The following is a 57,671-nucleotide window of genomic DNA, read 5'->3' on the forward strand; positions in this document are numbered from 1 at the left end:
TCGACGCAAAATCGCTCATAGCGACGCGCCTCTCCATCTAAGGTTAACGGCCAAGGTTCATCATCTGGCTGAGTCGTTACCGACAGCTGGCTGGCGGTAAAATAGCGCACAAAGCGCCCTTCGGCTGGAAACTGCTGCAACTCATTCAGCAACGTCGGCAACTCTGCCGCTGATGAAAAGTCCTTGACCAGTAGCACATCGAAACGGCCATCGTCGAGCTTAGCTCTTGGCGCTAATACTTGCCCGCCGCCAGATTGGCGACCATTGCCCAGCGCGAGAAGTAACAGCGACGCTTCTTGCTGCTGGTCCCCCCAATGCAACGTGCCGCAATAACTACGGTGCCGCCATGCTTTCAAAGCGCCCATTAGGGAGTATGCGCCACCACCTAACATGCGCTTTAGCGTTTTAGGGGTTGATGAGGTAATTTCGGCACCAAATCCGCCAGTTGTCATGTTGACGTAATAACTAACCGCTTCTTCTGCGCCTGACTGAGCGGTCATTCTGATCACATCAATCGGCGCTGGAGACAAGTGCCTTGCGGCCTCAAGCGCTGGCCCTGGCTCCAGCGGCAAACCGAGGGAAGTAGCAAAATCGTTGGCACTGCCTAACGGCACAATACCTAGTGCTGGTCGCAAATCATGAGCAATCCGCATGAGCCCGTTAACCACTTCATTCACGGTACCATCGCCACCGCAGGCAATGACCCGCGTCGCGCCCAGCTCGACCGCTTGGGCAGCAAACTCAGCGGCATCGCCGCCTTCCCAGGTCGAACGTACGATGATCGACATCCCTGTCTTGCGCTGCTCTTCAACAGCTTCGCGCAGCGCCGGGTTACCGGCAGACTTACCGTTAATAATCAGTAAATAGTGCTGCTGTGTATCTGTCACCGGCGCATTCCCTCTCCATGGTTAGTTCGCTGGCTTACCTTATGCCAGCGCTTTCTCAACAACTTCGAATACGTTTGACGATAAAGGCTCCTGCTTAATACGCACAAGTTCATCGCGCATTAACTGTTGACGCTCTTCGTCGAAACGCTGCCAACGGGTTAACGGTGTCACCAGCCGTGCAGCTATTTCGGGATTCAGGCGATTTAGCTCAATAACCACATCGGCTAACAGCGCGTATCCTTTACCATCTAAACGATGGAAATTAATCCGATTTTGGGCAAAGGCTCCGATCAGGGCACGCACTTTATTAGGGTTCTTAATTGAAAATGCTGGGTGCTGCATTAGATATTGAACACGTTCCAGAACATCTGGCTGCGGGCGTGACACCTGTATGGTGAACCACTGATCCATCACCAACGGGTCATGTGCCCATTTTTCGCCAAAGGTCTTCAGTGCTGGAGACGCGATATCATCACAGTCACTATGAACCAACAAGGTCAGCGCAAGACGAACATCGGTCATGTTATGTTCCGCAGCAAACTGCGTTTCGCAAAACGTAATGCCCGCTTCGTCCTCAATCGCCATTAAATAAGTTAAGGCGACGTTTTTGAGGCTACGCTGGGCGATCTGTTCAGGCGTTGGCGCGTAGGGTTCATCGCTTTGGTTCGCTTTATACACGGCGACAAATTCATCACGCAGCGCAACGGCTAACGACTGACGCACGAATTCGCGAGCGGCGTGTATTGCGTCCACATCTACAATCGGCTGCTGCTCGGCAATATAGGCTTCAGAGGGTAGCGTCAGCATTTCTGCCAGCACCGCTTTATCGCTCATAGCGCTGGTAAGCAGCGTTCTAAAGGCTTCCACAACACGGCTATCCATGACCTTTTCAACACCATTACGGTGTGCAGCGATTAGATCATCTAACGCCAGCATAGCAAGCCGCTGGCCCGCATCCCAACGGTTAAAGCCATCGCTGTCATGCGTCAGCAAAAACGCAAGGTCTTCACGCGAATAGGGAAAGTGTAGCTTTACGGGTGCAGAAAAATCGCGCAGCAGTGAAGGAACAGGCGCTTCAGCAACATCAGTAAAGACAAACGTCTGCTCATCTTCAGTGAGATGAATAACAGCGTCGTTACCTAGCTTCTCACCTGACAGTGTTAATGTCAGATCCTGCCCCGACTTGGTGCCCACTAGCCCCATACGTACGGGAATGTGTAACGGCAGTTTGTCTGATTGTCCTGGAGTCGCGGGGGTACGTTGGCGCAGAGTGAGATGATACTCCCCATGGGCGTAATCGTATTCACCGTGCGCATCGATTTCAGGCGTGCCTGCCTGGGAGTACCAACGCATAAATTGGCTAAGGTCTACATCAGACACCTCGGCCATGCAGCCCACAAAGTCTTCGATGGTCACTGCCTGACCATCAAAACGTTCAAAATAAAGATCTGAGCCACGACGGAAGTCTTCCCAACCCAGTAAATTACGCAGCATGCGCACAACCTCTGCGCCCTTTTCGTATATCGTCAGGGTGTAAAAGTTGGTGATTTCAATAAAGTGGTCTGGCCGGATCGGATGCGCCGTCGGCCCTGCATCTTCGGCGAACTGAGCAGTGCGGAAAAACGACACGTCTTGAATGCGCTTAACGGGAGCCGAGTTGGTGTCGGCGGAAAAGCACTGATCACGAAATACGGTAAAGCCCTCTTTTAAAGAGAGTTGGAACCAATCACGGCAAGTCACTCGATTGCCTGACCAGTTGTGAAAATATTCATGGGCAACAATCCCTTCCACATTTTGGAAGGCTGCGTCCGTCGCGGTATTGGGATGAGTTAATACCGCAGCGGAGTTAAATATATTAAGCCCTTTGTTTTCCATTGCCCCCATATTGAAGTCATTCACTGCCACAATCATAAACAGATCAAGGTCGTATTCACGGCCATAGGTCTGTTCGTCCCATGCCATAGCACGCTTAAGGGAGGCCATCGCATGTTCGGTTTTATCTAGGTTTTCTTGCTCGACCCACAACTGCAGCGTCACGCTGCGGCCGCTCATAGTCTCAAAAGAATCTTCCACCTTATGCAAATTACCGGCAACTAAAGCGAACAGATAGCAGGGTTTCGGGTGCGGGTCTTCCCAGGTTGCAAAGTGGCGGCCATTTTCCAACGCACCTTGATCAACAGGGTTACCATTGGCGAGTAGCACTGGCTCACTGGTGGCGTTACCAATCACCGTTACCTTAAAAGTGGCCATCACATCAGGACGATCGGGGTAATAAGTAATTCGCCGAAAGCCTTCTGCTTCGCACTGGGTGCAATACATGCCGTTAGATTGGTACAGCCCTTCCAACGCAGTATTGCTGCTGGGAGCTAGCTCTACCTCACTCTCCAGCATAAAGGTCTCTGGCACATCCGCTATGTGCAGCACCTCATCCGTTAACTGATACGCAGCATCAGCCAAAGGGCTACCATCGATAGCGAGTGATATCAGCGTCAGATGCTCACCGTTAAGCACTAACGGCGACTGTGAATCAGCGCTTGGATGACGCTCTATTTGCAGGCGTGCTTTTACGCGGGTTGCTGCAGGGTCAAGATCAAACGTCAGCTCGGTATGGGTAACTAGGTAGGCGGGCGGCTGATAGTCGCTTAAATAAACCGGCTGCGGATCAGACATAGTGCGTGACTCCTGTAAGCTTATAAATTATTTGATGAGGCAGCGCCTAACGCTGCATCATCGTATTACTGTCGATCGAGTTAATTAATCACGGAAGTTATCGAACTGTAGCGGTAGTTCAGGCCCCTCTTCGCCACGTAAAAGCGCCATCACGCTCTGAAGATCGTCGCGTTTTTTACCCGTAACGCGCACTTTTTCACCCTGAATCTGAGCCTGTACTTTTAGCTTGCTGGCTTTGATACGCTTAACCACATCTTTTGCTTCAGCCTGATCAAGCCCCTGCTTTAGAACGACCTCCTGACGGGCTTTCACGCCAGACAACACCGGGTCTTGAATATCCATACAACGGGCATCAATCCCCCGCGCGATCAGTCGATTGCGCAACACGTCAAGCATTTGTTTTAATTGGAAATCAACCTCAGCTTCAAGCTGAACTTTCTCTCCTTCAAGTGAAAAGCTGGCATCAACACCTTTAAAATCAAAGCGCGACTGCACTTCACGGTTTGCTTGGTCGATAGCGTTGGACGCTTCGTGCTGATCAAACTCTGACACAATATCAAATGAGGGCATGGCATCATTCCTAGTAAGACATGACCCACTATTCTAGAGCAGCTAGCCCCTACCCGGCCAATTTCTTACATAATGTGTCTTGCAGCGCTAATTTCGGCACCCCCCAAAACTTGAACAGAATTCACCATTAACTATACAAGACTTAACCACAGCAATATTAAATTGGCGCTGGATGAATTAACCTAGCCATCATTTACTTAATCACTTACCGATGGACACCGACCATGAGCGATCGCGATGCACGTCACAAAGCGTCGATGGAAAAACTGAAAGCCCGCGTTGACGAAAAAGTGGCCAACGCTACCGAGCAGCGTGGGCTGTTGTTGATAAATACGGGCAATGGCAAAGGTAAGACGACTGCCGCCTGGGGCACCGTCACTCGCTCGCTTGGCTATGGCTATAAAGTTGGTGTCGTGCAATTTATTAAGGGATTATGGGAGTGCGGTGAACGCAATCGGCTGGAAGAAGACGCAAATCTCAGTGTTGCCATCATGGCCACGGGCTTTACTTGGGATACCCAGAATCGCGAGTCAGATACCCAAGCTTGCCAAGCAGTATGGCAAGAAGCTGAAAAAATGCTCGCAGACCCAGCGACTTATCTGGTTGTCCTGGATGAAATTACTTACATGTTGAAGTTCGGTTATTTAGATATTGATACCGTTAAGCAAGCACTGATCAATCGACCGCAAGAACAAACGGTGATTATTACCGGACGCAATGCGCATCGGGATTTAGTGTCAATGGCGGATACAGTGACAGAGATGCAAGAGGTACGGCACGCGTTTAACAATGGCCTGCAAGCCCGTCGCGGCATCGACTTTTAGTTTCAATACGGATGCTAAAAAGCAAAAAGGGGCGATTAAATCGCCCCTTTTTTCAACTTCTCAATTTTTTTCAACTACTCAATTATCTCAGCAGCTGACAAACACACACTATTTATGCATGAATGCTCGCTTAGCCTTCAAACGGGTTACGCAGGACAATCGTTTCCATACGGTCAGGGCCAGTTGAGATAATATCAATGCTGGTACCTACCTGCTCTTCTAAGAAGCTGATGTAAGCACGTGCATTGGCAGGCAGATCCTCAACCTTCTTAGCGCCCAGGGTAGATTCTTTCCAGCCCGGAAGATCATGGTACAGCGGCTCAACAGCTTCGTAGCCTTCTGAATCAACCGGATTATCCAGCACATCGCCATCTTTACTACGATAACCCACGCACACACGAATATTTTCCAGGCCATCCAAAACATCAAGCTTGGTTAAGCAGATACCAGAGACTGAGTTGATCTGCACCGCATGACGCAATGCTACGGCGTCAAACCAGCCACAACGGCGCGCGCGCCCCGTGGTTGCTCCAAACTCATGCCCACGCTCGGCTAGATGACGGCCATGGTCGTCAAAAAGCTCGGTCGGGAATGGGCCAGAGCCAACGCGGGTGGTATAGGCTTTGGTGATACCCAGTACGTAGTCAAGGTAAAGCGGGCCAACACCTGAACCGGTAGCCGTTCCGCCAGCGGTGGTATTAGAGCTGGTGACGTAGGGATAGGTACCGTGATCAATATCCAACAGCGAGCCTTGAGCACCTTCAAAGAGGATGTTCTCACCGGCTTTACGCAGATCATGCACCATACTAACGGTGTCTGTAACCATAGGCCGTAGCTCTTCGGCCATCTGCATAGCGCTATCCAGTACTTCCTGGAAGTCCACCGCTGGCTCGCCGTGATAGTTCACCAACACAAAGTTGTGGTAGTCCAATACCTCGCCAAGCTTCGAGGCAAAACGCTCACGGTGGAGCATATCACCTAAACGCAGACCACGACGGGCAACTTTATCCTCGTAAGCAGGCCCGATTCCACGACCAGTGGTGCCGATCTTAGCAATGCCGCGCGCTTTTTCACGTGCTTGGTCCAAACGCACATGGTAAGGCAGGATCAACGGACAAGCCGGTGACAAGCGCAAGCGCTCACGTACCGGCACGCCCTTCTCTTCAAGCTCACGGATCTCTTTGATCAGCGCTTCAGGCGACAATACTACGCCATTACCGATCACACAGGTTTTACCTGGACGCAACACACCAGAGGGAATCAGGTGAAGAACCGTTTTCTCACCGTCAATCACCAAGGTATGGCCTGCGTTATGACCGCCTTGAAAGCGCACCACTGCTGAGGCTGATTCGGTGAGCAGGTCAACAATCTTGCCTTTGCCTTCATCACCCCATTGGGTACCCAGGACTACGACATTCTTACCCATTATGCACTCGTCTCTTGTGTCAGGGTCATTGTCTGCCAACGACCGTCAATAAACTCAAGACGGCGGTCACAACTGTGCTCCGCCGGCCCAGTACGCTGCCCAGGCAGCGCTTGAATCACGCGTTCACCCTGCTCACGCAGCGCAGCAATGGCAGCGTTAAGCGACTCTTCTTCTTGGGCAGGCGCCCAAACAGCCCCCTGGCTGGGTGAAGCCAGCGCCAGGGATGCCAATTGTTTTAAATCCATAGAAAAACCGGTCGCCGGACGCGCACGCCCAAAAGCACGGCCAGTGTCATCATAACGCCCGCCTTTGGCCAATGCATGGCCATAACCAGGCACATAGGCAGCAAACATCATACCAGTGTGGTACTGATAACCACGCAGCTCCGCTAAATCAAAATAGAGCGAAACATCAAAGCGCGCCAATACGCCTTTATAGAGTGCTTCCAACTGGTCAAGTGCCGCCCTCACCGGCGCGGGGGCACCGGCAAAACGATCTCGTGCTTGCCCTAACACACTTGCATCACCATGCAGCTCACCAAGCGCTATCAGCATATCTGCCAAAGCTGGATCGCTGACACTGCGGTGAACGAGCCCAGCTAACTGGCCCGGCGATTTCAGCGCTAGTGCTTCAAACAGCGCCCGCTCCTGCTCATCGCTAAGCGCAGCTGCCTCGACAAAGCTACGATAAATGCCAATATGGCCCAGCGCCAGGTGAATTTCATCAGCGCCCGCTGCTTTTAAGCTGGCCAGTGCCAAATGAATAATTTCACTGTCAGCTTCTAAACCTGCGTGACCAAACAGCTCGACCCCTACCTGCACAGGGCTTCTCCCACCCTGGTGCTGGTCGGCTTTAGCGCGCAGCACATTCGTGCAGTAGCACAATCGAACCGGCCCTTGCCGCTTCAGGGAGTGGGCATCCATACGCGCCACCTGAGGAGTTACATCGGCAGATGCACCCATCATGCGACCCGTTAGTTGGTCAGTTAATTTAAACGTCTGAAGATCTAGATCGGTACCGGTACCCGTAAGCAAGGAGTCCAAAAACTCCACCGGCGGCGGCATTACTTGGTCGTAGCCCCAGCAATGGTAGAGATCAAGCAGCGCACGGCGCAGCTCTTCCATGCGGCTTGCCTGAGGCGGCAGCACCTCATCCATGCCGTCGGGCAATAGCCAGCGGTCAGCGATGGTCATGTGAACAATCCTGCGAGACAATGAAGGCCCAAACAAGCAGCTACATCATGACGCGTTTTAGGCGTTCATGGACAAGCGCTAGTGAAATGAGGGCCACAAAAAAACCGGGCGACGCCCGGTTAATTAAGTCTATCACGTTTGTGCGCCAGATGAACCCCGCTAGGATTGCATAACCTAACGGGGCTGGGCACACATATAACTACTCTCCGTTACTAGGAACCGCACTACGCAAATAGCGGAAGAAATCACTATTCGGTTCCAGTACCAGCAGGTTGTTATCACCTGCGAAGCTTTCACGATAAGCGTTCAAACTGCGCCAGAAAGCGAAGAACTCCTGATCCTGACCATAAGCCTGGGAGAAAATGGCTGCCGCTTCTGCATCCCCTTCACCACGCAGCGTTTCAGAACGCTCATTGGCCTGGGCGAGCAGTACCTGACGTCGACGATCAGCGTTAGCGCGAATACGCTCAGCCTCTTCCTGACCTTGCGCACGCCATTCGCGGGCTTCACGCTCACGCTCTGAACGCATCCGCTCAAATACCGCTGCTGATACATCCTCTGGCAAGTCGATACGCTTGATACGAATATCACGAATCGCGACACCCAACTCTTCACGCATTAACTCATCAAGGTCAGCGGTAGGCCCCGTCATCAGATCATCGCGCCGTTCGGCGATAATCTCCTGAAGGTTCAAGCGACCAAACTCGTTACGTAAGCTTTCGTCTACACGCGGCTGAATCAGGCGTATCGCCATTAATTCATCGCCTGCAGTTGCTTCGTAGTAACGTGTGGGATTGACTACCTGCCACTTAACGTACGAGTCGACAATAACCGCTTTTTGCTCAAGGGTCAGATAGCGACTGGTGTCAGTATCAAGGGTCAGCAAACGCGTATCAAACTTACGGATCGTTTGTGCAATCGGTATTTTGACATGCAGTCCTGGCTGAATATTCTCTTCGATGACTTCACCAAAACGCAGCTTAACGGCACGCTGGGTTTCATCCACTACATACAAGCTATTACTAGCTAGCCAAGCCACAGCGGCCAAGCCACCTACGATTAGCAGGGATCGATTATTAATCATTTAGCGGCCCTCCCTGCGAATGGGGTTACTTGATGACGAGGATGAAGAACTGCTCTGACTCCCCCTCAGTGAATCCAGAACCCGCGGATCAATCGATTCACTTCTACCATCACCACTGTTACTGGAAGAAGCATTACTGCCAGCAGCGCTACCACTACGCATTTGATCTAGTGGCAAATACATCAAAGGCGCATTTTCACTTACATCCAGAAGCACTTTGGGAGTATTACCAAAGACGTCTTCAATCGCATCCAGGTACATACGTTCACGCATGATGCCAGGCGCGTTGCGATACTCGGTCAACAACGCGTTAAAGCGGTTAGCTTGACCTTGTGCTTCAGCCACCACCGACTCTCTATAACCTTGACCTTGCTCAACGACACGCTGCGCTTGGCCTTGAGCCGCTGGGATAATGGCATTGGCATAGGCCATCCCTTCGTTGATCGTACGCTGACGATCTTCACGTGCGCGAATAACATCATCGAAAGCATCGATAACGGGTGCAGGCGCGGAGGTTGACTCAATGTTAATTGTCTGTAGACGAATACCAGCGCCGTAAGCATCCAAATAAGATTGGAGGCGGCTGGCCACAGAGCTACCTAAAATTTCACGACCAGAGGTTAAAATGTCGATCATGTCAGTGCCGCCGACAACGTGACGCAAGGCGGAGTCCAAGGCATTCTCGATAGACAGTGCTGGATCGCGTACGTTTAACACGAAGTCACGTGGATTGGCCACTTGATACTGAGCAGAAATCTCCACTTCAACGATGTTTTCATCACGCGTCAGCATAGACTGCGTTTGAGAAACTGACCGAACACGGGTCACGTTCACCATACGAACATCGTCAATTAACGGCGGATTCCACTGCAGGCCTGGGTCTACGATGCCCTGATACTCACCGAAACGCAGTACGACGCCACGCTCAGACTGGTCGACCAGATAAAAACCGGATGCGGCCCAGATAGCTAAAGCGACAACGACCAGCAAACCAGGTAGCGCTAGAGAGTTACGCGGCTTACCACCACCGCTTTTACCACTCCCATTACCACCATTACGTTTTTTGCCACCGCCACCCAGCATTCCGTTTAATTTATCTTGAAATTTCTTTAGTGCTTCATCGAGGTCGGGCGGACCTTGATTATTGCCACCATTATCACCTCCACCATTACTTCCACCACGATCACCGCCGTTATTACCACGTCGGCCACCACTGCTCCAGGGGTCGTGCTGGTTGCCACCACCAGGCTCATTCCAGGCCATACTTCTTCTCCACTAAGGTGTTCACCTGCACTTAGCCTTACGATTAGTAAGGCCGGTGCTTTTAATATTATTGCTATATAAATCTTGTACCATACTTCCACCCGAGTTCACATAGGAGCTCACATACCCAAGCTCACTTATATTTAAGCTCATATATGCGATGCCGCCTACTTGACTACCATTCGTCAATTTCGCGTAAAGCGACGGGTAAATAGGTATTGGCACGCTCACCAAGTTGAGCCATGAGCTGATTGAAATCACGTCTAGGCAAGCGCACGTCTAAAACAGACTGCCCTTGCTCATCAAAATACTCTTCTCGAACTGCGTTCAACTCATGCAGGCCTGCACGCAGCTTACCCTGCTCCGGAGACAGTGTCAGCGAGAAGCCAATAACATCATTTGCTAAACGTTCGGTTAGCGCCTCATGCAGCAAATTAAGGCCTTGTCCTTGCTGAGCAGAGAGCCAAACAACCTCAGGAACGCCGTGGCCATCGCGCTCAATTCGCGGTGCACTATCAAGACGGTCGATTTTATTCATGACCTTAAGCACTGGCACGCTATCAGCGCCTATCTCTTTGAGTACACTATCGACTTGCTCAACATTGGCATCACGATCAGGATCAGCAGCATCTATTACATGCACCAACAGCGATGCTTCCGCAGCCTCTTGAAGCGTTGCTCGGAAAGCTTCAACCAACTTGTGGGGCAGATGGCGAATAAAACCGACTGTATCGGCCATCACCACAGGGCCAACGTCTGCAATTTCGAGACGACGAAGTGTCGGGTCAAGCGTGGCAAATAGCTGGTCAGCTGCGTATACCTCAGCATTGGTAAGCGCATTAAACAGCGTCGATTTACCGGCATTGGTATAGCCAACTAATGAAACGCTGTGAATCTCGGCACGTGAACGTGCGCGGCGGTTCTGGTCGCGCTGGCTGCGAACTTTATCGAGTCGTTTATGAATAGATTTAATGCGCCCGCGCAGCAAACGACGGTCGGTTTCTAACTGCGTTTCACCAGGGCCGCGTAAACCGATACCGCCCTTCTGACGCTCTAAGTGGGTCCAGCCGCGCACTAGGCGAGTGGACATATATTCAAGCTGGGCAAGCTCTACCTGCAGCTTACCCTCATGGGTTCGTGCCCGCTGCGCGAAAATATCGAGTATTAAACCGGTACGATCAAGCACTCGACACTTGAGCTCATGCTCAAGGTTGCGCTCTTGGGAGGGGCTTAGGCTATGGTTGAAGATCACCAGTTCTGCTTGGTGAGCTGCGAGCAGTGCTCGCAGCTCCTCCAACTTGCCTGACCCAATAAACGTTCGGGAGTCAGGGCGCTGTCGGCTAGCAGTGAGTAATGTCGCGGGCTCTGCGCCAGCAGAGCGCACGAGCTCTAAGAACTCACCCGGGTCTTCACGTGCTTGCTCATCATGAAAGTCAACGTGAACAAGTACTGCCGTTTCACCGGCATCTGGGCGCTCAAAAAACAATCAATACCTCGTGGACTCTCTAGCTATCCAGCGGTGTTAGATGTCCGCGTCGGGCGCGGCTGGATCTTGTGCCGGCAAACGCACGTTGCGCGAAGGCACTACCGTGGAAATAGCGTGTTTATAAACCATCTGACTGACGGTATTGCGCAATAAAATGACAAACTGGTCAAATGATTCAATCTGGCCCTGCAATTTAATGCCGTTCACCAGGAAAATAGAGACCGGAATGCGCTCCTTGCGCAAAATGTTCAGGTACGGGTCTTGAAGGGACTGCCCTTTGGACATGTTGCTCTCCCTAAAACTGTCGTTGGGGTTGGTTATAAATGGCGCGCCCTACTGGTGCTGCGCCGCAATCTTGTTGCCCGAAAGGCCTGGGGTTGTCAAAAGAGCCAGCCGGCCACTCGAAAACACTTGCTTACGAAATCACTATCTTACGCTAAGCACCGCTTTCACGCACGAATTTCAGCACCTTATCCAATACGTCAGGCTGCTGTGAGTCTACCCACGTAAGCGACGGCCAACTTCTTAACCACGTAAGCTGCCGCTTAGCGAGCTGGCGAGTTGCTATCACGCCACGTTCAATTAACTCGTTTTCGTCGTACTTACCGTCTAAGTGCTCCCATACTTGACGATAGCCAACACTCTTCATTGCTGGCAAGCCAAGATGGATGTCAGAACGTTGTTTGAGGGCGGCGACTTCATCTATCAAGCCCTCAGCCAACATTGTTTTAAAACGCACCGCAATGCGGTTGTGTAGCAATTGGCGATCACTAGGGGCTAATGCTATCGACATCACCCGCCAGGGAAAGGTTTCTGGCTGCTGTTCCGCCCATAGCTCACTCATAGGACGCCCACTTACATAATATACTTCAAGCGCGCGCATTAAGCGCTGTGGATCATTGGGATGGATGCGCTGCGCTGAATCGGCATCCACTTCAGCCAGCATACGATGAAGTGCCGCCAACCCTTCATTCTGCCAAATAGCTTCCAACCGTTGACGTATGGCGGCGTCTGCGGCGGGTAAGTTAGCAACGCCCTCCACCAGACGCTTGAAGTAGAGCATCGTCCCGCCAACCAATAATGGCACGCTGCCTGCCGCGCTGATTTGCCGCACCTCCTGCAGTGCATCTTCACGAAAATCAGCGGCCGAATACGGCTCAGACGGATCACGAATATCAATCAAACGATGCGGCGCGCGCGCCAACTCGGCAGCACTCGGCTTAGCACTGCCAATATCCATCCCGCGATATACCATCGCTGAGTCGACGCTGATCAGCTCATGCCCCAAACGCTCATGCAGAGCCATCGCCGTGTCAGTTTTACCAGCTGCCGTGGGCCCCATTAGAAAAATCGCCCAGGGGCGTGTGTCAACCATCTGCTCTTAGCACTCCCTTCGTTGTCTTAACTAACCACGCCGCTACTGTCCACGTAAGAACAGGCGGTCGAGTGCTTTCATACTCATTTGCGTCCAGGTTGGACGGCCATGATTGCACTGGTCGCTTCGCTCAGTGCGCTCCATATCCCGCAGCAAGGCGTTCATTTCATCGATGGTTAAGCGTCTATTTGCACGGACACTACCATGGCATGCCATGGTCGACAGCAACTCATGGATGCGTGCTTCAACCTGATGGGTGCGTCCAAACCGCGACAGCTCTTCGAGCATTTGACGTATCAGGGCTTCTGGATCTGCCTGAGCCAAAAGGGCTGGCAATTGCCGGACTAACAAGGTTTCTGGCCCCGCCACATCTAGCTCAACGCCTAACTGGGCAATAGCATCGCGCTCACTTTCAGCGGTTGCCACTTCGGCGCGACTGGCGGCCAGGGAAACCGGCACCAGCAACGGCTGTGTATCAATCCCGTCGGCAGCAGCCAGCTGGTTTTTCATGCGCTCGTAGACGATCCGCTCGTGAGCGGCGTGCATGTCTACGAGCACCAATCCTTGAGCGTTTTGGGCCAAAATATAAACACCGTGCAACTGCCCTAGCGCAAAGCCCAACGGCGGCGCTGAGGTTGCATCATGCTCAGGCATCGCCTGCGGAACCTCACGCACTTCTGTCGCTTTTGATGTATTAATGCTCGGCGCGCTCGGCTGCGGCGTTAATAGCGACTCTTCATGATCCGGATGCAGCGCCTGGTAGCCCTGCATAAAACGCCGCACTCGCTCTGCCCCAGGATGGCGTTCAGGTGAGTCTGATAGCGCCATACCCTGCTGCTGCCAACGGGGAGCGGGCGCCGGAACATCGGCCTCATTGGCGTTTCCCGTGACACCCGCCTCTGCTACTTCACCTTCATGCCCATAAGGGGTGCTCTGTTCTTCTTCAGCAGGCTTAGAAGAAGCAAGGCAGTGATGCAGGCTAGAGTAAAGGAAGTCGTGCACCATCCGACCATCGCGAAACCGCACTTCATGCTTCGTTGGATGTACGTTGACGTCGACGACATCAGGGTCAAGTTCCAGGTAAAGCACAAATACTGGATGACGACCGTTATACAACACGTCGCGATAAGCCTGACGAACAGCATGGGCAACCAAGCGGTCACGAACGACGCGGCCATTGACAAAAAAGTACTGCTGATCCGCCTGAGAACGAGAGTGCGTGGGCAAGCCGACCCAGCCACTAATACGCAACCCACCCGCTTCACGTTCAATGTAGCGAGCATGCTCAATAAAGTTTTTACCCAATAAAGAAGCAATGCGCCGCTCGCGTGCGGCTGGCGTCACTCCTGGTGGCAATTGATGCACCACTTTCTGATTATGGCGCAGCACCCAAGCTACGTCGTAGCGGGATAACGCTTGGCGACGAAAAGCTTCTTCAACATGGGCAAACTCTGTTTTTTCGGTGCGTAAAAATTTGCGCCGCGCGGGGGTATTAAAGAACAGATCCCGTACCGCGACACTGGTACCACGGGGGTGTGGCGCAGGCGTTACCCGCGCCTCCATACCACGCCCCTCGGCGACGACTCGCCACCCTTGGCGGGGGTCCTCTTCAGCATTAGAGATCAGCTCCAGCCGTGAGACAGAGCTGATCGAGGCCAACGCTTCGCCACGAAAGCCCAACGAACTCACGCCCTCTAGATCTTCAAGGCTGTTGATTTTGCTGGTTGCATGACGAGCAAGCGCCAGGGGCAAATCCTGTTCACCTATACCAATACCATCGTCGCGCACTTTAATAAGCCGAGCGCCGCCTTGCTCTATCTCCACTTCAACTCGCTGGCTGCCAGCATCAATGGCGTTCTCAATCAGCTCCTTGGTCACTGACGAAGGGCGCTCGACAACTTCCCCCGCGGCAATTTGGTTTGCCAGACGAGGATCAAGTACATGAATGCGCGTAGGCGAAGAGATCAATTCAGACAACCGTCACCTCGGAAACTTATGATCATGAACGTGGAATACGTAGCACTTGGCCAACACGGATAACGTCACCGTTAATATCGTTGGCCTGCTTCAGCTGATTCACTGGCACACCATGGCGTACGGCAATAGCTGACAATGTATCTCCCGATTGGATACGGTACTCGTTACCGCTCGGTCGACGCTGATTGTCGCGCTGCCACGCCAATAGACTTGCTGGCGGCGGATTACGCTCGAAGTGATCACGCAAACCATTGAAAATAGCCGTTGATAGCCCACGCTGATGGACCGGATCCCTCAGGCGACGCTCTTCATCAGGGTTAGAAATAAAGCCAACTTCGATAAGTAGCGACGGAATATCGGGCGATTTCAGCACCATGAAACCGGCTTGTTCAACACGAGACTTATGGAGACGGTTGATACGGCCTAATTGGTCAAGCACTTGACCACCAATCGACAGCGAATCGTTTAACGTTGCCGTCATCGTGAGGTCTAGCAACACACCTCGCAGTACTTGATCCTTGTCACGCAAAGAAAGGCTGCCGTCAACACCACCAATCAAGTCGGAGCGATTTTCGCTATCCGCCAGCCACTGAGCCGTTTCTGACGTTGCTCCTCGCTGGGAAAGGGCATAAACAGAGCTTCCCTGAGGCCTAGGGCTCGTGAACGCGTCAGCATGTATTGATACAAAAAAGTCGGCTTTCTGATCCCGAGCAAGCTGGGTACGCTGGCGCAGACCCAAATAGTAATCACCATCGCGAATGAGCACCGCTTTAAAGCCGCGCGTACCGTTTACCTCTCCGGCAAGACGTCGTGCAATCTCCAGCACTACATCTTTCTCACGGGTTCCAGCAGGACCTATGGCACCAGGGTCTTCACCACCATGTCCTGCATCAATAGCGATAATAATATCTCGCTGCGGATGCGGCTGCGCGGGCTGAACCTCGACAGGTGGCTGCTGCTGGGGTGATGGTACTTCGTACGATCCTTGCTCTTGAGACTGAGACTGCCCTTGAGACTGAGCTTGGGCTTGGGCTTGGGCTTGGGCTTGGGCTTGGGCTTGGGCCTGCGTATTTGCTCGTTGGGCAAGTATTTCTTGATCACGAATCATCGCCTCTATCGGATCAATGGGGTTCTCAACCGCGCTCTCGCCAGGGTACTCAAGATCGACCACCAAACGATGCCCATACTGATCATTTGGCGGCAACGTAAAGTGACGCGGGGATATGTCACGATTCAGCTCCAGAACAACGCGAAGCCCACCGCCGTCTCGAATGCCTGTTCTTACTTCATCAATGGCACTACCGTCCAGCGGTAGTGTGGACACATCGGTATCTAAATGACTTTCATCAAGATCAATGACTAACCGCGACGGGTTCTCAAGGGAAAATACATTAGCGTTTGCTGCTGCCGTCAAATCAAACACCAAACGCGCATGATCAGGAGCCGCCCACAACCGCATGCTCTCTACCGTTGCCGCTTGCAGCGATGACACGCCTGCCACCATAAGAACACAGCCAAACGACACATTGCGTGCCAGATAGTTTAGTGCGCTGTTTATAGCCATTGAATCACACCACTTTCAAGCTGTTCACTGCCATGCTTGCTAACCATCTCGCTGATCACCCGTTCACCCAAGTCAGTTTCTGCGGTTAGCGTAACCAAGCGACCAGGATCAGCTACCTCCAGCGCCACTCGCAAATCTGGCGCGGGGAGCCAACCCTCACCTCGGCTCGGCCACTCAATTAAACAGAGCGCGTCATCGGCAAGCACATCTCGCCCGCCGATAAACTCAAGCTCTTCAGGATCTGCTAAACGATACAGATCTAAATGATAAATGCGCTGCGCCCCCAGTTCGTAGGGTTCTACCAGAGTATAAGTAGGGCTTTTAACCGCCCCCTGGTAGCCATAAGCTCGCAATATACCACGCGTCAATGTTGTTTTTCCTGCGCCTAAGTCGCCCTCTAAATAAACACGCCCGTGACCTTGCAGCGCCTGCCCTAATGCCTCACCAAAGGTGACGTGAGACACTTCATTATTCAATTGCACTTGCATGTAGGCCGCCTTCACGGGTTAATTAACACTCGTGCATAGGATGCCAGATCACTTGCCAGCAAGCCACGTTCACCCGTTGCTTTAGCTGCTTCATCGCCTGCCAGCGCATGCACCATCACCCCAAGCCATGCCCCGCGCTCCATGTTGTCGCTTTGGGCAACCAGTGTACCTAGCATACCGCTCAGCACATCCCCCATGCCGCCGCTGGCCATACCAGGATTGCCATAGGGGCATATTACTAACCCGCTGGGGCCAGCCACTAAGCTACCTGCCCCCTTTAAAATCACAACGCCGCCCCGCGCTCGCTGCAAGGCTCGGGCAGCCGCTGGGCGATCTGCTTGAACATCCGCGACGGAACAGCCTAGCAACCGAGCCGCCTCACCCGGGTGCGGTGTTAATACCCAATTATCACGACGCTCATCAGGCCAGCGACTAGCCAACAGGTTGAGTGCGTCCGCATCAACAATTAATGGCACGTCTAATTGCAAGGCACTCTGCAGTATCGCTTGCCCCCAGGCCTCTTGCCCCAGCCCCGGCCCAACAACAATCACATCTGCCTGGGAAGGCAGTTGGCCTGCATCGGCGCCACCGCGAATACCATGGGCCATTACTTCAGGACAGCGCATCAAACTAGCAGTCACATGCTCAGGTGCCGTTGCCAAGCTGACCTTACCGGCGCCTAAACGCGCGGCCGCTTGAGAAGCGAGCAACGCTGCACCACCAAACCCTGGTGCGCCTCCCATTACCACGACATGCCCCAGGTCACCTTTATGGCTAATACGGGAACGCGGCGTGAACACCTCCCCCAAAAGCTCATCGTCCAAACGCCATGCGCTGGGCGGTATATCAAAGAATGCTTGCGCCTTGACACCTAACGGGCGGAAGTCAATTTCGCCGGTATAAGCAGGTGCATCGCCTGTATGCAGGCCAATTTTGTCACCTATAAACGTCACCGTGCAGGCTGCATTGACAGCCAGCCCCATGACGGCACCTGTGTCTGCCGAGATTCCAGAGGGAATATCCAACGCCAACACCGGTTGATGCGACGTATTGATCGCTTCAATCACCGGCCTTATTTCTCCGGCAACATCACCCGACAGCCCGGTGCCGAGCAGTGCATCAACAATCACTTCGCCAGCCAAGGTGGTGTTTGACTGCCACTGGTCCAAACCAACGCCCGCCGCCGATGCCAGTTCGGCAGCGCGGGCGACATCCCCCGTCAGCGCCTCGAAAGGCCTAAGTGAGATGCGTTGCACTTTAAGCCCGGACTGCATGGCCAACGCAGCAAGCACATGGCCATCACCCCCGTTATTACCGCTACCACACAGCACTGTCACGCTTCGTGCATGCGGCCAGCGGGAGCGGAAACTGTGCCATGCACTGGAGGCTGCTCGCTGCATCAAGGCAAAACTTTCAATGCCGCCGGCAATCGTACGCCGATCAAGCTCACGCACTTGAGCCGCTGTATAAAGGGGGCGTAGCGAGGAAGTACTTAACGTGGGCACGATCTCTCCTTAATCTGGTGACAGTTGGGCGCTAGTAGGTTGATAACCACTTATGCGTTAGCATAGCGCGCTTAACGCGCTACCGTTGATTTACCATGCAAAACTCCACCACCTTTTCACTATCTGATGATGACTTAACGCATCTTGCGGCCCTAATCAAAACATGGGGTCGAGAGTTAGGTTTTCAGCAAGTAGGTATTACAGACACTCAGCTAGCAGCTCATGAAAAACACCTAGCTACTTGGCTTGAAAAAGGTCACCACGGTGACATGAGCTTTATGGCGAAACATGGTACCAAGCGCACCCGCCCGGAGGAGCTTGAACCCGGCACCCAGCGAGTTATCAGCGTGCGCATGGACTACTTACCCGCTGAAGTAGAAAGTACAAAAGTGCTGGGCCAACCTAGCCGTGCCTATGTTTCACGCTACGCACTGGGGCGCGACTATCATAAATTAATGCGCAAACGTTTGGCGCAACTAGCTAAAAAAATCGAGCAGCAAGTCGGCGCGTTTGGTTATCGCGCATTTGTCGACTCAGCGCCCGTTATGGAGCGCGCCTTAGCGCAAAAAGCAGGCCTTGGCTGGTTTGGTAAAAATGCCATGCTACTCAATCCCAAGGCGGGCTCGCTTTTTTTCCTCGGCGAGCTGTATACCGACTTGCCGCTTCCTATTGATGCACCGTTTACTCAGGAACACTGTGGCAGCTGTAACGCCTGTCGCACCGCCTGCCCAACCGGTGCCATTGTAGATGACAAGGTCGTCGACTCGCGCAAATGCATCTCTTATCTCACTATTGAACTGCATGGCGCGATACCCACGGAGTTTCGCCGCGCCATGGGCAACCGTATTTACGGTTGCGACGACTGCCAATTGGTGTGTCCTTTCACTCGCTTCACCCGCGTTACCCAGGAAGATAACTTTGCGCCGCGCCATGACCTTGACCGCGCCGACCTCCTTAGCCTGTTTGCTTGGGGAGAAGACGAATTTTTGGATAAAACAGCAGGCAGCCCCATTCGGCGTATAGGCTACGAACGCTGGCTGCGCAATCTCGCCATCGGCCTGGGCAATGCACCCTGGAGTCGCGCGGTAGAGGCAGCCTTGTGGGCAAGAAGAGCCTATCCCAGCAGTTTAGTACGTGAGCACGTTGCTTGGGCGCTTGAGGAGCAGCGCCTCAAGCGCGGTGCAAAAATTGCCACTGACGGCGCATAGCCACTTCTCTAAACTACCTCACTCCTCTTCGTCTGTTACCGTTTCGAGGCGTAAGAACGTACTGCGATAGTGAGCTAACTCGGCAATCGACTCCTTGATGTCATCCATCGCCAGATGGACATTCTGCTTTTTAAATCCTGCTAAGGCACCTGGATTCCAGCGTTTTGCCAACTCCTTAACGGTCGATACGTCCAAATTACGGTAATGGAAAAACGCCCAAAGATCCGGCATTTCACGCTCCAGGAAACGCCGGTCCTGGTGAATGCTATTGCCACACATAGGCGAGGAGCCAGACACCACATAGTGGCGAAGAAAATCGAGCGTTTGCTGCTCGGCCTCAGCAGTAGTCACGGTGCTCGCTTTGACGCGCGCAACCAGCCCACTCTCCCCGTGGGTCTTCTGATTCCAGTCATCCATTTGTGCCAGCTGGCTATCAGGCTGCTTCACCGCAATCACCGGCCCTTCCGCTACGACGTTTAAATCGGCATCGGTAATCAATGTGGCCACTTCAATGATGCGCTCTTTGTTTGGATCCAGACCGGTCATTTCCAAGTCTATCCACACTAGCAAATCATCTCGCGGAGTGGCGTTGTCAGCAGTTTGCTCGCTCATTACATTCATTCCTTGGCCAGTACCGCCACTTAATACGGCGATTAGAGTTAAAGTGTGGCTTATATTGCCCTAACCAGCACCCAATACAGGACAGTAGACTGCCCAGGTGAGTACAATGCCACTATTGTACCGAGCATCAGGTGGTCATGAGCAAACGTAAATTAAGTCGCCAGCAACAGTGGCGAGTCGATAAAGTCCAAGCGGAACGTGCCCAACGTGCTGAAAAGCGTGATGTGAAAGACGCTGAAAAACTTGCCGCTGGCGAATATGGTGCCGAACAACCAGGCCGAGTTATGGCTCACTTCGGGCGAACACTAGAAGTGCGCGATGCTGACGGTACGCCCGTGCGTTGCCACCTTCGTGCCAACCTAGATGGCTTGGTCACCGGCGACCGGGTGATTTGGCGAGCAGGCCAGGATGGCTCTGGCGTCGTCGTGGCCCGCGAGGAGCGCGACAGCGTGCTAAAGCGCCCAGACCCGCGGGGCCAGCTTAAGCCTGTGGCGGCCAACATCGATCAATTGCTGATCGTCTTTGCGGTAGAGCCCGCTCCTCACCCCAATTTGATTGACCGTTATTTGGTCGCTGCCGAAGCAACAGGTATTGCCCCCGTGCTGGTGCTCAACAAAACCGACTTGCTACCAGAAGATGGTGGCAAACTGGGAGAACTGCTTGAGCGCTACCACTCACTGGGCTACACCGTGGTGCGCACCACCACTGCTAATGAAGCAGGCTTAGATGATCTACGCCAGCAGCTTGAAGGGCGAACATCTGTGTTTGTCGGCCAGAGTGGCGTGGGCAAATCATCACTGATTGATCTTCTGCTACCCGATGAAACTTTGCGTATTGGCGCTCTGTCAGAAGATTCGCGTAAAGGCACCCACACCACCACCACCGCTCGGCTTTATGCGATGAGTAGTGACGAAGTGACTGACGGCGAGCTTATTGACTCACCGGGTATTCGCGAGTTTGGCTTGATCCATCTTGATGAACAGGAAGTTACCGATGGATTTATTGAGTTTCATCCGTTCATTGGCCATTGCCGCTTCCGAGATTGCCGCCACCGCAACGAGCCGGGCTGCGCTTTACTTGAAGCAGTCGAGGCAGGCAAGATCCATCCAGAACGTTTTGCCAGCTATCGGCGCATTCTCGATAGCTTAAACGCATAATTTTTATTAGCTTGATGCCTGATATGTCAATTGCTAAGCATAGGGAGCTGTCAATGAGCACCGCTAGCCATTCATCGGAAACCAACCTACTGCCGCTGATTGTTGAGCCCGAGCAGCTTCAAGAACATCTGGATAATCCACAGCTGCTGATTATCGATGTACCAGTGAATGGCGATAGCTATCGCCAAGGCCATGTACCGGGTGCCATTTACCTTGATTTTCGCTACCTAATGCGTGGCGAAGGACCGGTACCCAATGATGTGCCTAGCACTGAATTTCTCTCACGACTGTTCAGCGCACTTGGCCTAACCCGAGATACTCACGTCGTCGCTTATGATGATGAGGGCGGCGGCTGGGCGGCACGACTGCTATGGACACTGGAGCTAATCGGCCACACCCGTTACTCGTATTTGAATGGCGGCATCCATGCATGGAGAGATTCCGGCTTGGCAGAAAGCACTGAATCCACCGCCCCAACACCAAGTGAGTACCGAGCGGAGATCTTAAACCCGCACGCCTTAATCACCTGCGATGAAATCAAACAAAAGCTCGCAGATAAGCAGTTCGCCGTTTGGGATGCTCGCTCTAAAGGCGAGTTTGATGGTGAAAAAGGCAACAATAAGCACCTTGGTCATATTCCGGGAGCGGTCAACATGGACTGGCTCAACGTCATGGATCGCAATCGCGCACTTCGTATCCGCGATTACGCTGAGCTAATGACCGAACTAGGCGCGCTCGGCCTAACGCCCGAAATGGAAATTGCTACTCACTGCCAAAGCCATCATCGCAGCAGCTTCACGTGGTTAGTCGGTAAAGCGCTGGGCTTTAATATACGTGGTTATGCGGGCTCCTGGGGCGAATGGGGCAACCGCGACGACACACCGATTGAGAAGTGAAGATACGACTGTGACTGTTTCCCAAAAAGCGTTTTCCCTAATTCAGTACCCACTCCCTCACCATGCGCTTTCGCGCTTAACAGGTAAGCTCGCCCAGTGCGACGCTCCCGCGGTGAAGAACAGGTTAATTAAGGCGTTTATCAAACGTTTTAATGTGGACATGAGCCAAGCGCTGGAGCCAGACCCCACCGCTTATGCAACGTTTAATGACTTTTTCACCCGCGCTTTGAAAGCCGATGCTCGGCCATTGGGAGAGGGCCTGCTAAGCCCTGCTGATGGCACCCTGTCACAGTTCGGGCGTTTACAGGCAGGCCAGTTAGTACAGGCGAAAGGCCACACGTTTTCTGCCCAAACCCTGCTAGGTGGCGACAGCGCGCTAGCCGAAGAGTTTATGGGCGGCAGTTTTGCGACTGTTTACCTCTCTCCTCGAGATTACCACCGCGTACATATGCCGGTTACAGGCACCCTGCGCGAGATGATTTATGTGCCAGGGCGGCTCTTCTCGGTCAACCAAGCAACCGCTAACTACGTGCCAGGGCTGTTTGCTCGTAACGAGCGATTGGTGTGTATTTTCGATACCCAGCACGGCCCAATGGCCATGGTATTGGTAGGTGCAATGATCGTCGCGGCGATCGAGACTGTCTGGGCAGGCCAAGTGACGCCGCTTTCAGGACACCCTCAGCGCATGCGTTTCGGGCAACCAATCACGCTTGAAAAAGGCGCTGAAATGGGCCGCTTCAAACTGGGCTCAACGGTGGTGATGTGCTTTGCCAAGCCGGTGACGTTTGAAGACAACCCGCTGGGCGCCAAGGTACAAATGGGCCAAACACTGGGCGAGCCCTAAAACGCGAGAAATTAGTGCTAACAATTAGCTGTTGAAAATGTAAGCACGTCTTCCAGGCGTGCTTTACCCAGCGCCAGCTGAATAAGACGGTCCATACCCAATGCCACCCCGGCGCTTTCTGGCATTCCATGGTCTAGCGCTGCTAGCAGCTGCTCATCAACATCCACCTCAGGTAAACCTAAACGGCGACGCTCGGCATTGTCTTCACTGAAACGCAGCCGCTGCTCCTCAGCATCAATCAGCTCATCATAGCCATTCGCCAGCTCAACACCATTGAGATAAAGCTCAAAGCGAGAAGCGACCCACTCACCATCTGCGTCTTGATGGCGGCGCGCCAAGGCCGCTTGGCTGGCAGGATAATCCACCACAACACTCAGTTCGTTTTGGCCAAGCGTGGGTTCAATTACCATGCTCATTAACAGGTCGAGACAAGTATCGCGGCTCTCTTCTGCTAGCGCATGTGTCGGCATTTGGCCACGCTCTGCAGCCAACGTACGCAATGTCTCAATAGAGGTCGTAAAGGGGTCTACCGCTAAGTAGGTATGAAACAGCTCACGGTAACGATAGTGCACCACAGGGCCTGCAAAACTCGGCAGCACGTTAGCAACCAGCGTGGTCGTCTCATCAATCAGCTGTGCCAGGGTAAACCCTGGGCGGTACCACTCAAGCATAGTGAATTCAATATTATGGCGGCTGCCAATTTCACCATCACGAAAACTTTTAGCTAGTTGAAATATCGGCCCACTACCTGCGGCCAGCAGGCGCTTCATATGAAACTCGGGCGACGTTTGCAGCCATAGTCTACGCTGGCCTTTATCAGTACGCGCCATGCTAGCGAGCGAAACTAAGTGCACATCGGTGCTGCCCCCCTGCCCCAACACCGGTGTTTCCACCTCCAACACATCCCGCTCAGCAAAAAACGCACGCACCCCAGCGAGTAAGCGTGCACGCTCGCGCAACGTTTCGATACTTGCCGTTGGCTGCCAGCTAGCCGTCATTTACGTCCCCTCCAATGCTATAAAGCCACGCATGGTCATCACGTGGCTTTATAAAGTAGATGCTTTCGCGGCTAACTAACTACCGGTCACTCGGCAGTGCTTATGCTCGAGAAACACTTATGCTCGAGAAACATAGTCGCCAGAGCGCGTATCAATCTTCAGCACTTCACCCTGGTTGATAAACAACGGTACGCGCACAACCGCACCGGATGAAAGTGTGGCAGGCTTAGAACCACCCTGGGCAGTGTCACCTTTCAAACCTGGGTCCGTCTCAACCACTTCCAGTTCAATGAAGTTGGGTGGTGTAACGGAAATCGCTTTATCGTTCCAAAGCGTAATAATATAAGGCACCTGCTCCTTGAGCCACTTTTCAGTATCGCCCAACGCTTTCTTTTCAACGGCGTACTGCTCGAAGGAACCATCCGTCTTCATGAAGTGCCACATATCGCCGTCGGTGTAGAGATATTCCATCTCCAGATCCATGACATCGGCACCTTCCAGTGAGTCACCGGATTTGAAAGTACGCTCGCCAACACGGCCAGTCATCAGGTTGCGCAGCTTAACGCGGTTAAATGCCTGCCCCTTGCCGGGCTTGACCAATTCATTCTCGACGATCGAGCAAGGATCGCCGTCGAGCATTACTTTCAAACCGCCTTTGAATTCATTGGTAGAATAGTTCGCCATGATGCCTCTCAGTGTTTTATTTCAGTAACGTAGTGCGCGAAGCCATGCTTCGCCGTTGATAATATCGTTGTAAGCGTCGTCTAATAAGTGCGCGCATGATAACCCGAAGGAGGGCTTTTTTGCAGGAGAACATTATTATCGCTGATAAGCGCCCGTCTACCCAGATTTACGCGTCATGGCAGCGGCAGCTTTCCCAAGCGATTCGCGACCCAGCCACTTTGTGCAAGCGCTTAAACTTGGACGACAGCTGGCTACCTGGTGCTTCTACTGGGCACCAGCTGTTTGAGATCTGTGTTCCCGATGCCTATCTTACGCGCATTGCCCCCAACGACCCCAATGACCCTCTGCTCCGCCAAGTACTGCCGGTAAGCGATGAAGCCTCAACACCGCAAGGTTACGTCACCGACCCGCTAGAAGAAGCAGAGCATCAGCCTGTTAAGGGGCTCATTCATAAGTACGCTGGCCGCGTGCTGTTAATTGCCAGCCCTAACTGTGCAATCAACTGCCGCTACTGCTTCCGGCGCCATTTTCCCTACAGCGACAACTCCCCTTCCAGAGCGCAATGGCAGGAAGCGCTGGATTACCTGCGCGCCGATACCACCCTTCACGAAGCGATTCTTTCTGGCGGAGACCCGTTGGCCGCCAATGATCGCCAACTGGCGTGGCTGGTGGAGCAGCTTGAAAATATTCCGCATCTCAAGCGGCTGCGCATTCATACGCGCCTCCCCGTGGTGATACCCGACCGGGTTGATGATGCCCTTCTTGACTGGCTAGCGGCGACACGCTTGCAAAAAGTCATGGTACTGCATATTAACCACGCCAATGAGATTGACCAAGCGGTCATTGATGCCTGCACACGCTTAAAGCAAGCAGGTGTAACGCTGCTCAACCAAAGCGTGTTACTACGCGGAATAAACGATAGCGTCAGCACCTTGACTACTCTGTCCGAACGCCTTTTTGAAGCGGGCGTGCTGCCCTACTACCTGCATGTTCTAGACCCGGTTCAGGGAGCGGCGCACTTTGATGTGCCGGATGACGAAGCGCGCTCACTCGTCACTCAACTGCGTGATCACTTACCCGGCTTTTTGATGCCCAGGCTAGTGCGCGAAGTGCCTGGGGAAGCGAGCAAAACGCCGCTTTAAAAGCGCAACTGGCTGATTGAACATTTTGAAGACCTTCTATTGCACAAGCTAAGAATTTGCGATGGGAAGGTTTTCAGAAAAGTAGATTTCCATCGAGACAGCACCGCTATCCGTTTTTTCACCGCTTGCTACTTCAATTGCCCGGGCATAGATGGCGCTCGGGTTCTGGGTGATGACCATATCCATTACGCCCTCGACTAGCATGCTGCGCGTATCGGGGGTTAGGCCATGCCCTATAAAACATATCTCTTTATCGCGCTTGGATTCATGCAGCGCTCGACCAATTCCATCGGATGAGCCACCGACATTATAGATCCCGACAATATCCGGATGCTGCTCTAATAAGCGGCACGTGTTGTGGTAGTTTTCATCCCGGTTATCATGGCCTTCCTGAGGTCCAATCACCGTTAAATGAGGAAAGCTCTCCTCAATCAGCGCCAAAAACCCCATTTCCCTTTCCATATGCGCGCGATAAGCGCGGCTCGCCGCCACCAGCGCCAACTTACCTTGAGGGGCACGGCAAAAGCGTCCCATTACTTTGGCGGCGGTACGCCCTGCGGCAAAGTTATCAATCCCGATATAGGCATGCCGGTTCGAGGTGGGCAGGTCAGAAATAATGGTAACGACGCGTTTTCCGGCATTCACCAGCTCATCGATCACCTGACGCACTTTGGGATGCTCAATGGCCATGAAAATCACCGCATCAGAAGTTTTGCCGTAGCGCCGCAAGGCCTGAACCAACGCCTCTGGATTGAAGCTTTCGATGAAGTGGCTGCGCACCTTAAGAGGCTCCATCGACTGTTCTGCCAAGGCTCTTACATAGGTATTTAGCCCGGTGAGATAGGGATTGCTCCCCTGCGGTAATAAAAACACAACTTTTGAAAAGACTGGCCCCAGGCGGGCTTTAACCTCCTCTTCGCCTAAATAGCCTACCTTGACCGCCGCTTCCAGCACGCGATGAAGCGTAACGTTGCGCACACCGGGCCGCCTGTTCAGAACACGATCCACCGTTGCCGTTGAGACGCCTGCGGCCATGGCAATGTCAGGTATCAAGGGACGCTTTACATCAAAAACCATCATGAATTCCTCATTGCTTAAGAGAGCAGCCCTGCCCTAGCCTATTGGTTAGTAGCTGGTGGAAAACACTTGGCTACAAAACAATAAAAAACAATCATCGTATGGAGAATAACAATGCTAGTTAAACTAGTTCGCAATAGCCATCTCGCATTAATAACAGGCATCTTCGCACTAGGTGCAACAAGCGTGACCGCACAGGAAGTCACTCTTCGCTACGGACACATGCATACACCCAACTCTATTGCGGGTATGCAGGCCGAATGGCTGGCGGACGCCATTGAAGAAAAAACTAACGGCGATGTGGCCGTTGAGATCTACCCCAACTCTCAGCTAGGCCGCCTGCAGGAACTCGCCGAAGCGGTTTCCACAGGCTCCATTGCGCTTTCCCACAATACCGCGGGGGCTATTGGCTCTCTCTACGCTCCGTTCGCCGCCTTTGATACGCCCTACCTATATCGCGATGTTGATCATCTGATGAAGGTGATGGATGTCGATTCTCCGGTGATGAGCACGCTGAACGAAGAACTGGCTGATGCTTCAGGCGTACGCTTGCTGTATGCCTTCTACTTTGGCACCCGGCATCTTACTGCCAACCAGGAGATCCATACGCCTGACGACTTAGCCGGTGTCAAAATTCGCTCGATTCCATTCCCCATCTATATGGCGACCGTTGAAGGAATGGGCGCCATCCCGGTGCCGGTGGATTGGTCAGAAGTACCCACGGCACTTGCAACCGGCGTGGTTGAAGGCCAAGAAAACCCGGTCAACGTAGTGGTCAGCGCCAAACTTAATGAAGTACAAAGCCACATGATGCTGACGGGTCACATCAGCGCCGCGCAGGTTATCGTCATTAACGATGATACCTGGCAGTCCTTATCCCCCGAAAATCAAGCGGCTATCGCTGAAGCGGCGCTGGAAGTACGCGAACGCGCTACCACCGCCATGCTGGAAGCAGAAGCCAGTGACCTTGCGCAACTTGCCGAGGCAGGTATGCAGATTATTGGCCCGGAAGAAGGCCTGGATGTAGATGCCTTCCGTACGCGTGTGCAAGCGCGAATTACTGAGGAGTTCGACGATCAATACGGCGATCTCTATCAACTCATCAACGAAACGCGTTAAGCCATGAACGGTCAAGAACCCCTATTAGGGCGAAGTCTTAGCCGGTTGTCCGAGATTTGTGTGGGTATTGCGATGCTACTGCTGGTGATCATCACCGTACTGGTCGTCGCTCAGGTACTCGCCAGGAATCTATTCAGCACTGGGCTGCCATGGGCGGATGAAGCCTCCCGGTTTGCGGGTATTTCCATGGTGTACCTGGCGACCCCTTACCTGCTGTTCCATGGCCAGCATGTCGCAGTCACCATGCTGGCGGATGCGCTATCAGGCGTTAAGCGCACCTTGTGTTTAGCGATCGCAGAACTGGCAACGTTAGGCTTTTGCGCCCTGACACTTTACGGGTTTTATCGCTTTCTATTGCGCGCGGGGCGCTTTTCCTCGCCCGCCATGGGCATCCCCAACCTGTGGCTATACATGCCAGCGCTTATCAGCATCGGGTTGCTGGCGGTGATATCAGTCTATCGCCTGGGGCGGATGATGCAGCGGAGGGCTTTAGTATGTCCTTAACGCTACTGCTCATCTTTGCGGGAAGCTTGCTGATTGGTGCGCCGGTCGCGGTTAGTCTGGGCCTGTCCGCTGGGCTGGTGATTTTTTTCTACGACCTGCCGTTCACGGTCATGGCGCAGCGCGCCATTAATACGCTGGACAGTACGCCACTGTTGGCGGTGCCGCTTTTCATACTCGCAGCGTCATTGCTGGGCGCCACGGGTGTCACGACGCATCTGTTTGAACTGATGCGTATGGTGGTTGGGCGCATTCGCGGCGGTATGGCACACGTTAATGTACTCACCAGCCTGATCTTTTCCGGCATGTCCGGCGCAGCATTAGCCGATATCGGGGCATTGGGCGGCATTCAAATTCGTCAGATGGAGCAACAGGGCTACACCAAGCGCTTTGCAGCCGGTCTTACGATTGCCGCGGCGACGATTGGGCCGATCTTTCCCCCGTCGATTCCCCTGATCATCTTTGCCACGGCGGCTGAAGTTTCCACCATCCGTGCGCTGTTGGCTGGCGTCGTCCCTGCGCTCGTAGTGGCAGCGGCGTTAATGATACAAGTCGCGGTCATGGCAAGACGCTCTCAACTGCCGCGAGATGATGTACAGCCAAGCTTTGCCGCCTTTCGTAGAAAAACGCTGATTTCGCTGCCTGCCTTACTCGCCCCGGTGCTGTTAGTCGGCGGTATGGTCAGCGGCTACTTCGGGCCAACGGAAGCAGCGGGCATGACCACTGCCTATGCCATTCTTATTGGCGTGGTTATTTATCGCACTTTAACCGTTCGTTCATTTCTGACCTGTACCCGAGAAACCGTATTATCGACCGCCAACGTGCTTTTTGTTGTCGCCTCCGCAGCCTTGTTTGCCTGGGTACTCACCATGGATCGTGTTCCAGCCCATGCAGGTGAGTGGTTACTGAGCGTGTCGGATAATCCGCTCGTTCTTCTTCTGCTGCTGAACCTGCTTTTATTGGTCGTGGGCATGTTCCTGGAAGCTATCGTCGCGATCCTTATCATCGCCCCGATTGTGACACCCGCCTTGCTGCAAGCAGGTGTACCCCCGGAACAGCTAGGCGTGGTGTTCGTACTCAACCTGATGCTTGGACTGCTGACCCCGCCGGTGGGCATGAGTCTTTACATGGTATCAATCGTTACCAAAATGCCGCTTTCCTCGATTATTCGCGGTGTAGCCCCCTTCTATCTTTCCCTTTTTGCAGCCTTGGCGTTGGTCACTTTGGTGCCCTCTTTGTCCACCTGGTTGCCTAACCTTGTTATGTAGGAAGTATCATGAGCCAATATCTTGGAGCTATTCGTCAATTAGGTTATGTGGTCAACGATATCGAAGCGGCCATGGAGTACTGGAGCAAAGTGATGGGTGTGGGGCCTTTTTTCTACAACCCGCGCGTACCTATCGAGAACTATACGTATGACGGCAAGCACTATGACGTGCATAACTCGGTGGCCCTGGCTAACTCGGGCTTCATTCAGGTTGAGCTGATCCAAACGCGCAACGATGCCCCCTCCATGTACCGTGATTTTCTACAAGCGGGCAATACAGGGTTACAGCATGTCGCCTTTTGGACGGAAGACTATGACACCGACCTTGCCGCCATGCAGGCCCGCGGTTATCACGTCAAAATGAGTGGTGAGGTCGGCGCTAATGGTCGTTTCGCTTATTTTGACCGTGAGTACCACCCAGGTACCGTTATTGAGCTTTCCGAGGTACTGGGCCCCAAGGGAAAAATGTTCCGCATGATCCGTGAAGCGTCCGAAAACTGGGACGGTAAAGATCCCGTTCGTCCCTTCCCGAACCTGAAAGAGGCAGAAGCATGATTCGCGCTGCCTATCAGATCGAGACGCCGCTTGATCCATCGCTCGTAGCAGAGATGATGGCCGGTGAGCAAAGCTCAGGCACCTTCGTCAAAGTAAAGGGCGAGACTGAAGCCATCAGAGAGCGCTTTGGTGCCAGAGTCACTCATCTTGAGGTGCTCGAAGAGCTGGATTCGCCCAGTCTTTACAGCGCCTATCTGGAGCGCAAGGGTGTTAAAGGCCCGTGGAAAAAGGTGGCGGTGGAGATTGAATACCCTGAAGACAACGTCGGGGTTAATCTTCCGAATCTTGCCGCAACCGTTGCCGGGAACCTTTTCGACTTAGGCGAGCTTACCGGCTTACGCTTGATGGCGCTGCAGCTGCGCCCAGAATATCGCGACCGCTACTCGCTGCCGATTCACGGTATTGCCGGTACGCGTAGCGCGACAGGCGTAGAAAGTCGCCCCCTGTTTGGCACCATTCTAAAGCCTAATATTGGCATGAGCCCTATTGAGACTGCCGATCTTGTCGAGCGACTTTGCGAGGCTGGCGTCGATTTCATCAAAGATGATGAAATCGCAGGCAATCACCCGTATGCGCCAGTAGAAGAACGCGTCAGCGCGGTAATGCAGCGTGTCAGGCAGTTTAGAGAGCGTAGCGGACGCAACGTTATGGTCGCGTTCAATATTACCGATGAGCTGGATGCCATGCGCCAACACGCCGATCATGTTCAGGCCGAAGGCGGCAGTTGCGTGATGGCGAGCCTTAACTGGTGTGGGCTTTCCGCGTTGCAAAGCCTGCGAGCGTCAACACCGTTAGCGATTCATGGCCATCGTAACGGCTTTGGTGCCTTCGCACGCCATCCTGCATTAGGTATTGATTTTTCCGCTTATCAAACGCTTTATCGCTTGGCAGGGATTGACCACATGCACGTTCATGGTATGGGCGGAAAGTTTGCCGACCAAACCGACGAAGTGGCCCACGCAGCCAAGCTTTCACTCACAGCGCTAGGGGGGGCAGATGACCGAGTGATGCCAGTATTTTCCTCCGGCCAATGGGCCGGCACCCTGCCGCTTACCTGCAATAAAATCCAAAGTACTGATTTTATGTTTTTAGCCGGAGGTGGAATTCTTGCTCACCCTGATGGCGTTGCGGCAGGCGTGGAAAGCCTTCAAGAAGCCTGGCAAAGCATTGAAGCAGGTACGCCGTTAGCGTGTGCCCATCGCCCGGCGCTTGCTAGGGCACTCGACTTCTACGGTGGGCGCTAAACATGCGCTATATATTTGTCGCAGATGACTTTACCGGTGCATCCGATACCTTGGCGACCCTACGGCGCGCCGGATTAAAGGCGCGGCTCTACCTAGAGGCTCCCACCTGCGAAGAAGTGGTCGACCTTGATGCTTTTGGTATCGCAACGGCTGCACGCAGCATGGGCCAACAGGCATTAGCCACGGAAATGCAGCGTATCGGCCATCAGTTATTGCCACATCAGCCTGACATTCTGCACCTAAAGGTATGCTCCACCTTTGATAGTAGCCCAAACACTGGCAATATCGCCACCGCCGTTACTGCCCTTTCTGAACAGCTAAAACCGGCCACCACATTGATAGTGGGTGGCCAGCCAAGCCTTGGGCGTTACTGCATATTTGGTAACTTATTTGCAAAAAGCGCGGATGGGCAGATTTATCGGATCGACCACCATCCTGTCATGCAGCAACACCCGGTTACGCCCATGCAGGAAGCTGACTTGCGCCGCCATTTTAGCCACATGGGCCTGGCCAACGTTCAGCTTCTGAATAGGATTGCGCTGCACAGTGACGATCCCCCCCCTAGTACGCCAGTGCTATGCGATACGCTTGATACCAACGATCTCAAACGTATCGGCGAACGGTTTCGCAGTGCTTTAACGCCACAGTTGTGGGTTGGCGCCAGCAGCGTGGTAGAAGCGATTTATCCAAACCATCAGGCGTTAGAGCCGCCCAGCAGCCTCCCCGGCCCGCTGCTCGTCTTTGCGGGCAGCCGCTCCTCTGTGACGGCCGCTCAGGTAGCAGCCACTCACAACATGACAAAAGTGACGATTTCGGCTCGCCAGCTGGCACATCAATCACACGTTGAGTATGAGCAGATTGTAAGTCTCCTGCGGGAAGGACAGGCAACCCTTGCCGTGCTCGATGAAGATACAACCCATGGTCTTACGGCATTAGACATCGCCCAATACTCTGCGAAACTGATCGCGTCACTCATCCGCTCAAACAGTATCGGTACACTGCTAATTGCTGGGGGAGACACTTCAAGCCTTGCCATCCGACACTTAGCGCCCCAGAGCATTGACTATATCGGCCCACTTGAGGCAGGCGTACCGGTTTGTGCGGCAAACTTTGCCGACGGCTATCAGCTACCGGTGATTATGAAGGGCGGTCAAATGGGCTCAGTTACGCTTTTTGATAGGGTTTGCGCGCTAACCTGCCGAAACGATAAATAAGCGGCATTAGTAAAAGATCGACACCGACCCAGCCCAGATCCGCGGCACCAATCGCTTCATCGCGGCGCCACAGATTTTCCAGACTGCGAATACCGCTGGTGCTGGTAAAGAAATCGCTTAGGCCTGCCACGATCCGCTCGCTTTGCAGCCAATGAACATCGCCATCGCTATCCACTACAAACTGGTTGAGTCAGCCATGTCCTTCAGTATCCAACAAGGCAATACCCATTTGGCCGCACCGATACGGGTTCATGAGAGGCCAAAGTTGATGCTAACCCTGCGATCACTATCGCGATTACCACAATCATCTGCCAGGGGTCGCATCGAGATCCACCTCACTCAACTGGCAACTGCCGGATTACCTTAACGTCTCCGTCGTCACGTTCGCCGCTGCAGGTTGGGTGGAGTGATGACGGTTTATGGCACTAAGCACACCTTTCATCGACGCGCTGGTGATGCTTTCGTCGCTGCCGACACCAAACACTGCTTTGCCATCAATGCGCACCTCAACATAGGCGATTGCTTCAGCATCGGCCCCTTGTCCGCGAGAGTGCTCATGGTAATCAATTATTTCCACCTCCTGACCGCTAGCCACCAGCGCTTTCACAAACGCGGCCAAGGGGCCATTGCCCTCACCGGTTACCGTTTGGCGCTCACCTCCGCTTTCCAGTATCGCTTCAAGCGCAACTTTTGGGCTTTCTGGTTCAGAGGAAAGGCGATGGCTTATCAGCGCCAGCGGCGAATGCTGCTCCAGGTACTCATCAGCAAACGCCTGGTAAATCATTTGTGAGGTAATTTCGCGCCCTGTGCGGTCAGCAACTTCTTGCACGACTTGGCTAAATTCAATCGACAGCCTGCGCGGCAGTTCAATGCCGTACTCCTGTTCCAGCAGATAGGAAATACCGCCTTTCCCAGACTGACTGTTAACGCGAATCACCGCCTCATAGCTACGCCCCACATCCAGCGGATCGATGGGTAAATAGGGTACATCCCAAGGCGCCTCAGGATGAGCACGACGATCTGCCATGCCTTTTTTAATCGCATCCTGATGCGAGCCTGAAAACGCAGTAAATACTAAATCGCCAACGTAGGGGTGGCGTGGGTGGACGGGTAACTGATTGCAGTACTCCACCTCGCGCATAATGGGCGTAATGTTGGAGAAGTCCAAGTTCGGATGAACGCCTTGAGTATAGAGGTTCATCGCAAGCGTCACGATATCCACGTTACCAGTACGCTCGCCATTGCCAAACAGCGTACCTTCCACCCGGTCAGCACCGGCCATTAGCGTCAATTCTGCCGCCGCCACGCCAGTACCGCGGTCATTATGAGGGTGCACACTGACAATCAGCGTGTCGCGCTTTTTAACATGACGACAGAACCACTCAATTTGATCGGCATAGTTATTGGGTGTTGCGACTTCTACGGTGGCCGGTAAGTTAACGATCATCCGGTTATCAATGCTAGGCCCGAAGGTATCCATCACCGCTTCGACAATTTCCACCGCAAAGTCCATCTCCGTGGTGGTGAATAGCTCAGGCGAGTACTGGAAGGTCCAGTGAGTCTCTGGATTAGCGGCCATTAAATCGCGGATTTGCGCCGTAGCATCAACGGCGATCTGCACGCACTCTGTTTTATCTACATTAAACACTACCCGCCGAAACATCGGGTCGGTGGCATTATAGACGTGCACAATGGCGTTTTTAGCGCCTTTAAGGGCTTCGAACGTGCGTTCAATTAAATGTGGACGCGCCTGGGTCAGCACTTGAATCGTCACATCATCAGGAATTTTATCCTGCTCAATCAACGAGCGGACAAAGTCGAAGTCAGTTTGTGATGCCGACGGGAAGCCCACCTCAATCTCTTTAAAACCAACGTTCAGCAGTAGATCGAACAAACGCTGTTTGCGCTCTTGATCCATGGGGTCGATTAACGACTGGTTGCCATCACGCAAATCTACACTGCACCAAATCGGGGGCATGTCGATGCGCTGGCTAGGCCAGAGGCGGTCAGGCAATTCAACGGCCACGAAGGGGCGATATTTTTTAGAGGGATCGGACAACATCATGACGTCGCTCCTGTCGTTAATCTGTTTTAGTTTGGTCGCTTGAAGTCGTTGGTGTGCCTTTATAGACCATGGCGGCTTCCATACGATCAAGCTGGGCTTTTAACGTATGCACGTCGCTACGCAACGCTTGAAGCTGAGCAGAATCTCCTTCACCGCTATCCAACTCCATCTGCGCACTCTCCTTTTGCATAACATCGAGCACGATACCAATCATCATATTGAGGAAAATAAACGCGGTAAGGAATATAAACGTCAAATAATAGATCCAACTCCAAGCATAGACCTCTTGAGTGGCATACATAACGTCAGTCCAATCTTCAAACGTAGCGATGCGAAACAGCGTGAGCATCGCTACGGAAATGTTACCCCACAAAAAGTCGTCAACGTTATGGAATAAAAAGCTACCCAGGGCAGCATAGATATAAAAGATGATAAACATCAGCAGTACGACATAGCCCATCCGGGGGACCGACTTCACCAACGCCCCCAACAACATTTGCAGCTCAGGAATCATCGACACCAAGCGCAAAACACGGAAAATTCGCAGCAACCGTGCTAGCAAAACCATCTCCGAGTCGTCCATGGGGATAAGGCTAGCGGTCACTATCAGAAAATCGAAAACATTCCAACCTTTCTTAAAAAAGCTGACTAAGTTGCGCTCGGCTGCCATTCTGATCAAAATCTCAATCAGAAAGAACACGGTTACGGCGATATCAAGATAAAGCAGCCACTGCTCTATTCGGGAGGTTTCCTCATAGGTTTTCGCGCCTATTACCAAGGCAGAAATCACAATGATGGAAATCACGACGCCTTCAAACAGCTTGTTCGAGCGCAGCTTTTCGAAGCGGGCTTGCCAGGTATTGAATGGTTCACTCATGGAACAGGGAGTCTCTAAACGGTTAACGGCATCACTTTATACTAAAATCACGTACTTACTATACAAGTGATATCCTGTTGTTTCACTTGAAGTATCTCCGCCACCCAGGTAGCGATTGCCACCTTGGTGTTTCACGATTTTTTTGCGCTGGATAAGCCCATGACACTGCTGTGGATAGCCTTACTGCCCCTGTTAGGCGTGCTGGTGCCGGCATTAAATGCCAAGCGCGGCCGCACCCTGTGCTCGCTGGCGACAAGCATACTGCCCGCTGTTGCCCTGCTGCTGACACTGTTGCAGATCCCCGCCCTGTTAAAAGGTGAAGCGCTGCGTTTTAACGCGGCATGGATGCCTGAGCTAGGCCTTGAGCTGGCATTTCGTTTAGATGGCCTGTCGTTGCTGTTTAATCTTTTGATTATTGGCATCGGTCTGCTGATTTTATTGTATGCACATTTTTACCTAGACAAAGATGAGCCATTCGGACGTTTTTATGCCTTTCTGATGCTGTTTATGGCATCGATGGTGGGCATTTCGATGTCAGACAACCTCATCTTACTCTGGTTATTCTGGGAACTAACCAGCCTTTCGTCATTTTTGCTGATTGGCTTTTGGTCGTACCGTAGTGATGCCCGTAAAGGTGCCCGCATGGCGCTTACCGTTACCGGTGCTGGCGGTTTGGCCCTGCTAGCGGGTCTCCTACTGCTGGGTGACATGGCCGGCAGCTATCGAATGGACGATGTACTTAGCAGCGGCGCTGCCATCGTCGCCGATCCTCGCTATCCGCTGATGCTTGGACTAGTTCTACTCGGTGCATTTACCAAATCGGCTCAGTTTCCCTTCCAGTTTTGGCTACCTCATGCCATGGCGGCCCCAACGCCAGTCTCAGCGTATCTGCACTCTGCCACCATGGTGAAAGCGGGTATTTTTCTGATGGCACGTTTACATCCGGCGATTGCTGGCAGCGAGCTTTGGAGCGTAGTGGTGCCGCTCATAGGTACTATCACGCTGCTCTACGGCGCTTGGTTTGCCCTGTTTAAGACCGACCTAAAAGGAATTTTGGCGTTTTCAACCGTCAGCCACCTAGGCTTGATCACCGTATTATTGGGTATTGGTAGCCCAATGGCAGTGTTAGCAGCTCTGTTTCATATTTTGAATCATGCGGCCTTCAAAGCGGCCCTATTTATGAGCGCAGGAATTATCGACCATGAAACGGGCACCCGAGAGCTCAAGCAATTAGGCGGCCTGAAAAAGGCGATGCCTGTTACAGCGCTGTTGACCACATTGGCCGCCGCAGCCATGGCAGGTGTGCCGTTACTTAACGGATTCCTCTCCAAAGAGATGTTCTTTACCGAAACACTAGCCACCCCGGTACTAGGCGGACTTAGTTGGTTACTACCGGCATTGGCAGCGTTAGGTGGCATGCTTTCAGTGGCTTATTCATTGCGTTTGGTACATGCGGTATTTTATAAACCAGCCAAAGAAGCAACACCTAAAGCGCCTCACGAACCACCTCATTTAATGCGCCTGCCCGTGGAAATCCTAGTGGCCCTATGTGTCTTGGTCGGACTCTTTCCGGCCTTTTTTGCCACCGGCATTTTACAACTGGCGACCCAAGCCGTATTGGGCGAGCCGCTTGATTTCCATTTAGCTATTTGGCACGGCATCAACTTACCATTGATGATGAGTGGGCTGGCCTTTGTTGTGGGTATCACGCTCTACTGGCGCCATAAGAATCTACGCCGCTTTGTGCAATCATTCCCCAGTATTGATGCGCGCCGCATCTTTGAGCGCTTTATCGTCACTCTGGGTTATCGCGCCGAACAGCTTATTACCAAGCTTGAAGGAAACTCGCTTCAGCGCTATATGGGTTGGCTGCTTTTCGCGGCGTTACTGATGGGTGTGATTGGCCTGGCCAGCATTGACGGCCTAACCGGTTCAAAAGGTAATCAGCCAATTGATGGCATTGTTTTACTAGGTGCCGGCATGCTGATATTCGGGGGAGTAGCAACTGCCGCTGCCCACCGCTACCGGCTAATCTCTTTGCTGATGCTTTCGGTCGTAGGCTTATTCGTTGCCCTCACCTTTGCACGCTTTTCTGCACCAGACCTAGCACTGACACAGCTATCGGTAGAGGTTGTTACCATGATACTGCTGATGTTAGCGCTATTTTTCTTACCCCAAAAAACGCCACGTGAATCAAGCCCTAAGCGCAACGTACGGGATATGTTACTGGCAGGCGCATTAGGCTTAGTGGTGGCTAGCCTTAACTATGCGGTGATGACACGTGAGACGCTGTCGATTTCTGAGTTCTTCGTTGAAAACAGTAAACCTGGCGGCGGCGGGTACAACGTCGTCAACGTGATATTGGTCGACTTCCGTGGCTTCGATACGCTTGGCGAGATTACGGTGCTGGCCATTGCTGGCCTAGCCATCTTTAAACTATTAAACCGGCTACGGTTGTTTATCCCACATAGCGATGGCGAAGGTCGTGTTTGGTCGCCTGATCGCTATCCCGCCATTTTAACGTCGATTTCTATGACGTTACTGCCCCTGGCGCTGCTGGTTTCTGCGTTTATCTTCTTACGCGGCCATAACCAGCCTGGCGGCGGGTTTATCGCCGGCTTGATTACGGCTGTCGCACTTATCTTGCTGTATATGGCACGCGGCGTGGAGTGGGCACAAGAGCGTCTAAACTTCCCCTTCCAGCCGGTGGCCGTGGTAGGCGTTGCCATTGCAACACTCACAGGGCTGGGTAGCTGGCTTTTGGGCTATCCGTTCCTGACGTCATCTTTCGGCTACTTTACGCTGCCACTGATTGGCACCTTTGAACTGGCTACCGCTCTGCTCTTTGATCTTGGCGTTTATCTAGCGGTTGTCGGTGCAACGCTGATGATTCTGGCCAACCTGGGTAAAGTAACCACGCCACACCGACCCGTCACCGAACCCAAAGCAAGCGATGATTCGAGTACGCCCACTAACAAGGAGTCCCACTAATGGAAATGCTCTATGCCATTACAACGGGCATATTAACTGCGTGCGGACTCTATCTAACACTGCGCGGGCGTACGTTCCCCGTTGTGGTTGGTCTGACGCTGCTCTCCTACGCGGTCAACCTATTTTTGTTTTCCATGGGCGGCTTAACCACGGATGGCGCTGCTCTGGTAAATGAAGGCACGAACATTGCTGACCCGCTGCCCCAGGCACTGGTATTAACAGCGATCGTGATTGGTTTTGCGATGACCGCCTTTGTGGTCATCCTGGCCATGCGTGCACGCAGCGAAGTAGGTAACGACCATGTCGACGGCAAAAAGGAAGACCACGAATGATTCAGCATCTAATTGTTTTACCCGTGGTGCTACCGTTAGTCGCGGGTATTTTGTTGCTTTATCAACGCCAGGGCTTAGTGCGCTATAAGCGCACCGTCAGCGTTGTCGCTTCGATACTCCTGCTGTTCGTCTCAATAGCGCTGGTCAACCAAGCGGCGAGTGGTGACATTACTTACTACGCGCTGGGCGACTGGCAGCCCCCGTTTGGGGTGGTGCTGGTGCTGGATCGCTTGTCGGCATTGATGGTGTTAGTCACCGCAATTTTAGCGGTCGGTGCGGTCATTTTTGCCTGCGGCGGTGATGATGAAAAAGGCAGTAACTTCCATGGCCTATTTCAATGGCAATTGCTAGGCATTAACGGGGCCTTTTTAACCGGCGACCTGTTTAACCTCTTCGTATTTTTCGAAGTGCTACTCCTGGCCTCTTACGCATTACTGCTGCACGGTGGTGGTAAAGCACGTATCCAAGCCAGTGTTCACTATGTCGTGCTTAACTTAGCCGGCTCCTCACTGTTTTTGATCGCCGTGGGCATTTTATATGGTGCAACGGGCACGCTAAACATGGCCGATATGGCGCATAAGCTGGCCAGCCTGCCCGCCGAACGCGAAGGCTTAGTCACCGCTGGGGCATTAATGCTGCTGGTGGTTTTCGGTTTAAAAGCGGCTATTTTGCCACTCTACTTTTGGCTCCCCCGCGCTTATGCAGCAGCTCCCGCACCCGTGGCAGCGTTATTCGCCATTATGACAAAGGTGGGGATTTACGCGATTTTGCGCGTTTATTCACTGATATTCAGCGATCAGGCAGGCGGTTTAGTCGCACTGGAACAGCCATGGATATGGTGGTTAGCGCTAGCAACGCTAGCCGCCGCGGGTGTTGGCGTTATCGCCGCACGTGATTTACGCCTGCTGGTCGCGTATCTGGTGCTTATTTCGGTAGGCACGCTACTGGCTGGCATTGGCATGCGCTCTCCGGCCGCGACATCAGCACTCCTCTATTACCTCATTCACACCACGCTGATTACCGGCGGACTTTTCCTGCTAGCGGAGATGATTGGCCTACAGCGGGGCAAACCCGGCACGCGCATCGTAAAAGGCCGACCATTGGTGCAAGGAAATGCACTAGCGCTTACCTTTTTTATCGGTGCCATTGCCGTGGCCGGGTTACCGCCACTATCCGGTGCGTTAGGGAAGGCACTCATGCTTAACGCCGCCGAAGGTGGTGAGCGCCTATGGCTTTGGCCGCTATTACTATTAACGAGCCTTGCGTCGTTAATTGCGCTATCTCGCGCAGGCTCTACGCTGTTTTGGCGCAGCCACCGTGGCAGCCCAAGCGGCAGCAACCTCTCTCGCTACCAATGGATTGGCATGCTGTGGCTGCTTAGCGCGGCACCACTAATGGTCGCCTTTGCAGGGCCCGTGAGTAGCTATACCCAAGCCACGGGAGAGCAGTTGGCCAACCCGCAGCTGTTGATTAATTCGCTTCTGCCTGATGCTGGAGACGCCCAATGATTGCCCCCCGCGCTTGGCTCCCTACGCCGGTACTGTCACTGCTGCTTCTGTTGGTATGGCTACTGCTTGTGCGTAGCTTTGCATTCGGTCAGATCGTGCTAGGCGGCGCGCTGGCCATCCTTATTCCGTTATTGACCCATCGCTTTTGGGACGCACGCCCCCGCATTGGTAAACCGCTTAAACTGTTGCGTTTTGTGTTTCGCGTACTAGGCGATATCGTCATCGCCAACTTCGAAGTTGCGTACTTAATTGCTAACCCCTGGCGTAAAGTCAAACCCCACTTTATTGAATACCCGCTGATGCTTGAGGAACGTTTCACTATTACGCTTCTCGCAAGCACCATCAGCCTAACCCCAGGAACAGTTTCAGCGAACTTAAGGATGGACGGAAAATCGTTGCTCATTCATGCACTTGATGTAGACGACGAGGACGCCCTAATTGCCCAAATTCGCGAGCGCTATGAGCGCCCCCTTAAGGAGATTTACGAATGCTAAGCGCCGCACTCGTGATCACTTTAGCGCTAGTGGTAATGGCGCTACTGATGAATCTTTATCGCCTAACCATTGGCCCCGACCTGCCAGATCGCGTGCTGGCGCTCGACACTATGTATGTCAATTCAATTGCGCTGATCGTACTGCTGGGGCTGTGGCTCAACAGCAAGACCTACTTTGAGTCTGCGCTGTTAATTGCCATGCTCGGTTTTATCAGCACGGTGGCCGTATGTAAGTACATTTTACGCGGGGATATTATCGAATGAACCGTGTCACGTCTCAGGAGATGCGCCCATGTCGTTTTTTGTCGAAGCGCTGATTTCACTACTGTTGGTTGCAGGCGGTATTTTCGTCTTTATCGGCTCGCTGGGTCTCGCTCACCTAAGAGACTTCTACATGCGCCTGCATGGCCCCACCAAGGCCACCACACTCGGCATAGGCTGCATGCTTGTCGCCTCAATGGGTTACTTTTGGAGTATCGATGGCAAGCCTGACGTACAAGAACTGCTAATCACGCTGTTTTTATTCATTACCGCACCGGTTAGCGCTCACTTGCTCGCCAAAACGGGTCTTCACATGCAGCTCAAGCATATAGATAAAACCCAGGGCAAACCGGTAGAGCTCCGCTCAGAAGAAGTTGGTGAAAAACCTGTCCCGCACCCTGACAAGGGGCATGGTTAAAAGACAGGAACAGCCGTTCTTGATCGCTAAGCGCTGGCTGCAACGCCAGCGCTTTTTATATGTCAACGACGCAAGATAGTAGTGGGAAGCAACACTTTCCGGTAAGCTCCTTGCGTTTTGTTAGCCTGTTTTGAGGTAATTATATGTGGAGCCTGCTTAGGTTGTCGGCACTGTCATTAACCACGTTGATGATAGCGGGTTGCTCAGACCCCAAAATAGACACAAGCTCAATGCCAGCCGCCGTAGTTTCGGTTGAGAAAGTGCGCGACTCACTCCCCGCCTACAAGCGCGATGAGTTTGATCAAGCATTAACGATCATTGCCATGTCATCGTTTAGCGGCATCGATTTACTCAATGCCCAACGTATGAATGCCGCCGAAATTGCCGAGTCAGCGAATGCCTACATGCATGGCCTAACGGGTGATGAAGTTATAGAGCGCGCCGATAAAATGCTGCGCGAACGCCGTGCCCGCGAACGCGAGCAGGCGCTGCAAACGCTTGATCGTCTAGAAACCAAACAAGCGCGGGCTGAACACGATCAACAACAGCGCGCCCAGGTGAGCATTGAAAGTGCCGATTACTACATCAGCACCAGCCCCTATGGCGCATTCGAACCCGTGATTGATCTTCAGGTAACGAATGGTTCTGACCAAGAGGTATCAGAACTGTTTTTACATGGCGTATTGACCAGCCCAGGACGCGAGACAGCGTGGGTCGATGAAACGTTTTACTATGTTATTGCTGGCGGCCTAGCCCCCGGCGAGACCGCACAATGGAGCCTTGCCCCCAACCGCTTCGGCCCCTGGGGTAATGATCAAATTCCCCGCGATACACAGCTAACCTTAACGCTACTGGGGATAAATAACGCGCAAGGTGAGCCACTTTGGAACTCGCCATCGCTTAGCGAAAATGAGGCCGCTAAGCTAGAAGCCTTGCGTGCGGAGTATGGCGGTGTTAACGCCCATACTGCCAACTAGGGCTAAGGCGGTGCTAAAGCACCGCCTGTGCACTTAGCGGCGCTATCAGTCAGTCGATCAGATCTGCTTCCCGATAGCCAATTAAATACAGTACCGCATCAATTCCCAACGTTGAAATTGCTTGGCGAGCTTGTGCGCGAACCATCGGCTTGGCGCGAAACGCAATCCCAAGCCCCGCTTTTGCCAGCATTTTAAGATCGTTGGCACCATCACCAACGGCAATCGTCTGCTCTAAAGTAAAACCTTCGCGTAGCGCGATTTGCTCTAGTAGATCGGCCTTGCGCTGCGCATCGACAATCGGTTCTTTCACATCACCGGTTACTTTACCATTTTCAATGACCAGCTCGTTGGCGTGGATTTCGTCAAAACCGAGCTTCTCCTGAAGATGGCGAGCAAAGTAGGTAAAGCCCCCAGACAATATCACCGTGCGGTAACCAAAACGCTTTAAGTTCGCCATTAGCCGCTCAACACCGTCCATTAAGGGCAGCTCGGCAGCAATCTCTTTCAAGACCGACTCGTCTAAACCGGCTAGTTTACTCATACGCTCGCGGAAGCTTTGTTGAAAATCCAGCTCGCCACGCATCGCTCGCTCGGTCACGTCGGCGACTTCATCTCCGACCCCATGGCGGCGAGCCAGCTCGTCAATCACCTCCGTCTTGATCAGCGTCGAGTCCATATCAAAACACACTAAACGACGATGCCTACGCCAGATAGTATCTTCTTGAATAGCAATATCGACACCATGCTGGGCACCTAGCGCGAGCGCCTTTTCGCGTAGGGCTTCTAGCTCTACATCACTGCCTCTGAGCCAACATTCAACGCAAGCACCGTTAGCAGGCGAGTCACCTTCAAGCGCTTCGCGGTCTGAAAGACGGTGAATTAGCTCAACAGTGAGACCAAACTCTGCGGTCAGCGATCCTACTTCAGCTAATATGCCAGCAGGCAGCTTGGGGGCTAGCAGGCTTAAGATGAGTCTTGGTTGGCTAGCTTGCTCACTCCAGCGCTGATAGTCGTCGCCACTCACCGCAATTGCCTGCACGTCTAAGCCTAGCGTATCTCCCGCTTCACTAAGCGCGGCTTCCAAAGCGCTGTCCTGATCAAGCCCCACCAGCATTTCCAAAGAGAGCATGCCAAACGTCACGCTTTGATTAATATCCAACAGCCGGGCACGCCCAGCCGCCAACGCATTACCCAGGCCAGCTAACTGCCCTGGGCGCGCAACCCCGGTCGCACGAATCAAATAACGTGTTGCCATGACTTACTCCCCTGCCTCTAAACAATCTACTTTTTGGAAACCGCGAGGCAGTTTGCTGCCTCGCCTACCGCGTTCACCACGATAATACGCGAGATCGTCGGCTTTCAGGGTTAGCTTACGCTTACCGGCATGAATAATGAGTTCACCACCCTCTGCCACAACGGCAATATCGCGCACAAACTCTTCACGTCGAGCCGCACGCGGACCGGGAATATCAAGCATTTTATTGCCTTTCCCTTTGGCCATTTCGGGCAATTGGTCTAACGGGAACAGCAGCAGCCTGCCTTCATTGGAAACCGATGCAACCCAATGGCCTTCGCCTTCCGGCACTTCCACTGGGGCCATAACGCTGCACCCTTTAGGAACACTCAGTACCGCTTTACCGGCTTTATTCTTGCCTGTCAGGGCCTCAAGCTGCGCGACAAAACCATAACCACCATCGCTGGCCAATACGTATCGCTTGGTGGGCGGCGCCAGCATTAGCCCTGCCATGCGCGCACCTGCCGATACGTTGACACGGCCGGTAACGGGTTCACCCTGACCTCGGGCACTAGGCAGGTTGTGCGCTGCTAGGGTATAAGCGCGGCCAGTGTCGTCTAGCAACACCAAAGGTTGATTGGTTTTACCACGGGCCGCCAGTTGGAAACTATCGCCAGCCTTATAGGAGAGCCCTTCCGGATCGATATCATGGCCTTTCGCCGCACGAATCCAGCCTTTTTCCGACAACACGACGGTAATCGGATCAGCGCCTAACAACTCTACTTCAGAGAGCGCTTTTGCTTCACTACGCTCAACCAGCGGCGAACGACGCGCATCACCATGCTCTTTACCCGCCGCGCGGATCTCTTTTTCAATTAACGTGGTTAGCTTAGCTTCACTACCCAGCAAGCCTTGCAGCGACTTGCGCTCTTTCTCCAGCTCATCCTGCTCGCCACGAATCTTCATCTCTTCTAGCTTAGCAAGATGGCGCAATCGCAGCTCTAGGATCGCCTCTGCCTGCCGCTCAGAAAGACCAAACGCAGCGATCAATGCTGGCTTAGGCTCATCCTCTTCACGAATAATACGGATCACTTCATCAAGGTCGAGGTAAGCCGTCAGTAGGCCTTCAAGAATATGCAGACGGTCTTCGACTTTACCTAAACGATGCTCTAAACGACGGCGCACTGTCGCTCGCCTAAAGCGCAGCCACTCGCTCAGCATATCGGGTAACGGCATCACGCGGGGGCGACCATCCAGGCCGATCACGTTCATGTTCACCCGCACATTCTTTTCTAAATCCGTGGTGGCGAACAGGTGCGCCATCAGCGATTCAACATCCACGCGGTTAGAGCGTGGCTCAATCACCAGGCGAGTAGGCTCCTCATGGGTGGACTCATCACGCAAGTCGGCTACCATCGGCAGCTTTTTGGCCTGCATTTGCGCGGCGATCTGCTCCAACACTTTGGCACCACTGACCTGATAAGGCACAGCGGTAATCACGATATTGGCCTCTTCGCGCACATAACGAGCGCGCAGCTTGACCGAACCGCGGCCTGATTCGTAGAGCTTGCGCAGGTCTTCTTTCGGCGTGATGATTTCGGCATCGGTGGGGAAATCGGGGGCCGGTACAAACTCCATCAGGTCGACAGTGGTCGCTTCCGGGTTCCGCAACAGGTGACAGGTCGCCTCTACCACTTCAGTCACGTTGTGAGGTGGAATATCGGTTGCCATCCCAACCGCGATGCCGGTACCGCCGTTGAGTAACACGTGCGGCAAACGCGCTGGAAGCACTACCGGCTCTTGCATCGTGCCATCGAAGTTGGGGGTCCAGTCCACGTTGCCCTGGCCTAACTCGCTGAGCAGCACTTCTGCAAACTTAGACAGCTTGGCTTCGGTGTAGCGCATGGCAGCAAAGGATTTGGGGTCATCAGGGCTACCCCAGTTGCCTTGCCCATCCACCAGCGGATAGCGATAGCTAAACGACTGGGCCATTAGCACCATTGCTTCATAGCACGCGCTGTCGCCATGGGGGTGAAACTTACCCAGCACATCACCGACGGTACGCGCCGACTTTTTGTACTTGGCATTGGCGTGCAGCGCCAATTCACGCATGGCGTAAATAATGCGCCGCTGCACAGGTTTCATCCCATCGCCAATATTGGGCAAGGCGCGGTCTAAAATGACGTACATCGAGTAGTCGAGGTACGCTTTTTCGGTGTAATCGCGCAGGGACAGCCGTTCGACGTCACCCTCTGCTACCTGAATATCCATGTCGATCATATCCTACCTTAACAACAAAACCGCCCCAGTCGGGGCGGCTGATAAGCGGACACGCGGCCACTTAGCATGGCACGCTATGTTAATTGATACTTTTCATGCGATGCATTCGACAGTGCTGGAGCCTGGGATACCGCTTGCGCACCGCCGTGAAACTCGTCCAGCAAGCCTTTTAAGCGCTGGGCCTGTAACGACAGTTCATTAGCAGCCCCTGCGGCCTGGCTAACCAAGCCCGCATTCTGCTGGGTCACCGTATCCATCTGCGTTACCGCACGGTTAATCTCGTCAATGCCATTGGTTTGTTCGCTGGAAGCTTGGCTGATTTCGCTAATGCGTGCCGTTACTTCCTCAATGGCGACCACAATTTCTTTCATAGCCGACTCAGCTTGTTGAGCATAACCACTGCCCGTCGCGATCTGCTCAGAGGTGGTTTTGATCAGCCCATTAATATTTCTGGCCGATGCAGCACTGCGCGAGGCAAGCTCACGTACTTCACTGGCAACCACCGCAAAGCCTCTTCCGTGCTCACCCGCACGCGCTGCTTCTACCGAGGCATTCAGCGCTAATATATTGGTTTGAAAAGCAATATTTTCAATTACTTGAACAATTGAAGCGACTTCAACAGAGCTTTCGTTGATCGCTTCCATGGATTGCGCCAGCCTTGATACCTGTTGGCCGCCGCGCTTTACTTTATCCGCCGATTCTTTTGCCCGCAGGTCGGCCTCTTGAGCGTTATCAGCGTTTCGCTTCACCGTAGCCGCCATCTCTTCCATCGTTGATGACGTCTCCTGAAGAGAAGCCGCCTGCTGTTCTGTTCGGCTAGAAAGCTCCGTATTGCCTGCCGCGATTTCAGTGGACTCGCTGGCGATGGCATCGGCCACGCTCCGCACATCACCAAATAGCCGCTGTAGCTTCTCCGAGTATCGATTAACAGCACGGCGCAGTTCGCCAATCTCATCCTCGCGATAGATCGTCAGCTCGCGACTCGAGTCATCCTGCCCCAGCTGATCGATTTGACGCGTAGTACTGCGTATTTGCGCTAGCAAAATACGCCCACCCCACCACCCAAGCCCCAGCAAAAGTGCCAACAAGGGGACAATAAATAGCAGTAAATCACGTGTTAACGTGCGTGCCAAAGCCGTGACTTGCTCGCTAGGCGTTACTAACCCCAGCGTCCACCCCGTACGTGGCATGTCAAATAAACGCACCTCAGCAGCTTCTGCTAACACACCTGCATTTTCGACACTCGCCTGTTCACGGCCAGCCGTGATCGCCGTAACAACGGGCTGAAGCCAGGGCATATCACGGGCAACGTCAGCTAAACTTTTCATCTCATCAGCGGCTTGCTCCACCCCCGGCAGGTCAATGACATTGCGCTCATTATCCAGTACAAAGGCGTAACCGCCTGTGCCACCGCCATTTTCTGCAAGAAACTCGGCCACGCCGCCTAGCTGCATATCAATGGTCGCTACACCTGAAAAAGCACCATCGATATAATACGGAACACTACAGGTCACCATGGCAACCCCTGTCGCTGGATCGCGGTAGGCAGCAGACCAAACGCACTGCCCTGGCGTCGCATCGCGAGCACTGCTATACCATGCTTCGTCGTGATAAGGCGCAATAGTGCTTGCGTTGTAGTCATCCAGAAACTCCAACGCTCCTTGAGCATTACGTGCCCAGAAAAAACTGAAGCGCTCGACACCCGGCGAAAATGCGCCTGGCTCAGGCCAAATACCGCCTCCGGCAATTGTCATATTGCCGTTATCATCGACCACATTGGGCAGTGCTTGCTGGTAAATCGCTTCATCTTGAGGAAGCGATTCGGCCAACGCCGCTAAGCTCGAGGTATTCCCCTCGACGCGAGCCAGCTGGCCATTCAGCGCATTCACGATAGAGCCGCCCGTACGCTCAATCAATGACTGACTTGCATCGATCACCAACGGCTGACCACGCCAGGCCATCACGCCGTAAATACTGACAGCCATTAGTAGTGTGAGCACCACTGCAGACAACGTTAACTGCCGAGAGATTGTGTTGAACAAAGCTATTCCCCTGTCTATGAGCGTTTTTTACGCGTCTTAGTATGTAAGCTACTTATTCAACTATCGGCCAAATAGCATGGCACTGTAATAATGCCTGTTAACGTTTGCCTAGCAGATTGGTCTCACGCCTCCGGTCTTTATAACTGGCTTTGCAACTGTTGCGAAAACAGTCGCAAAAACAGTCATTACAACCAGACTAATGACGCCTCTATATCTGTAACTACACCTCTACATCAGCGAGATTGCCGTAATCTTCCAGCCACTTTTTGCGGTCACCGGCGCGCTTCTTGGCCAGCAACATATCCATCATTTCCATCGTGCCATCGCCCTCTTCCAACGTTAACTGCACCAGACGACGGGTCTCCACTGACATAGTGGTCTCACGCAGCTGTAGCGGGCTCATTTCACCCAAGCCTTTAAAACGCTGAACATTGGGCGTGCCACGTTTTTTCGCCAACTGCTTGAGAATGGCGGCTTTCTCACTCTCATCCAGGGCATAGTGCACTTCTTTACCTAAATCGATTCGGTAAAGCGGCGGCATGGCGACAAACACATGCCCGGCATCCACCAGGCTGGGGAAGTGCTTTACAAACAGCGCGCACAACAGCGTTGCAATGTGCAAGCCATCGGAGTCCGCATCCGCCAGGATGCAGATTTTGTGATAGCGCAGTTTTTCAAGATCTGCACTGCCGGGGTCGGCACCAATCGCCACGGCGATATCGTGCACTTCCTGAGAGCCATAGATATCGTGGGTATCGACTTCCCAGGTATTGAGGATTTTGCCGCGCAGCGGAAGAATGGCTTGAGTTTCACGGTTGCGCGCTTGTTTGGCGCTACCACCTGCCGAGTCGCCTTCGACTAAAAACAGCTCACTTAGGGCAGGATCCTGGCCGGAACAGTCGGCGAGCTTGCCTGGCAACGCGGGACCAGAAGTCACTTTTTTACGGGCGACCTTTTTGGACTTTTTCTGGCGCTGTTGGGCGGCGCTGATCACCATTTCGGCCAGCTGTTCGGCCTGTTCAATGTGGTGGTTAAGCCACAGCGAGAAAGCATCTTTCAACACCCCAGACACGAAGCCCGCAATCGTGCGTGAGGAGAGCCGCTCTTTGGTCTGTCCGGCAAACTGAGGATCAAGCATTTTCACCGAGAGCACAAAAGAGGCTCGTTCCCATAAATCATCGGCGGTTAGCTTAATGCCGCGGGGCAACAGGCTGCGGTATTCGCAGAACTCCCGCAGCGCTTCCAACAACCCTGAACGGAAGCCATTAACATGCGTGCCGCCCTGGGGTGTGGGAATCAGGTTTACGTAGCTTTCCAACAACGCGTCGCCACCTTCGGGCAACCACTGAATCGCCCAGTCAACGCCATGCTCGTCGTCGCTAAAATGGCCTACAAAGGGTTCATTCGGCACCACTTCATAGCCATCGGTAGCTTCAGCTAGGTAGTCCTTTAAGCCATCGGCATAGGCCCATTCAGTTTTGGTGCCATCAGGCTCTATCAGCGTAACCGCCAGCCCAGGACACAGTACCGCCTTGGCACGTAACAAGTGCTTTAACTTTGAAAGGGCAAGCTTTGGGCTGTCAAAGTAGCTCTCATCTGGCCAGAAACGCACGAGAGTGCCCGTCGCTTTTTTCGCCGCTTTACCAATTTCGTGTAGCTCTTCGACTTTTTCGCCAAACTCAAAGGCCATGGCATGGCGCGCGCCATTACGCGTCACTTCAACATCTAAACGGCGCGATAAGGCATTAACCACCGATACGCCAACCCCGTGCAAACCACCCGAGAAGCGATAGCTGGAGGAGGAAAATTTGCCACCCGAGTGGAGCTTGGTAAAGATGAGCTCGACGCCCGACACGCCATGTTCAGGGTGCAAATCGATCGGCATACCGCGGCCGTTATCCTGCACTTCGATGGCGCCATCGCTATGCAGCACCACGCTGATAGCCGTTGCGTGCCCTGCGAGGGCCTCATCAACACTATTATCAATAACCTCTTGAGCGAGGTGATTGGGCCGCGAGGTGTCGGTGTACATACCGGGACGCTTACGCACCGGCTCGAGCCCTGACAGGACTTCGATGGAACTCGCGCCGTACTGGGAGGCATCAAACTGGGTCATGTAACATCGGTTCCTAAAAAAATAGCGCTAGCAGCCGCTCTTAAGTACTTGAAACAAAGCGTACTGAAACAAAACGAACTGAAACGAGTCATTAGCGGCTGGCAAAAGGGCACAGGATAGCGGAAAAGCAAAAAGCTGTATATCCAGCCATGAAAATCACAATAGCGTGCTACTCCTGCTCTGCCGCCCAAAACGCCTCAATCAGGCCACGGCTGGAAGCATCCATACGGGAAATATCACCGCCGCCATCAATGATTGCCTGGGTATCGGTGGCAATTTTCTTACCTAGCTCAACGCCCCACTGATCAAACGGGTTAATATCCCAAATGACCGCCTGTACAAACACTTTGTGCTCATACAGGGCAATCAGTGCCCCCAGCGTAAAGGGTGTTAGCTTGTCCAACAGGACCGTTGTAGAGGGCTGGTTCCCACGGTAGCGCTTGTGCTCTGGGCGGGGGCCATCATCCTCTAGGGCATCATCCCCCAGCATCAGCACTCGTGACTGAGCAAAGCAGTTCGCCAGCGCTAGGCGGTGCTGCGCTTTTAAATGGCGACGTGTATCCAAGTCTTCCACCTCATCGTAGCGCTTCAGCGGTGCTATAAAATCGCATACGACCGGCTGGGTGCCCTGGTGAAGCAACTGATAAAAGGCGTGTTGAGCGTTGGGACCAAGCTGCCCCCACAGCACTGGACACGTTGAATAATTCACCGCTTGGCCTTGGCGGGTCACTGACTTACCGTTGGATTCCATCTCAAGCTGTTCAAGATAGGCAGCAAAGTACTCTAAGCGTCCATCGTAGGGCAGTATCGAATGGGCACGAATATCCAGGAAATTGACGTTCCAGATACCCGCTAACCCCAGCAGTACTGGCAGGTTTTCTTCCATCGGTGCATCACGGAAGTGACAGTCCATTGCATGGGCACCCGCCAACAGTTCGCGGAAGTTATCCATGCCTACGACCAGCGCAATCGGTAGGCCGATGGTGCCCCACAAGGAGTAGCGCCCGCCGACCCAGTCCCAGAACATCAGTTGGTGATCTGAGGAAATACCCCACTCACTCATCTTTTCAGGGCTCGCCGACACACCAATGAAGTGCTGGCGAACAATTAACTCTGCGCTTAATGGCGCGGCACTGGGAAGATCGCCATGCTCAGAAAGCTTTCCTAATAGCCAGTCTTTGGCCGTATTAGCATTGGAAAGCGTGTCGATAGTGGTAAACGACTTGGACGATAAAACAAACAGGGTTGTTTCAGGATTAAAGCGACTTAGATAATCCGCCAGCTGGGAGCCATCCATGGTCGACGCAAAGTGCACGTCCAATGAGTGCCCCTCTTTTGGGCGATAATCTGCCAGCGCATGGGTGACCATTAACGGGCCAAGATCCGAGCCGCCGACACCTAAATTCACCACATGCCGGATCGGCTTACCGGTTGCACCACGCCACTGTCCCGCCTGCAAGCGCTGTACCAAACGCTCCATTTGGGCAAGGCTGTCATGCACAGCGGCCACCACATCTTCCCCTTCTACTTCCAGCGTGGCATCAGCAGGTAACCTTAAAGCTGTATGTAGTGCGGGGCGATTTTCACTGACGTTGACACGCTTCCCACTTAGTAACGCATCAATCTCCCCTGGCACCCCCGCTTCATGCGCCAGCCCCAGCAAGTGTTCAAGGGTGTCATCATCCCAACGCTGTTTAGATAAATCCAAGGTTAAACCTGCCACTTGGCGCGTGAAGTTCAACCAGCGACTGTCATCATCACCGAACAAATTTTTTAAGTGTACGTGTTGTAGCGTGTCAGCATGATGCTTCAACGTCTGCCATGCGGGTAGTGTATCGGGGGTTGTGCGTGTTGCTGAAGCCATATGCCCTCTCCTTTGGCGTCCTTCCGTGCGGCAGGAATCTGTTATAAACAGGTCTGTTCTGGTGTATCAAGGGCGCGTAAACTACGCAGCCTCATTAATAATCCTGGCTTGCCCATGAGTGATGCATCTTACCGCGACGCTATCTTTTCAACACCCTTAGATAAGGTGGCAAGGTTCTCCTTCGACGAACAGGTCGTTGCGTGTTTCCCTGATATGATCCGCCGTTCAGTGCCCGGTTACGGGCAAATCCTCGGCATGTTGAGCTTAATTGCCCAACGCCATTTGCGCCATGGCGCTCACGTTTACGACCTAGGTTGCTCGCTGGGCGCATCCGGCCTAGCACTGGCGGGCGCACTTCCCGCCGATGCCTTTCGCTATACCGGTGTGGACCTTTCACCCGCTATGGTGGCTAGGGCCAAGCAAACCTTTTTGGAAGAGTGCCCAGACCATGCCATGCAGATCGAGGAGGCCGACATACGCACGCTTGAGTATGCGCCTTCCGGCATGATCATTCTCAACTTTACGCTGCAGTTTCTGCCCCCTGCCGATCGCGATGCGCTGCTGAAGCGGCTTTACGATGCCCTTGAACCGGGCGGCGTACTGATTTTATCGGAGAAAACCATCGATGCCGATGAACGGGACAACGCGTGGCGGGTTGAGCGCTACCATGACTTCAAGCGCGCCAATGGCTACAGCGATATGGAAATCAGCCAAAAGCGCACTGCGCTGGAAAACGTGCTAATTCCCGACACGCTTGATGCCTTACATGGCCGCTTAGCCCTAGCGGGCTTTCCTCGCTCAATGACCTGGTTCCAGTACTTGAACTTTACCTCGCTGATCGCCTTCAAGGAGGGTTAAGGTGCCGCTGTTACCCGATGATCATCGCGCGCTTTATCAGGCATTTTTAGATCAAGCCAGCCAGGATGCCACACTGACACCCTGGCTTGCCAAGCTGCCCGAACAGCTGGCCAATGGATTAGATCGCCAGCGCCACGGCGACCTGTCCGCCTGGGAGAAGGCAGTTGCCAAACTACCTGCTCTGCCCGAGGAGCGCCACGTCGACCTTACCAGCGATACAGTGAGCGTTGATGTCGCTTTGAGCGATAGCCAAAAGCGTCAGTGCTTTAACCTGCTGCGCAAACTATCGCCCTGGCGCAAAGGCCCCTTTCGGTTGGGCGGTATTGATATTGATACCGAATGGCGCTCCGATTGGAAATGGCAAAGAGTCGCCCCGCATCTTGCACCGCTAAAGTACCGTAAGGTATTGGATGTTGGCGGTGGCAGCGGCTACCACGCTTGGCGCATGGCCGGCGAAGGCGCAGCCTTTGTGCTTGTGATTGATCCTTCACCACGTTTTTATTGGCAGTTTCAGGCGGTGCGTCACTTCGTTGGCAATGCCGACGGCGGCCGCACGCAGTTTCTACCAGTAGGCATTGAAGATGTGCCGGAAAAGCTGGGGTTTTTCGATACGGTATTTTCCATGGGCGTGCTCTACCACCGCCCTTCGCCACTTGAGCATTTGCAGCAACTAAAAGAGGCGTTAGCCCCTGGCGGTGAACTGGTGCTAGAAACACTAGTGGTGGAAGGCGATGAGCAAACCGTGTTTGTACCTGGCGAACGCTACGCCGCGATGCCTAATGTTTACTTCCTGCCCTCTTCAAAAGCGCTATGTCACTGGCTAGAACGGTGCGGTTTTACCAATGTGCGAGTGGTCGACGAGGCACTAACAACGCTTGACGAGCAGCGCTCAACCGAGTGGATGACCTATCAATCGCTAGCCGATTTCCTCGACCCCAGCGATCCAACTCGCACCATTGAAGGCTACCCTGCACCACGTCGAGCGGTGATTATCGCCAACCGAAACGGATGTTGATGGGCTGTGTCGTACGCTTGTGTCAATCAAGCTTGTAATGATCGTACTGTTAATAACACGTTTTTTTGTAACAGTTCTTAATTACTTAGATCGTTATGGGATAGCCCATAATGTCATCGCTCATATAGGCACAAGCTCACTAATGGGATATTAATCAAGGAGTAAAGATGGGTTTTTTAGCGTGGATTCTATTCGGCCTTATCGCCGGTGTGATTGCAAAAATGATTATGCCTGGTAAAGATCCAGGTGGCCTTATCATTACTATTCTTCTTGGCGTTGCCGGCGCATTCGTTGGCGGCTGGATTGGTTCATTCGTTGGTCTTGGCACCATGGGCGACTTTAGCTTTGGTAGTTTTGGGACCGCTATCGTAGGCGCATTGGTATTGTTGTTCGGCTATCGGATGATCAAGAAGTAAGCATCTCACATTGCCCATACGACAAAAAAAGCCGCTCAATAGAGCGTAATGCCAGTCAGTTAAGCCTGACTGGCATTAGCCGATGGGCTGGTTTTTTTGTTTAATAAGTGCCTGGCGGTGACTCCACCCCAGCCCTTCGAGACGCCCTCGTCATTCCCGCAGGCCCTTAGCGGGAATCCATGTTGACCTGGGGTTCTGGGCTGCTGCAGGTCAAGGTCAAGATCAAGATGGATTCCCGATAACCCCACTCGGGAATGACAGTGCGGTAGCTGGCATTAGCCGATGGGCTGGTTTTTTTGTTATTCAACAGGGCTTGGCCAGCGCTCACTAATCTCAACGCCGCAAAATCACCAGCCAACGGCCAAGGTTCATCACGCTGGCCAGCGAAGCAGCAACGTAGGTGAACGCGCAGGCGGTAAGCACATGGCGAGCGCCGGGCATGTCATAGGGCGGCACGTACTCTTTAAGCAGTGGCAGTGCACGGTTAAAGCTGGCATCGAACTCAACGGGTAGCGTCACTAGGTGCACCAGCGCGGCGGTACCAAAACTAATGACGGCCATGGCAATAACCGCTGCCAGCCCACCGGGCAGCCTTGTGAGCACAAACAGAAACGGTGCGGCCATCATTAAAATAGCGCCCAGCTTTTCTGCCTTTTGCGCTACTTGAACCAAACGACTTCGGGCTAGCAGAGGCGCGTAGCCTTCATGGTGTTGAATAGCGTGCCCAACCTCGTGGGCAGCAACGGTCACCGCCGTCAGTGAACGGCCATCATAGTGGTCCGGGGTGAGACGTACGCAGCGCGATTCCGGGTCGTAATGATCGCCAAACTCGGTACGCTCTACCCTCACGCCTTCTACACCTAAACGACGTAGCAGATGCTCGGCAAGCTCCGCGCCGGTACCCGGATAGTCATCCCGTCCACGGGTGTGGCGTTTCAATACCCATTTTGCCCATAGGTTAGGCAGAACAAAAATGGCCAGCGCCAATACGATTAACACAATGACCATGATCACACTCACCACTGATGAAGAACCTAAATTAACGACCCGCTAACCCGTGTTTAGTTTTACCATGAGCACAAAATAGGCGCACTCACCTGCAACTATTCAGGGTCATTGTGATGCGCGTCTACATCCCGTTGTACCGCTTGCAGACCTCTGGCAGAAATATCGCCTTTAGAGTAGGCATGTTCGGCGATCAAAATACTGTCAGCAGCGAGTACCAATTCACAATCAGTATGGGCAAGTTCATCCCGTAAACGCTGAATCGCCTCTTCCCGCTGAGGATCCTTATCAACTCGACGAATATAGATCGCTTTGATTCGCGTCGGATATGCCTTCACCACCTCGGTATAAACCTCTGGGTCGTGCTGGCCGCTGTCACCAATCAAAATACAGGGCATATCGTGATAGAGCGCTAACATGCGGTCGATCAAATCACGCTTGTGCGCTTCGGCCCGCCGCGGCCACGGGCGGCGCAGAGAAATCCCCCACTCGCGTAGGAATAGAATAGGCCCAACAGGAATACGGTTAAGCTGAAAGAAGGTTTCCAACATCTCATAGATTGCCCAGGGCCCTCGGGAAACATACAAAATAGGCCGTTCAGCTTTCTCAGTTTCTCCTCGATACAGCGCCTGATAAAGCGATGCCACCCCAGGAAAAGCCGTGCGTCGATGCGGCTTACGGACAAACAAGCGATACAGCATTTTGAGTTTTTCAGCGACGCCGGTGAACATGACGGTGTCATCAATATCACTGATCACCAACAGATCTGCTTCGGGAGGCGGCACGTAAACTTCGACGCTGGTGCGGATTGGCGGGTGGCCGTCAGCATGAACCATGATATCGGCACGATGCCAGGAAACATCAACCGGTAATGCAGTACTAATCGGCAAGTGAGCGTCAAAGTAACCGTCGCGGTCAGTCGTTAGACACAGCTGATTATCGCCAATGCGTATATCCACTTTGGCATTCGCGAGGCCGCGACGAAAGATACGCCGAGCAACATCCGCAGTATCCCGCAACATACCTCGCCGGGGTATCGCCCTACCTAACGCGGCCTGACGAAACACGCGCCCCATCACAAACACCTCTCGCTGGGAACCATAACCACGGTAGGGGTGCACCATCATCCCCCCATGACCGCTGTCGCGCTTCATCGGCTGTGCCACCACGTGAGCCAACCGTTTGGCAAAACTTACCCACGGTTGATACCACGCCATTACTGGCACCCACACGAAAAACACTCAGCCACGTCATCGGCAACCGCTATATTTTGCGTCATTCCCAACATTGTTCACTTCCTGTGATGGCTCTGTTAAATAGCTAAACGGTCACCAGTGTGGCGTAATGGCGGGTGTCCCTCAACCGCCAAAAGCCATATTGCTAAGCGTTGTACAACACTTCTCCCAAGCCGCTCACGTTATAGCCTTGCAAAGCCCCCGCCCGCTGGATAAAACGCTCCTGGCGAGTAAATGAAATAAGCGCCTGAACCGCTGGTTCGAAGTAACTTCGGCGGTGCATCACCAAGTCAAATGACTCTTCAATTAGCGGTATAAAGTGTAGGTGTTGACGACGGGCTGCAGCTTCGACCCCAAGTCCAACGTCCGCTTCACCTTGAGCAATGGAAAGGGCTAAATCATCTTCGCTCAACGAAACGTTAGCTGCCCAATTGAGTGTGCTCGGTTCAATCGCTGACCGCTGTAGCAGGCAACGCAGTAACTGAGCCGCACCTGCATCAGGCTGACGGTGGGCAAGCGTAGCCTTCTGGCGAGAAACATCACTGAGCGTTTGAATGCCCAGTGGATTTCCCGGCGCCACTAGCAACCCCTGCTGGCGCTTCGCCCAATGCAGCACGATTAAGTCCCGCACCCCCCCCAGCCCTAGTGCCGCTGGCTCGTTATAGCGCCCGGATTCAAAGTTGAGTAAGTGAATGCCCGCCAGCAGCGCTTTTCCTTCCATCAAACGGCGCAGGCCATCACCACTGCCGTGGCACAGTGAAGCCAAATCACTACCGCTTTCGCGAACCGCCCACTCCAACAGTGGATCTTGGCTACCCGCCACTATCAACGGCAGCGGTGAACGC

Annotated in this window: 51 protein-coding genes (2 of these 51 only partly in view); 22 read left to right on the forward strand and 29 right to left on the reverse strand. The window is 53.3% G+C overall.

Annotated features, from left to right (window positions below; all coding sequences use genetic code 11):
* The 3 genes from yegS to INT21_RS13060 form a co-directional block, all read right to left on the reverse strand.
* Positions 1-887: the 5' portion of a lipid kinase YegS gene (yegS, locus tag INT21_RS13050; protein WP_193061273.1), read on the reverse strand. Its footprint begins 73 nt before the window's first position; 887 of the gene's 960 nt are visible here — the first part of the coding sequence; the start codon lies at positions 885-887; its stop codon lies beyond the left edge, outside the window.
* Positions 888-926: 39 nt separating this feature from the next.
* On the reverse strand, positions 927-3,557 hold the full coding sequence (gene pepN, locus INT21_RS13055) for an aminopeptidase N (protein ID WP_193061272.1): 2,631 nt from the start codon (positions 3,555-3,557) through the stop codon (positions 927-929).
* An 84-nt stretch (positions 3,558-3,641) separates the two neighbouring features.
* The gene (locus tag INT21_RS13060) at positions 3,642-4,127 is read right to left on the reverse strand and encodes a YajQ family cyclic di-GMP-binding protein (RefSeq protein WP_038485589.1); all 486 of its coding nucleotides are present in this window, start codon (positions 4,125-4,127) and stop codon (positions 3,642-3,644) included.
* A gap of 224 nt (positions 4,128-4,351) precedes the next feature.
* On the opposite strand from INT21_RS13060, the gene cobO reads away from it, so the two are divergent.
* A complete protein-coding gene (gene cobO / locus INT21_RS13065; protein WP_193061271.1) occupies positions 4,352-4,951 on the forward strand; it encodes a cob(I)yrinic acid a,c-diamide adenosyltransferase in 600 nt (199 codons plus the stop codon).
* A gap of 130 nt (positions 4,952-5,081) precedes the next feature.
* Here cobO and INT21_RS13070 read toward each other — a convergent pair whose 3' ends face one another.
* From INT21_RS13070 to INT21_RS13120, 11 genes are all read right to left on the reverse strand, one after another.
* Positions 5,082-6,377 (reverse strand): adenylosuccinate synthase, encoded by a 1,296-nt coding sequence (locus INT21_RS13070; protein WP_089037615.1) that lies wholly within the window; start codon positions 6,375-6,377, stop codon positions 5,082-5,084.
* A complete protein-coding gene (locus tag INT21_RS13075) occupies positions 6,377-7,570 on the reverse strand; it encodes an ATP phosphoribosyltransferase regulatory subunit (protein WP_193061270.1) in 1,194 nt (397 codons plus the stop codon). Before INT21_RS13075 ends, INT21_RS13070 begins: the two co-directional genes overlap by 1 nt.
* 199 nt (positions 7,571-7,769) lie before the next feature.
* Entirely contained in the window at positions 7,770-8,654 is an 885-nt protein-coding gene (gene hflC / locus INT21_RS13080; protein WP_193061269.1) for a protease modulator HflC, read from the reverse strand.
* The gene (gene hflK, locus INT21_RS13085; protein WP_193061268.1) at positions 8,655-9,917 is read right to left on the reverse strand and encodes an FtsH protease activity modulator HflK; all 1,263 of its coding nucleotides are present in this window, start codon (positions 9,915-9,917) and stop codon (positions 8,655-8,657) included.
* A 175-nt stretch (positions 9,918-10,092) separates the two neighbouring features.
* Positions 10,093-11,403, reverse strand: coding sequence for a ribosome rescue GTPase HflX (gene hflX, locus INT21_RS13090; RefSeq protein WP_193061267.1), 1,311 nt, complete (start codon positions 11,401-11,403; stop codon positions 10,093-10,095).
* Positions 11,404-11,439: 36 nt separating this feature from the next.
* On the reverse strand, positions 11,440-11,688 hold the full coding sequence (gene hfq, locus INT21_RS13095; RefSeq protein WP_009099947.1) for an RNA chaperone Hfq: 249 nt from the start codon (positions 11,686-11,688) through the stop codon (positions 11,440-11,442).
* A 151-nt stretch (positions 11,689-11,839) separates the two neighbouring features.
* Positions 11,840-12,778: a tRNA (adenosine(37)-N6)-dimethylallyltransferase MiaA gene (gene miaA / locus INT21_RS13100; protein WP_193085312.1), complete on the reverse strand. Its 939-nt coding sequence runs from the start codon at positions 12,776-12,778 to the stop codon at positions 11,840-11,842.
* A 42-nt stretch (positions 12,779-12,820) separates the two neighbouring features.
* Positions 12,821-14,755, reverse strand: coding sequence for a DNA mismatch repair endonuclease MutL (gene mutL / locus INT21_RS13105; protein WP_442311223.1), 1,935 nt, complete (start codon positions 14,753-14,755; stop codon positions 12,821-12,823).
* 22 nt (positions 14,756-14,777) lie between these two features.
* The gene (locus tag INT21_RS13110; RefSeq protein ID WP_446719050.1) at positions 14,778-16,259 is read right to left on the reverse strand and encodes an N-acetylmuramoyl-L-alanine amidase; all 1,482 of its coding nucleotides are present in this window, start codon (positions 16,257-16,259) and stop codon (positions 14,778-14,780) included.
* 50 nt (positions 16,260-16,309) lie between these two features.
* The gene (gene tsaE, locus INT21_RS13115) at positions 16,310-16,807 is read right to left on the reverse strand and encodes a tRNA (adenosine(37)-N6)-threonylcarbamoyltransferase complex ATPase subunit type 1 TsaE (protein WP_193085314.1); all 498 of its coding nucleotides are present in this window, start codon (positions 16,805-16,807) and stop codon (positions 16,310-16,312) included.
* Between the two features lie 11 nt (positions 16,808-16,818).
* A complete protein-coding gene (locus tag INT21_RS13120) occupies positions 16,819-18,312 on the reverse strand; it encodes an NAD(P)H-hydrate dehydratase (protein ID WP_193061263.1) in 1,494 nt (497 codons plus the stop codon).
* Positions 18,313-18,407: 95 nt separating this feature from the next.
* Between INT21_RS13120 and queG the strand changes: the two genes are divergently transcribed.
* Positions 18,408-19,520 carry a tRNA epoxyqueuosine(34) reductase QueG gene (gene queG, locus INT21_RS13125; RefSeq protein WP_193061262.1) on the forward strand — a complete coding sequence of 371 codons (1,113 nt, stop codon included), beginning with the start codon at positions 18,408-18,410 and terminating at the stop codon, positions 19,518-19,520.
* Between the two features lie 18 nt (positions 19,521-19,538).
* Here the strand turns inward: queG and orn are convergent, their stop codons facing one another.
* A complete protein-coding gene (orn, locus tag INT21_RS13130) occupies positions 19,539-20,132 on the reverse strand; it encodes an oligoribonuclease (protein WP_193061261.1) in 594 nt (197 codons plus the stop codon).
* Between the two features lie 146 nt (positions 20,133-20,278).
* On the opposite strand from orn, the gene rsgA reads away from it, so the two are divergent.
* The 3 genes from rsgA to asd are packed head-to-tail and all read left to right on the forward strand — an operon-like array spanning position 20,279 to position 23,038.
* Complete coding sequence (gene rsgA / locus INT21_RS13135) at positions 20,279-21,298, forward strand: small ribosomal subunit biogenesis GTPase RsgA (RefSeq protein ID WP_038485630.1); 1,020 nt, start codon at positions 20,279-20,281, stop codon at positions 21,296-21,298.
* A gap of 53 nt (positions 21,299-21,351) precedes the next feature.
* Positions 21,352-22,194, forward strand: coding sequence for a sulfurtransferase (locus INT21_RS13140; protein ID WP_193085315.1), 843 nt, complete (start codon positions 21,352-21,354; stop codon positions 22,192-22,194).
* Positions 22,195-22,204: 10 nt separating this feature from the next.
* Positions 22,205-23,038 (forward strand): archaetidylserine decarboxylase, encoded by an 834-nt coding sequence (gene asd / locus INT21_RS13145; RefSeq protein WP_193085316.1) that lies wholly within the window; start codon positions 22,205-22,207, stop codon positions 23,036-23,038.
* A gap of 17 nt (positions 23,039-23,055) precedes the next feature.
* On the opposite strand, the gene epmA is transcribed toward asd, so the two are convergent.
* Positions 23,056-24,036 carry an EF-P lysine aminoacylase EpmA gene (gene epmA / locus INT21_RS13150; protein WP_193085317.1) on the reverse strand — a complete coding sequence of 327 codons (981 nt, stop codon included), beginning with the start codon at positions 24,034-24,036 and terminating at the stop codon, positions 23,056-23,058.
* 117 nt (positions 24,037-24,153) lie between these two features.
* Positions 24,154-24,720 (reverse strand): elongation factor P, encoded by a 567-nt coding sequence (efp, locus tag INT21_RS13155; protein ID WP_009721928.1) that lies wholly within the window; start codon positions 24,718-24,720, stop codon positions 24,154-24,156.
* Positions 24,721-24,839: 119 nt separating this feature from the next.
* Here efp and epmB point away from each other — a divergent pair, with 119 nt between their 5' ends.
* The gene (gene epmB, locus INT21_RS13160; protein ID WP_193085318.1) at positions 24,840-25,862 is read left to right on the forward strand and encodes an EF-P beta-lysylation protein EpmB; all 1,023 of its coding nucleotides are present in this window, start codon (positions 24,840-24,842) and stop codon (positions 25,860-25,862) included.
* Between the two features lie 48 nt (positions 25,863-25,910).
* Here the strand turns inward: epmB and INT21_RS13165 are convergent, their stop codons facing one another.
* Positions 25,911-26,942: a LacI family DNA-binding transcriptional regulator gene (locus INT21_RS13165; protein WP_193085319.1), complete on the reverse strand. Its 1,032-nt coding sequence runs from the start codon at positions 26,940-26,942 to the stop codon at positions 25,911-25,913.
* Positions 26,943-27,053: 111 nt separating this feature from the next.
* Here INT21_RS13165 and INT21_RS13170 point away from each other — a divergent pair, with 111 nt between their 5' ends.
* Genes INT21_RS13170 through INT21_RS13195 form a run of 6 tightly spaced genes read left to right on the forward strand, consistent with a single transcriptional unit; the run spans position 27,054 to position 32,839 of the window.
* Positions 27,054-28,058, forward strand: a complete 1,005-nt coding sequence (locus INT21_RS13170; protein ID WP_193085320.1) for a TRAP transporter substrate-binding protein — start codon at positions 27,054-27,056, stop codon at positions 28,056-28,058.
* 3 nt (positions 28,059-28,061) lie between these two features.
* Positions 28,062-28,562: a TRAP transporter small permease gene (locus tag INT21_RS13175; RefSeq protein ID WP_193085321.1), complete on the forward strand. Its 501-nt coding sequence runs from the start codon at positions 28,062-28,064 to the stop codon at positions 28,560-28,562.
* On the forward strand, positions 28,553-29,827 hold the full coding sequence (locus INT21_RS13180; protein WP_193085322.1) for a TRAP transporter large permease: 1,275 nt from the start codon (positions 28,553-28,555) through the stop codon (positions 29,825-29,827). The genes INT21_RS13175 and INT21_RS13180 overlap by 10 nt, the downstream gene beginning before the upstream one ends.
* An 8-nt stretch (positions 29,828-29,835) precedes the next feature.
* Positions 29,836-30,381: a VOC family protein gene (locus tag INT21_RS13185; protein ID WP_193085323.1), complete on the forward strand. Its 546-nt coding sequence runs from the start codon at positions 29,836-29,838 to the stop codon at positions 30,379-30,381.
* Positions 30,378-31,625 carry a RuBisCO large subunit C-terminal-like domain-containing protein gene (locus INT21_RS13190; RefSeq protein ID WP_193085324.1) on the forward strand — a complete coding sequence of 416 codons (1,248 nt, stop codon included), beginning with the start codon at positions 30,378-30,380 and terminating at the stop codon, positions 31,623-31,625. The genes INT21_RS13185 and INT21_RS13190 overlap by 4 nt, the downstream gene beginning before the upstream one ends.
* Positions 31,626-31,627: 2 nt before the next feature.
* On the forward strand, positions 31,628-32,839 hold the full coding sequence (locus INT21_RS13195; protein ID WP_193085325.1) for a four-carbon acid sugar kinase family protein: 1,212 nt from the start codon (positions 31,628-31,630) through the stop codon (positions 32,837-32,839).
* Here the strand turns inward: INT21_RS13195 and INT21_RS13200 are convergent.
* The 3 genes from INT21_RS13200 to INT21_RS13210 form a co-directional block, all read right to left on the reverse strand.
* The gene (locus INT21_RS13200; protein ID WP_226930653.1) at positions 32,790-33,014 is read right to left on the reverse strand and encodes a hypothetical protein; all 225 of its coding nucleotides are present in this window, start codon (positions 33,012-33,014) and stop codon (positions 32,790-32,792) included. The genes INT21_RS13195 and INT21_RS13200 overlap by 50 nt on opposite strands.
* Positions 33,015-33,197: 183 nt before the next feature.
* Positions 33,198-34,904, reverse strand: coding sequence for a 2-isopropylmalate synthase (gene leuA / locus INT21_RS13205; protein WP_193085326.1), 1,707 nt, complete (start codon positions 34,902-34,904; stop codon positions 33,198-33,200).
* Positions 34,905-34,920: 16 nt separating this feature from the next.
* Positions 34,921-35,781, reverse strand: coding sequence for an ion transporter (locus INT21_RS13210; protein ID WP_193085327.1), 861 nt, complete (start codon positions 35,779-35,781; stop codon positions 34,921-34,923).
* 159 nt (positions 35,782-35,940) lie between these two features.
* Between INT21_RS13210 and INT21_RS13215 the strand changes: the two genes are divergently transcribed.
* The 7 genes from INT21_RS13215 (at position 35,941) to INT21_RS13245 (ending at position 42,761) form a co-directional block, all read left to right on the forward strand.
* Positions 35,941-38,772 (forward strand): monovalent cation/H+ antiporter subunit A, encoded by a 2,832-nt coding sequence (locus INT21_RS13215; protein WP_193067906.1) that lies wholly within the window; start codon positions 35,941-35,943, stop codon positions 38,770-38,772.
* A complete protein-coding gene (locus tag INT21_RS13220) occupies positions 38,772-39,104 on the forward strand; it encodes a Na+/H+ antiporter subunit C (RefSeq protein WP_038485658.1) in 333 nt (110 codons plus the stop codon). The genes INT21_RS13215 and INT21_RS13220 overlap by 1 nt, the downstream gene beginning before the upstream one ends.
* Entirely contained in the window at positions 39,101-40,612 is a 1,512-nt protein-coding gene (locus INT21_RS13225) for a monovalent cation/H+ antiporter subunit D (RefSeq protein ID WP_089037598.1), read from the forward strand. Before INT21_RS13220 ends, INT21_RS13225 begins: the two co-directional genes overlap by 4 nt.
* Positions 40,609-41,106 carry a Na+/H+ antiporter subunit E gene (locus tag INT21_RS13230; protein WP_089037597.1) on the forward strand — a complete coding sequence of 166 codons (498 nt, stop codon included), beginning with the start codon at positions 40,609-40,611 and terminating at the stop codon, positions 41,104-41,106. Before INT21_RS13225 ends, INT21_RS13230 begins: the two co-directional genes overlap by 4 nt.
* A complete protein-coding gene (locus INT21_RS13235; protein WP_038485667.1) occupies positions 41,100-41,369 on the forward strand; it encodes a K+/H+ antiporter subunit F in 270 nt (89 codons plus the stop codon). Before INT21_RS13230 ends, INT21_RS13235 begins: the two co-directional genes overlap by 7 nt.
* 28 nt (positions 41,370-41,397) lie before the next feature.
* Positions 41,398-41,784 carry a Na+/H+ antiporter subunit G gene (locus INT21_RS13240; protein ID WP_089037596.1) on the forward strand — a complete coding sequence of 129 codons (387 nt, stop codon included), beginning with the start codon at positions 41,398-41,400 and terminating at the stop codon, positions 41,782-41,784.
* Between the two features lie 143 nt (positions 41,785-41,927).
* On the forward strand, positions 41,928-42,761 hold the full coding sequence (locus INT21_RS13245; RefSeq protein WP_319022197.1) for a DUF6694 family lipoprotein: 834 nt from the start codon (positions 41,928-41,930) through the stop codon (positions 42,759-42,761).
* Between the two features lie 49 nt (positions 42,762-42,810).
* Here the strand turns inward: INT21_RS13245 and serB are convergent, their stop codons facing one another.
* The 5 genes from serB to pgi form a co-directional block, all read right to left on the reverse strand.
* Entirely contained in the window at positions 42,811-44,016 is a 1,206-nt protein-coding gene (gene serB / locus INT21_RS13250) for a phosphoserine phosphatase SerB (RefSeq protein ID WP_193061253.1), read from the reverse strand.
* A gap of 3 nt (positions 44,017-44,019) precedes the next feature.
* Positions 44,020-46,275 (reverse strand): DNA topoisomerase IV subunit A, encoded by a 2,256-nt coding sequence (parC, locus tag INT21_RS13255; protein ID WP_226912563.1) that lies wholly within the window; start codon positions 46,273-46,275, stop codon positions 44,020-44,022.
* Positions 46,276-46,349: 74 nt separating this feature from the next.
* Positions 46,350-48,317, reverse strand: coding sequence for a methyl-accepting chemotaxis protein (locus INT21_RS13260; protein ID WP_089037592.1), 1,968 nt, complete (start codon positions 48,315-48,317; stop codon positions 46,350-46,352).
* Between the two features lie 220 nt (positions 48,318-48,537).
* Positions 48,538-50,433, reverse strand: a complete 1,896-nt coding sequence (gene parE, locus INT21_RS13265; protein WP_089037591.1) for a DNA topoisomerase IV subunit B — start codon at positions 50,431-50,433, stop codon at positions 48,538-48,540.
* Positions 50,434-50,602: 169 nt separating this feature from the next.
* Complete coding sequence (gene pgi, locus INT21_RS13270; protein ID WP_193085328.1) at positions 50,603-52,297, reverse strand: glucose-6-phosphate isomerase; 1,695 nt, start codon at positions 52,295-52,297, stop codon at positions 50,603-50,605.
* Between the two features lie 114 nt (positions 52,298-52,411).
* On the opposite strand from pgi, the gene cmoA reads away from it, so the two are divergent.
* The 3 genes from cmoA to INT21_RS13285 all read left to right on the forward strand — a co-directional run bounded on the left by cmoA (position 52,412) and on the right by INT21_RS13285 (position 54,586).
* On the forward strand, positions 52,412-53,155 hold the full coding sequence (gene cmoA, locus INT21_RS13275; protein ID WP_089037589.1) for a carboxy-S-adenosyl-L-methionine synthase CmoA: 744 nt from the start codon (positions 52,412-52,414) through the stop codon (positions 53,153-53,155).
* A 1-nt stretch (position 53,156) separates the two neighbouring features.
* Complete coding sequence (gene cmoB / locus INT21_RS13280) at positions 53,157-54,170, forward strand: tRNA 5-methoxyuridine(34)/uridine 5-oxyacetic acid(34) synthase CmoB (protein ID WP_193085329.1); 1,014 nt, start codon at positions 53,157-53,159, stop codon at positions 54,168-54,170.
* A 167-nt stretch (positions 54,171-54,337) separates the two neighbouring features.
* The gene (locus tag INT21_RS13285) at positions 54,338-54,586 is read left to right on the forward strand and encodes a GlsB/YeaQ/YmgE family stress response membrane protein (RefSeq protein ID WP_193061249.1); all 249 of its coding nucleotides are present in this window, start codon (positions 54,338-54,340) and stop codon (positions 54,584-54,586) included.
* A 333-nt stretch (positions 54,587-54,919) separates the two neighbouring features.
* Here INT21_RS13285 and INT21_RS13290 read toward each other — a convergent pair whose 3' ends face one another.
* From INT21_RS13290 to INT21_RS13300, 3 genes are all read right to left on the reverse strand, one after another.
* Complete coding sequence (locus tag INT21_RS13290) at positions 54,920-55,594, reverse strand: zinc metallopeptidase (protein ID WP_193061248.1); 675 nt, start codon at positions 55,592-55,594, stop codon at positions 54,920-54,922.
* Between the two features lie 95 nt (positions 55,595-55,689).
* Positions 55,690-56,808 (reverse strand): App1 family protein, encoded by a 1,119-nt coding sequence (locus INT21_RS13295; protein WP_193061247.1) that lies wholly within the window; start codon positions 56,806-56,808, stop codon positions 55,690-55,692.
* Between the two features lie 163 nt (positions 56,809-56,971).
* Positions 56,972-57,671 carry the 3' portion of a substrate-binding domain-containing protein gene (locus tag INT21_RS13300; protein ID WP_226924662.1) on the reverse strand. Its footprint extends 188 nt past the window's final position, so only the last 700 of its 888 coding nucleotides appear in the window; its start codon lies off the right edge, out of view; the stop codon is at positions 56,972-56,974.

It is taken from the genome of Halomonas sp. 3F2F, assembly GCF_014897805.1.
Taxonomy (GTDB): Bacteria; Pseudomonadota; Gammaproteobacteria; order Pseudomonadales; family Halomonadaceae; genus Vreelandella.

Excerpts from the sequence above, each read along its gene's own strand:
- INT21_RS13240 (WP_089037596.1), top strand. The coding sequence starts at position 41,398 with ATGTCGTTTTTTGTCGAAGCGCTGATTTCACTACTGTTGGTTGCAGGC.
- INT21_RS13140 (WP_193085315.1), top strand. The coding sequence starts at position 21,352 with ATGAGCACCGCTAGCCATTCATCGGAAACCAACCTACTGCCGCTGATT.
- hflC (WP_193061269.1), bottom strand. The coding sequence starts at position 8,654 with ATGATTAATAATCGATCCCTGCTAATCGTAGGTGGCTTGGCCGCTGTG.
- pepN (WP_193061272.1), bottom strand. The coding sequence starts at position 3,557 with ATGTCTGATCCGCAGCCGGTTTATTTAAGCGACTATCAGCCGCCCGCC.
- INT21_RS13175 (WP_193085321.1), top strand. The coding sequence starts at position 28,062 with ATGAACGGTCAAGAACCCCTATTAGGGCGAAGTCTTAGCCGGTTGTCC.
- tsaE (WP_193085314.1), bottom strand. The coding sequence starts at position 16,807 with ATGCAAGTGCAATTGAATAATGAAGTGTCTCACGTCACCTTTGGTGAG.
- INT21_RS13230 (WP_089037597.1), top strand. The coding sequence starts at position 40,609 with ATGATTGCCCCCCGCGCTTGGCTCCCTACGCCGGTACTGTCACTGCTG.
- leuA (WP_193085326.1), bottom strand. The coding sequence starts at position 34,904 with ATGATGTTGTCCGATCCCTCTAAAAAATATCGCCCCTTCGTGGCCGTT.
- INT21_RS13290 (WP_193061248.1), bottom strand. The coding sequence starts at position 55,594 with ATGGTCATTGTGTTAATCGTATTGGCGCTGGCCATTTTTGTTCTGCCT.
- parE (WP_089037591.1), bottom strand. The coding sequence starts at position 50,433 with ATGACCCAGTTTGATGCCTCCCAGTACGGCGCGAGTTCCATCGAAGTC.
- INT21_RS13195 (WP_193085325.1), top strand. The coding sequence starts at position 31,628 with ATGCGCTATATATTTGTCGCAGATGACTTTACCGGTGCATCCGATACC.
- pgi (WP_193085328.1), bottom strand. The coding sequence starts at position 52,297 with ATGGCTTCAGCAACACGCACAACCCCCGATACACTACCCGCATGGCAG.
- INT21_RS13170 (WP_193085320.1), top strand. The coding sequence starts at position 27,054 with ATGCTAGTTAAACTAGTTCGCAATAGCCATCTCGCATTAATAACAGGC.
- INT21_RS13185 (WP_193085323.1), top strand. The coding sequence starts at position 29,836 with ATGAGCCAATATCTTGGAGCTATTCGTCAATTAGGTTATGTGGTCAAC.
- efp (WP_009721928.1), bottom strand. The coding sequence starts at position 24,720 with ATGGCGAACTATTCTACCAATGAATTCAAAGGCGGTTTGAAAGTAATG.
- INT21_RS13070 (WP_089037615.1), bottom strand. The coding sequence starts at position 6,377 with ATGGGTAAGAATGTCGTAGTCCTGGGTACCCAATGGGGTGATGAAGGC.
- INT21_RS13245 (WP_319022197.1), top strand. The coding sequence starts at position 41,928 with ATGTGGAGCCTGCTTAGGTTGTCGGCACTGTCATTAACCACGTTGATG.
- serB (WP_193061253.1), bottom strand. The coding sequence starts at position 44,016 with ATGGCAACACGTTATTTGATTCGTGCGACCGGGGTTGCGCGCCCAGGG.
- cmoA (WP_089037589.1), top strand. The coding sequence starts at position 52,412 with ATGAGTGATGCATCTTACCGCGACGCTATCTTTTCAACACCCTTAGAT.
- cobO (WP_193061271.1), top strand. The coding sequence starts at position 4,352 with ATGAGCGATCGCGATGCACGTCACAAAGCGTCGATGGAAAAACTGAAA.
- INT21_RS13225 (WP_089037598.1), top strand. The coding sequence starts at position 39,101 with ATGATTCAGCATCTAATTGTTTTACCCGTGGTGCTACCGTTAGTCGCG.
- rsgA (WP_038485630.1), top strand. The coding sequence starts at position 20,279 with ATGAGCAAACGTAAATTAAGTCGCCAGCAACAGTGGCGAGTCGATAAA.
- epmA (WP_193085317.1), bottom strand. The coding sequence starts at position 24,036 with ATGACGGCTAGCTGGCAGCCAACGGCAAGTATCGAAACGTTGCGCGAG.
- hfq (WP_009099947.1), bottom strand. The coding sequence starts at position 11,688 with ATGTCCAAAGGGCAGTCCCTTCAAGACCCGTACCTGAACATTTTGCGC.
- INT21_RS13165 (WP_193085319.1), bottom strand. The coding sequence starts at position 26,942 with ATGATGGTTTTTGATGTAAAGCGTCCCTTGATACCTGACATTGCCATG.
- INT21_RS13295 (WP_193061247.1), bottom strand. The coding sequence starts at position 56,808 with ATGGCGTGGTATCAACCGTGGGTAAGTTTTGCCAAACGGTTGGCTCAC.
- INT21_RS13210 (WP_193085327.1), bottom strand. The coding sequence starts at position 35,781 with ATGAGTGAACCATTCAATACCTGGCAAGCCCGCTTCGAAAAGCTGCGC.
- INT21_RS13215 (WP_193067906.1), top strand. The coding sequence starts at position 35,941 with ATGACACTGCTGTGGATAGCCTTACTGCCCCTGTTAGGCGTGCTGGTG.
- INT21_RS13285 (WP_193061249.1), top strand. The coding sequence starts at position 54,338 with ATGGGTTTTTTAGCGTGGATTCTATTCGGCCTTATCGCCGGTGTGATT.
- INT21_RS13220 (WP_038485658.1), top strand. The coding sequence starts at position 38,772 with ATGGAAATGCTCTATGCCATTACAACGGGCATATTAACTGCGTGCGGA.
- INT21_RS13180 (WP_193085322.1), top strand. The coding sequence starts at position 28,553 with ATGTCCTTAACGCTACTGCTCATCTTTGCGGGAAGCTTGCTGATTGGT.
- INT21_RS13075 (WP_193061270.1), bottom strand. The coding sequence starts at position 7,570 with ATGACCATCGCTGACCGCTGGCTATTGCCCGACGGCATGGATGAGGTG.
- INT21_RS13190 (WP_193085324.1), top strand. The coding sequence starts at position 30,378 with ATGATTCGCGCTGCCTATCAGATCGAGACGCCGCTTGATCCATCGCTC.
- miaA (WP_193085312.1), bottom strand. The coding sequence starts at position 12,778 with ATGGTTGACACACGCCCCTGGGCGATTTTTCTAATGGGGCCCACGGCA.
- orn (WP_193061261.1), bottom strand. The coding sequence starts at position 20,132 with ATGAGCGAGCAAACTGCTGACAACGCCACTCCGCGAGATGATTTGCTA.
- INT21_RS13235 (WP_038485667.1), top strand. The coding sequence starts at position 41,100 with ATGCTAAGCGCCGCACTCGTGATCACTTTAGCGCTAGTGGTAATGGCG.
- INT21_RS13060 (WP_038485589.1), bottom strand. The coding sequence starts at position 4,127 with ATGCCCTCATTTGATATTGTGTCAGAGTTTGATCAGCACGAAGCGTCC.
- INT21_RS13110 (WP_446719050.1), bottom strand. The coding sequence starts at position 16,259 with ATGGTGGCAGGCGTGTCATCGCTGCAAGCGGCAACGGTAGAGAGCATG.
- hflK (WP_193061268.1), bottom strand. The coding sequence starts at position 9,917 with ATGGCCTGGAATGAGCCTGGTGGTGGCAACCAGCACGACCCCTGGAGC.
- parC (WP_226912563.1), bottom strand. The coding sequence starts at position 46,275 with ATGATCGACATGGATATTCAGGTAGCAGAGGGTGACGTCGAACGGCTG.
- queG (WP_193061262.1), top strand. The coding sequence starts at position 18,408 with ATGCAAAACTCCACCACCTTTTCACTATCTGATGATGACTTAACGCAT.